The organism is Sanguibacter sp. HDW7, assembly GCF_011300875.1.
In the GTDB taxonomy this organism is placed as follows: Bacteria; Actinomycetota; Actinomycetes; order Actinomycetales; family Cellulomonadaceae; genus Flavimobilis.
This window is the reverse complement of record NZ_CP049862.1, coordinates 2341798-2398203: the sequence shown is the minus strand read 5'-3', so window position 1 is coordinate 2398203 and position 56406 is coordinate 2341798. Positions and strand designations below refer to the sequence as shown.

53 protein-coding genes (2 of these 53 cut by a window edge) are annotated in these 56406 nt (G+C 72.5%); 36 read left to right on the top strand and 17 right to left on the bottom strand.

The genetic code is table 11. From position 1 onward, the window contains the following. Together G7063_RS10950 and G7063_RS10945 are read left to right on the top strand one after the other, a co-directional pair. Positions 1-1163, top strand: the 3' portion of a protein-coding gene (locus G7063_RS10950; protein ID WP_166414422.1) for a hypothetical protein. 400 nt of this gene lie to the left of the window's left edge; 1163 of the gene's 1563 nt are visible here — the last part of the coding sequence; its start codon lies beyond the left edge, outside the window; its stop codon occupies positions 1161-1163. A gap of 195 nt (positions 1164-1358) precedes the next feature. Next, complete coding sequence (locus tag G7063_RS10945) at positions 1359-1949, top strand: DUF664 domain-containing protein (protein ID WP_240916044.1); 591 nt, start codon at positions 1359-1361, stop codon at positions 1947-1949. A 146-nt stretch (positions 1950-2095) separates the two neighbouring features. Here G7063_RS10945 and G7063_RS10940 read toward each other — a convergent pair whose 3' ends face one another. Next, positions 2096-3517 carry an MFS transporter gene (locus tag G7063_RS10940; protein ID WP_166414421.1) on the bottom strand — a complete coding sequence of 474 codons (1422 nt, stop codon included), beginning with the start codon at positions 3515-3517 and terminating at the stop codon, positions 2096-2098. A 28-nt stretch (positions 3518-3545) separates the two neighbouring features. Then, a complete protein-coding gene (locus tag G7063_RS10935) occupies positions 3546-6806 on the bottom strand; it encodes a TQXA domain-containing protein (protein ID WP_166414420.1) in 3261 nt (1086 codons plus the stop codon). A 159-nt stretch (positions 6807-6965) separates the two neighbouring features. Between G7063_RS10935 and ychF the strand changes: the two genes are divergently transcribed. From ychF to G7063_RS10920, 3 genes are all read left to right on the top strand, one after another. Continuing rightward, a complete protein-coding gene (gene ychF / locus G7063_RS10930) occupies positions 6966-8051 on the top strand; it encodes a redox-regulated ATPase YchF (protein ID WP_166414419.1) in 1086 nt (361 codons plus the stop codon). A 154-nt stretch (positions 8052-8205) separates the two neighbouring features. After that, the gene (locus tag G7063_RS10925; RefSeq protein ID WP_166414418.1) at positions 8206-8607 is read left to right on the top strand and encodes a hypothetical protein; all 402 of its coding nucleotides are present in this window, start codon (positions 8206-8208) and stop codon (positions 8605-8607) included. A 182-nt stretch (positions 8608-8789) separates the two neighbouring features. Beyond that, entirely contained in the window at positions 8790-9194 is a 405-nt protein-coding gene (locus tag G7063_RS10920) for a VOC family protein (RefSeq protein ID WP_166414417.1), read from the top strand. Positions 9195-9344: 150 nt separating this feature from the next. Here G7063_RS10920 and G7063_RS10910 read toward each other — a convergent pair whose 3' ends face one another. Both G7063_RS10910 and G7063_RS10905 read right to left on the bottom strand, forming a co-directional pair. Further along, the gene (locus G7063_RS10910; protein WP_166414416.1) at positions 9345-9932 is read right to left on the bottom strand and encodes a GNAT family N-acetyltransferase; all 588 of its coding nucleotides are present in this window, start codon (positions 9930-9932) and stop codon (positions 9345-9347) included. Between the two features lie 49 nt (positions 9933-9981). After that, positions 9982-10458 (bottom strand): MarR family winged helix-turn-helix transcriptional regulator, encoded by a 477-nt coding sequence (locus G7063_RS10905; RefSeq protein ID WP_166414415.1) that lies wholly within the window; start codon positions 10456-10458, stop codon positions 9982-9984. Positions 10459-10537: 79 nt separating this feature from the next. Here G7063_RS10905 and G7063_RS10900 point away from each other — a divergent pair, with 79 nt between their 5' ends. The 6 genes from G7063_RS10900 to G7063_RS10880 all read left to right on the top strand — a co-directional run bounded on the left by G7063_RS10900 (position 10538) and on the right by G7063_RS10880 (position 15095). Continuing rightward, on the top strand, positions 10538-11191 hold the full coding sequence (locus tag G7063_RS10900) for a DsbA family protein (RefSeq protein WP_166414414.1): 654 nt from the start codon (positions 10538-10540) through the stop codon (positions 11189-11191). Further along, entirely contained in the window at positions 11188-11322 is a 135-nt protein-coding gene (locus G7063_RS15420) for a hypothetical protein (protein WP_255454220.1), read from the top strand. Before G7063_RS10900 ends, G7063_RS15420 begins: the two co-directional genes overlap by 4 nt. Further along, positions 11319-11888, top strand: coding sequence for an NADPH-dependent FMN reductase (locus G7063_RS10895; protein WP_166414413.1), 570 nt, complete (start codon positions 11319-11321; stop codon positions 11886-11888). Before G7063_RS15420 ends, G7063_RS10895 begins: the two co-directional genes overlap by 4 nt. A 109-nt stretch (positions 11889-11997) precedes the next feature. Further along, complete coding sequence (locus tag G7063_RS10890) at positions 11998-13524, top strand: MFS transporter (protein ID WP_166414412.1); 1527 nt, start codon at positions 11998-12000, stop codon at positions 13522-13524. Next, positions 13511-14065, top strand: coding sequence for a TetR/AcrR family transcriptional regulator (locus G7063_RS10885; protein ID WP_166414411.1), 555 nt, complete (start codon positions 13511-13513; stop codon positions 14063-14065). The genes G7063_RS10890 and G7063_RS10885 overlap by 14 nt, the downstream gene beginning before the upstream one ends. 217 nt (positions 14066-14282) lie before the next feature. Further along, a complete protein-coding gene (locus G7063_RS10880; protein WP_166414410.1) occupies positions 14283-15095 on the top strand; it encodes a GIY-YIG nuclease family protein in 813 nt (270 codons plus the stop codon). A 104-nt stretch (positions 15096-15199) separates the two neighbouring features. On the opposite strand, the gene G7063_RS10875 is transcribed toward G7063_RS10880, so the two are convergent. Beyond that, on the bottom strand, positions 15200-15493 hold the full coding sequence (locus tag G7063_RS10875) for a DUF4287 domain-containing protein (protein ID WP_166414409.1): 294 nt from the start codon (positions 15491-15493) through the stop codon (positions 15200-15202). A 113-nt stretch (positions 15494-15606) separates the two neighbouring features. Between G7063_RS10875 and G7063_RS10870 the strand changes: the two genes are divergently transcribed. Together G7063_RS10870 and G7063_RS10865 are read left to right on the top strand one after the other, a co-directional pair. After that, entirely contained in the window at positions 15607-16050 is a 444-nt protein-coding gene (locus G7063_RS10870; protein WP_166414408.1) for a helix-turn-helix domain-containing protein, read from the top strand. Continuing rightward, positions 16047-16427: a DUF86 domain-containing protein gene (locus tag G7063_RS10865; RefSeq protein ID WP_166414407.1), complete on the top strand. Its 381-nt coding sequence runs from the start codon at positions 16047-16049 to the stop codon at positions 16425-16427. The genes G7063_RS10870 and G7063_RS10865 overlap by 4 nt, the downstream gene beginning before the upstream one ends. 64 nt (positions 16428-16491) lie before the next feature. Here the strand turns inward: G7063_RS10865 and G7063_RS10860 are convergent, their stop codons facing one another. Together G7063_RS10860 and G7063_RS10855 are read right to left on the bottom strand one after the other, a co-directional pair. Continuing rightward, positions 16492-17532 carry a tocopherol cyclase family protein gene (locus G7063_RS10860; protein ID WP_240916043.1) on the bottom strand — a complete coding sequence of 347 codons (1041 nt, stop codon included), beginning with the start codon at positions 17530-17532 and terminating at the stop codon, positions 16492-16494. A gap of 6 nt (positions 17533-17538) precedes the next feature. Beyond that, on the bottom strand, positions 17539-17973 hold the full coding sequence (locus tag G7063_RS10855) for a hypothetical protein (RefSeq protein WP_166414406.1): 435 nt from the start codon (positions 17971-17973) through the stop codon (positions 17539-17541). Positions 17974-18265: 292 nt separating this feature from the next. On the opposite strand from G7063_RS10855, the gene G7063_RS10850 reads away from it, so the two are divergent. After that, a complete protein-coding gene (locus G7063_RS10850; RefSeq protein WP_166414405.1) occupies positions 18266-20377 on the top strand; it encodes an NAD(P)/FAD-dependent oxidoreductase in 2112 nt (703 codons plus the stop codon). Between the two features lie 131 nt (positions 20378-20508). Then, entirely contained in the window at positions 20509-20994 is a 486-nt protein-coding gene (locus G7063_RS10845) for an acetyltransferase (RefSeq protein ID WP_166414404.1), read from the top strand. Here G7063_RS10845 and G7063_RS10840 read toward each other — a convergent pair. From G7063_RS10840 to G7063_RS10830, 3 genes are all read right to left on the bottom strand, one after another. Then, positions 20991-21620: a maleylpyruvate isomerase family mycothiol-dependent enzyme gene (locus G7063_RS10840; RefSeq protein ID WP_166414403.1), complete on the bottom strand. Its 630-nt coding sequence runs from the start codon at positions 21618-21620 to the stop codon at positions 20991-20993. The genes G7063_RS10845 and G7063_RS10840 overlap by 4 nt on opposite strands. A gap of 91 nt (positions 21621-21711) precedes the next feature. Then, entirely contained in the window at positions 21712-21948 is a 237-nt protein-coding gene (locus G7063_RS10835; protein WP_166414402.1) for a DUF2249 domain-containing protein, read from the bottom strand. Between the two features lie 328 nt (positions 21949-22276). Further along, a complete protein-coding gene (locus G7063_RS10830) occupies positions 22277-23422 on the bottom strand; it encodes a cytochrome P450 (protein WP_166414401.1) in 1146 nt (381 codons plus the stop codon). A 122-nt stretch (positions 23423-23544) separates the two neighbouring features. Here G7063_RS10830 and G7063_RS10825 point away from each other — a divergent pair, with 122 nt between their 5' ends. The 3 genes from G7063_RS10825 to G7063_RS10815 all read left to right on the top strand — a co-directional run bounded on the left by G7063_RS10825 (position 23545) and on the right by G7063_RS10815 (position 25634). Further along, positions 23545-24015: an isoprenylcysteine carboxylmethyltransferase family protein gene (locus G7063_RS10825; protein WP_166414400.1), complete on the top strand. Its 471-nt coding sequence runs from the start codon at positions 23545-23547 to the stop codon at positions 24013-24015. A 78-nt stretch (positions 24016-24093) separates the two neighbouring features. After that, entirely contained in the window at positions 24094-24576 is a 483-nt protein-coding gene (locus G7063_RS10820) for an HIT family protein (RefSeq protein WP_166414399.1), read from the top strand. Continuing rightward, on the top strand, positions 24573-25634 hold the full coding sequence (locus G7063_RS10815; RefSeq protein ID WP_166414398.1) for a tellurite resistance/C4-dicarboxylate transporter family protein: 1062 nt from the start codon (positions 24573-24575) through the stop codon (positions 25632-25634). Before G7063_RS10820 ends, G7063_RS10815 begins: the two co-directional genes overlap by 4 nt. A 35-nt stretch (positions 25635-25669) precedes the next feature. On the opposite strand, the gene G7063_RS10810 is transcribed toward G7063_RS10815, so the two are convergent. Further along, a complete protein-coding gene (locus tag G7063_RS10810) occupies positions 25670-26599 on the bottom strand; it encodes a patatin-like phospholipase family protein (protein WP_166414397.1) in 930 nt (309 codons plus the stop codon). Positions 26600-26696: 97 nt separating this feature from the next. On the opposite strand from G7063_RS10810, the gene G7063_RS10805 reads away from it, so the two are divergent. After that, entirely contained in the window at positions 26697-27194 is a 498-nt protein-coding gene (locus tag G7063_RS10805) for an N-acetyltransferase (protein WP_166414396.1), read from the top strand. 47 nt (positions 27195-27241) lie between these two features. On the opposite strand, the gene arfB is transcribed toward G7063_RS10805, so the two are convergent. The 4 genes from arfB to G7063_RS10785 all read right to left on the bottom strand — a co-directional run bounded on the left by arfB (position 27242) and on the right by G7063_RS10785 (position 31806). After that, positions 27242-27682 (bottom strand): alternative ribosome rescue aminoacyl-tRNA hydrolase ArfB, encoded by a 441-nt coding sequence (gene arfB / locus G7063_RS10800; RefSeq protein WP_166414395.1) that lies wholly within the window; start codon positions 27680-27682, stop codon positions 27242-27244. A gap of 7 nt (positions 27683-27689) precedes the next feature. Further along, a complete protein-coding gene (locus tag G7063_RS10795; RefSeq protein ID WP_166414394.1) occupies positions 27690-28136 on the bottom strand; it encodes an HNH endonuclease in 447 nt (148 codons plus the stop codon). A 66-nt stretch (positions 28137-28202) separates the two neighbouring features. Beyond that, positions 28203-30953 carry a right-handed parallel beta-helix repeat-containing protein gene (locus tag G7063_RS10790; protein WP_166414393.1) on the bottom strand — a complete coding sequence of 917 codons (2751 nt, stop codon included), beginning with the start codon at positions 30951-30953 and terminating at the stop codon, positions 28203-28205. Between the two features lie 217 nt (positions 30954-31170). Beyond that, positions 31171-31806 (bottom strand): pyroglutamyl-peptidase I, encoded by a 636-nt coding sequence (locus tag G7063_RS10785; protein ID WP_166414392.1) that lies wholly within the window; start codon positions 31804-31806, stop codon positions 31171-31173. Positions 31807-32270: 464 nt separating this feature from the next. Between G7063_RS10785 and G7063_RS10780 the strand changes: the two genes are divergently transcribed. The 15 genes from G7063_RS10780 (at position 32271) to G7063_RS10710 (ending at position 53970) form a co-directional block, all read left to right on the top strand. Continuing rightward, positions 32271-34079, top strand: coding sequence for an ABC transporter family substrate-binding protein (locus G7063_RS10780; protein ID WP_166414391.1), 1809 nt, complete (start codon positions 32271-32273; stop codon positions 34077-34079). Between the two features lie 206 nt (positions 34080-34285). Continuing rightward, positions 34286-35803, top strand: a complete 1518-nt coding sequence (locus G7063_RS10775; protein ID WP_166414390.1) for an ABC transporter permease — start codon at positions 34286-34288, stop codon at positions 35801-35803. A 54-nt stretch (positions 35804-35857) separates the two neighbouring features. After that, positions 35858-36886 (top strand): ABC transporter permease, encoded by a 1029-nt coding sequence (locus G7063_RS10770; protein WP_166414389.1) that lies wholly within the window; start codon positions 35858-35860, stop codon positions 36884-36886. Next, positions 36886-38601 carry an ABC transporter ATP-binding protein gene (locus G7063_RS10765; RefSeq protein WP_166414388.1) on the top strand — a complete coding sequence of 572 codons (1716 nt, stop codon included), beginning with the start codon at positions 36886-36888 and terminating at the stop codon, positions 38599-38601. Before G7063_RS10770 ends, G7063_RS10765 begins: the two co-directional genes overlap by 1 nt. Before the next feature lie 5 nt (positions 38602-38606). Further along, complete coding sequence (locus tag G7063_RS10760; protein WP_166414387.1) at positions 38607-41342, top strand: FtsX-like permease family protein; 2736 nt, start codon at positions 38607-38609, stop codon at positions 41340-41342. Further along, positions 41339-44056 carry an FtsX-like permease family protein gene (locus tag G7063_RS10755; protein WP_166414386.1) on the top strand — a complete coding sequence of 906 codons (2718 nt, stop codon included), beginning with the start codon at positions 41339-41341 and terminating at the stop codon, positions 44054-44056. Before G7063_RS10760 ends, G7063_RS10755 begins: the two co-directional genes overlap by 4 nt. Positions 44057-44096: 40 nt before the next feature. Then, positions 44097-45098 (top strand): ABC transporter ATP-binding protein, encoded by a 1002-nt coding sequence (locus G7063_RS10750; protein ID WP_166414385.1) that lies wholly within the window; start codon positions 44097-44099, stop codon positions 45096-45098. Then, positions 45095-45733, top strand: coding sequence for an ABC transporter ATP-binding protein (locus tag G7063_RS10745; protein WP_166414384.1), 639 nt, complete (start codon positions 45095-45097; stop codon positions 45731-45733). Before G7063_RS10750 ends, G7063_RS10745 begins: the two co-directional genes overlap by 4 nt. Positions 45734-45869: 136 nt before the next feature. Beyond that, positions 45870-47780, top strand: a complete 1911-nt coding sequence (typA, locus tag G7063_RS10740) for a translational GTPase TypA (protein ID WP_166414383.1) — start codon at positions 45870-45872, stop codon at positions 47778-47780. Positions 47781-47792: 12 nt separating this feature from the next. Beyond that, positions 47793-48758, top strand: a complete 966-nt coding sequence (locus G7063_RS10735; RefSeq protein ID WP_166414382.1) for a PIG-L family deacetylase — start codon at positions 47793-47795, stop codon at positions 48756-48758. Between the two features lie 4 nt (positions 48759-48762). Further along, positions 48763-49167 carry a DUF6113 family protein gene (locus G7063_RS10730; protein ID WP_166414381.1) on the top strand — a complete coding sequence of 135 codons (405 nt, stop codon included), beginning with the start codon at positions 48763-48765 and terminating at the stop codon, positions 49165-49167. Between the two features lie 67 nt (positions 49168-49234). After that, on the top strand, positions 49235-51022 hold the full coding sequence (locus G7063_RS10725; RefSeq protein WP_166414380.1) for a VanW family protein: 1788 nt from the start codon (positions 49235-49237) through the stop codon (positions 51020-51022). 85 nt (positions 51023-51107) lie between these two features. Next, complete coding sequence (locus G7063_RS10720; protein ID WP_166414379.1) at positions 51108-51977, top strand: hypothetical protein; 870 nt, start codon at positions 51108-51110, stop codon at positions 51975-51977. 8 nt (positions 51978-51985) lie between these two features. Then, a complete protein-coding gene (locus tag G7063_RS10715; RefSeq protein WP_240916042.1) occupies positions 51986-52906 on the top strand; it encodes a prephenate dehydratase domain-containing protein in 921 nt (306 codons plus the stop codon). A gap of 50 nt (positions 52907-52956) precedes the next feature. Then, the gene (locus G7063_RS10710; protein WP_166414378.1) at positions 52957-53970 is read left to right on the top strand and encodes a prephenate dehydrogenase/arogenate dehydrogenase family protein; all 1014 of its coding nucleotides are present in this window, start codon (positions 52957-52959) and stop codon (positions 53968-53970) included. Positions 53971-54024: 54 nt separating this feature from the next. Here the strand turns inward: G7063_RS10710 and G7063_RS10705 are convergent, their stop codons facing one another. Continuing rightward, a complete protein-coding gene (locus tag G7063_RS10705) occupies positions 54025-54297 on the bottom strand; it encodes a hypothetical protein (protein ID WP_240916041.1) in 273 nt (90 codons plus the stop codon). A gap of 105 nt (positions 54298-54402) precedes the next feature. Between G7063_RS10705 and fdxA the strand changes: the two genes are divergently transcribed. Then, positions 54403-54723, top strand: a complete 321-nt coding sequence (gene fdxA, locus G7063_RS10700) for a ferredoxin (protein ID WP_166414377.1) — start codon at positions 54403-54405, stop codon at positions 54721-54723. Between the two features lie 172 nt (positions 54724-54895). Continuing rightward, a complete protein-coding gene (locus G7063_RS10695; RefSeq protein WP_166414376.1) occupies positions 54896-55792 on the top strand; it encodes a hypothetical protein in 897 nt (298 codons plus the stop codon). Positions 55793-55896: 104 nt separating this feature from the next. On the opposite strand, the gene cobA is transcribed toward G7063_RS10695, so the two are convergent. Next, positions 55897-56406, bottom strand: partial view of a uroporphyrinogen-III C-methyltransferase gene (gene cobA / locus G7063_RS10690; RefSeq protein WP_166414375.1) — the end only. Its footprint extends 774 nt past the window's final position; the window shows 510 of its 1284 coding nt (coding positions 775-1284); its start codon lies off the right edge, out of view; the stop codon is at positions 55897-55899.

Sequence of the window (56406 nt, the reverse complement as noted above, 5' to 3'; positions counted from 1 at the left end):
CCATGATCGTCGGGCTCCTGCTGCTGCCGCTCCTCATGCTCACGTGCGTCGCGGGCTCCCGCGCGTTCGCGCTGCTCGCGGAGCCGCTGCTGGCCGCGCGGCGCTTCCGCGAGGTCGTCGGGGTGCTCGCGCTCGCTCCGATCGTCGTCGTGGCGCCGGCGCTCGGGCAGTCGCTGCGCGCGCTGCGGCGCGGCGCGGACGTCGCTCCCGCACTTATCGAGATCGTCGGCTGGACCCCGCCGGGAGCGGTGTGGGCGGTCCAGGTGGACGTCGTGCAGGGCCGCTGGGGCCGGGCGGCCGCGCACCTCGCGATCGCGCTCGTCACCGCCGGGGTGCTCGTCCTGCTGTGGGACCGGGGCCTCGAGCGTGCACTCACGTCGCCGCCGCCGCGCCCGGGCGTCGTCGCGCAGCACGGCACGGGCTGGTTCGGCCGGCTGCCCGCGACGCCGACGGGGGCGGTGCTCGCGCGCAGCCTCACGTACTGGGGTCGCGACTCGCGCTACATGTCGAACCTCACGGTCCTGCCGGTTCTCGTCGTGTCGTTGCACGTGCTGGCGCAGGGGGCCGCTCCCGTGACGACGATCGTCGCGCCGGCGATCGTCGCCTTCACGCTCGGCTGGGCCGTCGTCGCAGACATCGCGATGGACTCCTCCGCGTTCTGGCTGCACGCGTCGGCGGGCGTGCGGGGTATCGCCGACCGGACGGGGCGTGCGCTCGCGGTCGTCGCGGTGGCCCTCCCGATGGTCGCGCTGACGCTCGTCGCCGGGGCGTGGCGGGCGGACCGGTGGGACCTCCTGCCGGCGTCGCTCGGGCTGTCGCTGCTGCTGCTCGGTGGTTCGCTCGGCATCTCCTCGCTCGTGTCAGCCTGGGTGCTGTTCGCGGTGCCCGCGCCCGGGGACGGACCGTTCTCGACGCCGCACGGCTCAGCGACGGCGAACCTCTTCGTGCAGTCGCTCGCGTGGATCGTCGTCGCGGTGCTCGCGGCGCCGTCCGTGGTGCTCGCGGTGCTCGCGTGGCGGGGGTCGGCGGCGGCGGGCTGGGGCGGGCTCGCGCTCGGGCTGGTGCTCGGGGTCGTGCTGCTCGTCGCGGGTCTGCGCGGTGGTGCGCGCGTCTACGACGCGCGTGTGCCGGAGCTCCTGCACACGTTGCGCTCGCGGGGGTAGCGGCGCGCGCGTCGGTTCCGCACGACGACGGTTCCGCACGACGACGGCTCTGCCCGACGGCCGTGCCCGACGGTGTTGCCCGACCGTGTTGCCCGACGGCCCTGCCCGAGGTCGTGGCCTGACTCCGTACCCGACACCTTCATTCCAGCCGCATCACCCGTGCGCGCGAACCCCGCGCCGTCTACCGTCGACCCCATGTCGATGACGTGGGACCCGTGGGAGCCGCCGCGCGCGGGTGACGAGATCGCGCACCTCACGGGCGCCCTCGACCGGCTGCGCACGACGTTCCGGTGGAAGGCCGACGGCCTCGGCGCCGAGGGGCTCGCGCTGCGGACGGGGCGGTCGACGCTCACCCTCGGCGGTCTGCTCAAGCACCTCGCGGTGTGCGAGGACATGATGCTGACGTTCAAGCTCGACGGTTCTGCGCCGGGCGACCCGTGGGACGAGCATTGCGAGGACCCGTTCGGGTGGGCGCTCGAGTCCGCGGCGGACGACGAGCCCGGCGAGCTCTACGCGCTCTACGACGGGGCCGTCGCCAGGTCGCACGCACGGCTCGCGGCGGCGCTCGCGGACGGTGGTCTCGACCGGGTGACGTTCCAGTCGCGGTTCGCCGGCGAGGACGTGAGCCTGCGCCGGCTGCTGTTCGACCTCGTCGAGGAGTACGGCCGGCACACGGGCCACGCGGACCTCCTCCGGGAGTCGGTCGACGGGCGCGTGGGGGAGGACCCGCCGTCGGGGTGGCGTCCGGTGAGCGCGCCGGGGGCGCCTGCGCTGTTCGGTGGCTGAGGCGGCGACGCACGTAGGGGCCTGGTCGGCTGGCCCCTGACGAACTGGTCGTCGACGCGATCGCCGCTGAGCGGAGGCAGCGACGAGCGCGCGGGCCCCGACAGGACTCGAACCTGCAGGGGGCGCGCCCGTGCGGGCGCGTCCGGTCAGGTCGCGGAGCCGCCCGGTGCGGGGCCGTCGGGCAGAGCCCCGTCGGGCGCGTGAACGTCAGCCAGGTCGCCGTCGGGCAGCGTCGTGCGCCCCGCGAGCCACAGCGCGACGCACCCGAGCAGCACGGTGATCCCGAACCCGAGCAGGTAGCCCGCGGGACCGAGCGTCGCGACGACGCCGTGGATGGCCGCGCCCGTGAGCGCGATGCCGAGGGACGTGCCGAGGGCGTCGCTCACCTGGAGCGCCGACGTCGCGGCGCCGTGCTCGGCGGGCCGCGCGACGTCGAGCACGAGCACGGAGAGCGTCGGGTAGACGATGCCCGCGCCGAGGCCAGCGAGCCCCCACGCGACCCACCCGATCGCGAGCGGCGTGCCGGGCAGCGCGATCGTCGCGGACGCGGCGATGCCGACGATCGCGAGCGTCGTGCCGAGCCGCAGGTACACGAGCGAGGGGAGGCGGCCGCGGCCGCGCAGCCACGAGCCGGTCGCCCACGTGACAGCGGCGACCGTGAGGATCGTGCCGGAGCGCGTCGGGCTGAGGCCGCGCTCTGTCTGGAGGATGAGCGGGATCATCACCTCGGTCGCGAAGTAGGCGGCGGCGATGATGCCGCGCAGCACGATGACTGCGGGCAGGCCACGCCCGGCGCGCAGCGTCCCGGTCGGGAGGAGGAATCGTGCGGCCACGAGGGCCGCGAGCAGGCCCGCGGCGCCGACGACGACGCCGGCGGTGCCGCCGCTCTCGGTCGCGAGGGTGACGACGGTGACGCCGACGCCCGCGACGACGCCCCAGCCGATGCGCCGCACCCCCGCGCGCGTCGTGGCGGCGTCGGGCAGGACGTCCGGGCCGGGGACGCGCCACGTCGTCCGCAGGACGACGACGGCCGCCGGCGCGGCGACGAGCGCGACCGCGCCGAACACCCAGCGCCAGCCGATCGTGTCGACGACGACGCCCGCGATGACGGGCCCCACGAGCGACGGCACGACCCACGCCGCGGCGAACCACGCGAAGACGCGGGCGCGCTGAGCCGGAGCGAACGCGCGCGCGACGACCATGTAGAGCGCGACGACGTACGCGCCCTGGCCGAGGCCCTGCAGCGCCCGCCCGACGAGCAGCAGCCCCATCGACGGCGTGAACGACGCGATGACCAGGCCGGACGCGAACGTCCCCACGCCGAGCAGCATCGGCAGCGCCGGCCGCGCGCGGTCGGCGACGACGCCCGACGCGACCATGCCGACGACGCTCGTCGCGAGCGTCACCGCGAACGCCGCCGAGTACAGGGCCATGCCGTCGAGAGCCCGCGCGATCGTCGCCATGGCCGTCGCGACGGCGAGCGCCTCGAACGCTCCGGCGGTGATGAGGGTGACCATCCCGACGATGAGCATGGTCTGACGGGGAGCGGCGTTCGGGAGGTCGTGCACCGGTCAACCCTAGCCCTCCCGCGGGGGCTCAGCCGGTGCGTGACGTCCGGCGCCGCGCCGTGAGGACCACGGTCGCGCCGGCTCCCAGGAGTGCCGCCGTGAGGACGGCGAGCGGGGTCGTCGAACTTCCCGAGACGGGCAGCGCGTCGGCCTCCGTCGTGGTTGGAGTCGCGGTGGTCGTCGGGTCTGCGGGCGTGGTCGGGTCCGGGGTGGCAGGGTCGTCCGACCCGGCTGGTGTCGTCGCGGGCGCGGGCGCGGGCGCGGGGGTCGCGGTCGGCACCGGCGTGGCCGTCGCTGTCGGCTCTGCGGTGGCCGTGTGCGTGGGCTCGGGCACGTGCGTCGGGGTGGGGCTCGGCGCGAGCGTCGCGGTGGGACTCGCGGTCGGCGTCGGCACCTGCGTCGCGGTGGGACTCGCGGTCGGCGTCGGCACCTGCGTCGTGGACGGGGCCACGCGCCACGCCGCCGTCGAGCTCGTCGTCGCGCGTGCCGACGAGACCCCGAGGACGACGAGGGTCTCGCGCGTCCCGTCGGACGTCGTGAGCGCACGTGCCGCGAGCCTGTCGCGGTATGTGCCCGTGATCTCGAGCGACACGGAGACGTCCGCCCCGTCGTAGCGCTCCCTGCCCGCGAGGTCTCCGGGCGTGAGGTAGAAGCTGGTCCCGGCCGCGAGGTCGGGTCCGACGGGCCTGCCGTCGGCGTCGATGATCCCGACGCCGAGGCGGCCGCCGTCCGCGGTCGCGACGACACGGGCGCGCGAGCCCTCGAGGCTGAAGGGGCCGACGCGGCCGTCGTGCGCGACCGTCGCCGCGGCGGGCACGACGACGTCGACGGTCGGGTCGGGCGCGAGGTAGCCCGTCGCCGCGGCGTTCGCGCCCGCGACGAGGTGCTCGTAGAGCGCGAGCACCTGTGGCTCGTTGACCGAGGGGACGGGGGTGCCGAAGCGCACGGAGCCGAGCTCGACGGGGGAGCCGTCGCCCGTGGCGGTGACGAGCAGCCGGTAGAAGCGGTAGCCCGTGCCGTCGCCGTAGGTCGCCGACGAGCCGAGGTTCTGCGTGCGGCTGCGGGCCTCCCCGCCGGGGAACCTGTCGGACCCGCTGAGCGAGACGCTCGAGGTCGAGACGTCGACCCAGGTGCCGTCGGCCCCGGTCGTCGAGCGCTGGAGCCGCCACACGGCGGGCGCGGAGCCCGCGCTGCCGCCCTCGAGGGTCGTCACCGTGTAGCTCGTGAGGCGGGTCCGGTAGGGGAGCGTGATCGTCAGTGCGGCGGTCTCGGACGTGCCTCGCCACCCTGCGGCGGGGTCGCTGCTCACGAGGTCGGCCGCGTCGCCCGCGCCCGTCGAGTCCGCGGTGACGGTCCGTGGGACGCCGAGCCGTGTCGTGTCGAGGCGCGCGTCGTCGGAGAAGTGCCAGAGTGCCGCCTGTGTCGCGGCGATCGCGTTCCACGTGCGGACGTTCGCGGTGCCGAAGGACGGGTCGGCGGTGCGCAGCCGGTCGGAGAGGGTCGACGTGCTCACGCGCGGATAGGAGTGGGCGAGGATCCAGGCGATCTCGGCCTCGTTGTCGTGGGCCGCAGGGTTGCCGCCCTCGACCCAGTCCGTCTCTGTGTACCGTCGGTTCTCGCCGATGAGCCGGTTGCGCGTGAGGTCGACCGAGTAGGCGTCGGCGCTCGAGCCGTCGGTCGCGGAGACGCGGAAGAGATCTGTCGGTGAGGTCGTGCCGTCGGACCAGATGACCGTCGACTCGGTCGCGGAGGCCTCGAGCGGGTAGCGGTACGTGAAGGCGCGGGTCGTCGCGCCGCCGGCGAGGTCGATGTCGGTCCCCGCGCCGGCGTCGAGCGTCCATGCGACGGGGAACGTCGTCGTCGCCGAGCGCGTCACGGTGCGCAGCCCGCTCAGCGGGGCACGCGCGGAGGCGTCGGACGTCACTCCCTTGCGCACGACCGCGTTCGTCGTCGTCACCGACGCCGTCGTCGCGGTGAGCGTCACCGTGGCGTCGAGCGGCACGGTGCGCGCGTCGACGAGCCACACCTGGGTGCCGGGCTCGACGGAGCCCGCGACCGTCGTGCCCGAGCCGTCGACGATGCGGGTAGTGGCGCGGTCGTCGCCGCCGAGCGTGAGCGTCACGGGGAGGTCGGAGACGACTGTGAACGGGCCGACCGGCTCACCCGGTGCGACCGCTGAGCGCTCGCGGCCCTTGAGCGCCACAGCCGGTTCGGCGGACTGCGACGGTGTCGCGCCCCGGGCCGCAGCGACGAGGTAGCGGTAGGCGGCGACGACCTGGGAGTCGTTGACGTGCTCGGGCGTCGCGAGGAGCCGCACTCCGCCGAGCTCGACGGCTCGGGACGGGTCCTTCGCGGTGACCTTGAGCTGGTAGGTGTCGGACGCGCCGTAGCCCGTCGAGGCCCAGTTCCCGGTCCATGTGCGGACGGTGCGGGTGCCGCCGGGGAACTCGCTCGTGGCGCCGCCGCCCGTGCCGGACAGGGTGCGTGAACCGAGGGAGGCCCACGTCGAGGTTGTCGTGTTCCAGCGCAGGAGCTGCAGGACGCGGGGCGCGGCTGCGGCGTCGCCGTCGGTCGAGGTGATCTCGAGGGCGGCGGGAGTGAGCGTCGCGTTGATCCTCAGCGTGAGGGTCGCGGTTCCCGGCTCGCCCGCGGTCCAGCCGGGGGTGACGGCATCGGGCAGGAGGTTCGCGGGGTCGTGCCCGGGCGCGCTCGTCGTGCCGTCCGCGGTGGTGACGCTCGCGAGGTCGGGGCGGCGCGTCGTGTCGAGCGCGGGGCCGCCCGTGACGTACCAGAGGGCCGCCTGGGTCGCGGCACGAGCCTTCGCCTCGGTGAGGGCGGGCGTGCCGGCTCCCGCGGCGGTGCCGAGGGCCGTCGCGCTGACGCGGGGGAAGGACGACGTGAGGATCTTCTCGACGGCACCCTCGGCGGCGACGGCTCCGGTCGACGCGCCGTCGGCCCACGTGTGCTCGGTGTAGGTCGTCGTGCCGGTCGGTGCGACGGCTGACGCGTCGAGGCTGTAGCCGTCGGAACTGGTCCCCGCCGGTGCGCCGGTGAGGCCATAGCTCGCGGTGGGACGGTCGACGGTCTCGCCGACGAGGCGCACGGGCGTGCCTGCCGTGATGCCGCTCGCGTAGAGCGTGGCGCGATCGCCGGGGGCGGCGCCGGCGCCGGGTGCGACGGCGACGGGTGCGGCGGTGAGGATGCCGACGAGCAGGGCGCTCGCGCACGTGGCGAGGTGCCGTCGTGCGTGTGTGCGGGAGCGTGCCGGGGCGGTCCTCGAGGTTTCCATACCAAAACGCTAGAGAATGCGAGGTCCGGCGGGGGTGCCCACGTAGCAGGGTCTCGACAGGCGAGACGCGTGGGCTTCCGTGCGCACCGGAGCGCGCGTCGTGGCTGCGCCGCTGGCGGCTGGCCGGTGTCCCGCCGATCCCCCGTAGACTGTGTGCCCGTGGCCCTCACTATCGGAATCGCCGGTCTTCCCAACGTCGGCAAGTCGACCCTGTTCAACGCTCTGACGCGCGCCCAGGTGCTCGCCGCGAACTACCCGTTCGCGACGATCGAGCCCAACGTCGGCGTCGTGCCGCTGCCGGACGAGCGCCTCAAGGTGCTCGCGGGCATCTTCGGCTCCGAGCGCATCCTGCCCGCGACCGTGTCGTTCGTCGACATCGCCGGCATCGTGCGCGGAGCGTCCGAGGGCGAGGGCCTCGGCAACAAGTTCCTCGCGAACATCCGTGAGGCCGACGCGATCTGCCAGGTGACCCGCGCGTTCGCGGACCCCGACGTCGTGCACGTCGACGGCAAGGTCTCTCCCAAGGACGACATCGAGACGATCAACACCGAGCTCGTGCTCGCGGACCTCCAGACCCTCGAGAAGGCGGTCCCGCGCATGGAGAAGGAGGTGAAGATCAAGAAGGGCGATGCGACGCTCCTCGCCGCCGCGCTCAAGGCGCAGGCCATCCTCGAGTCTGGTCGCACCCTCTTCTCCGCTGCCGCGTCCGAGAAGCTCGACCTCGCCGAGATCGCCTCGCTGCAGCTCATGACGGCCAAGCCGTTCATCTACGTCTTCAACACCGACGACGAGGGCCTCGCCGACGAGGCCATGCAGGCCGAGCTCCGCGAGCTCGTCGCGCCCGCCGACGCGATCTTCCTCGACGCGAAGTTCGAGTCCGAGCTCGTCGAGCTCGACGAGGACGAGGCCGCCGAGATGCTCGCCGAGAACGGCCAGGACGAGTCCGGCCTCGACCAGCTCGCGCAGGTCGGTTTCCACACCCTCGGCCTGCAGACGTACCTCACGGCCGGCCCCAAGGAGTCGCGCGCCTGGACGATCCGTCGGGGCTGGACCGCCCCGCAGGCCGCGGGCGTCATCCACACCGACTTCGAGCGCGGCTTCATCAAGGCCGAGGTCATCGGCTTCGAGGACCTCGTCGAGGCCGGGTCCGTCGCTGCTGCCCGGTCCGCGGGCAAGGCGCGGATCGAGGGCAAGGACTACGTCATGCAGGACGGCGACGTGGTGGAGTTCCGGTTCAACGTCTGATCGGGGCATCTGAGCCGTTCCTCGACCATCGCCTCGGGCGCCGCGCGACGAGGGACGCTCGACAAAACGGCCTGTTCCTGCACAATAGGATCTGACCGAAATGCGCGGCAGGAGACAGGCGCAGACCCGCGGATCAGTTGTGCGAGGGAGCAGGATGGACATCCAGCAGGCGGCGATCGACGCATACGTCGATCGGGACGACAGTGTCTCGGAGCGCTTCAGGGCCTACGGTGCCGCGCTGAGCTTTGCGGGTGGTGCCGACAACGCGGGGCTCGTCGGAGCCATCGAGAACTGCCTCGCCAGCGGCTGTGTCAGTGACCTCGAAGCGGGCGTGGCAGCGTACCAGCTTCTGGGGCTCGAGCCTGTCGCGGCTCTCGTGAAGCGTGCCCATGCTGAGTACGTGCGCATGCGGCCGGACGGCCCGTCACAGGAGCTCGCCGAGGCGGACGAACGGTTCTGGGACGAGCTCGATGCGCATTGGTTCGCGTTCGACGTCACGGAGCAGCTCGACCTACTCTCCAGCCACGTTCAGGATGCCTCCGAGGTCGACGAGTGATCTCAGAACCCCTAGTGGCTCGGTCCGTTCACTCGTAGGCGCGAAGAGCTGCAGGGGTCTGCCGCACCACGCCACAGGGGCGCGGTCTCCATCTGACGCTGGCGGCGGGTCGGGATCGGACACCATCACCCGACCGTGGAACCACCGTGGACCGCCCGCCTCCACCCCGCAAAGGTGAGGCCATGAGCCTCTTCATCACCTGCCCCGTCGAGAGCGTCGAATGCGCGACCGCCTTCTACACGTCCCTCGGCTGGACGCTCAACCCTGAGATGTCCGGACCGGGTGCGGCGTGCTTCGCGATCGCCCCCGAGCAGTACGTCATGCTCGGCAGCCGCGAGATGTACGCGAGCGTCGGCGGCACCGAGGCCCTCGTCGGCGGGTCGGGCACGCCCTCGAAGGTCACCGTCTCGTTCGACCTGGACAGCCGCGAGGCGGTAGATGCGCTCGTCGAGCGCGCCGCCGCGGCGGGCGGGCGGGTCGGCGACACCGACGACTACCCGTTCATGTATCAGCGCCAGTTCGACGATCTCGACGGCTATCACTACTCGCCGTTCTGGATGAAGCCGGACGCCGCAGCGCAGGGGTGAACGACCTCGCCGCGGCCCTTGACGCCGTCGGCGCTCGGTGGGCGCTGCCCGCCGTCGCCCGTCTGTTCGAGGGCCCCAGCGGTACGGGGTCTTGTAGCGCGACCCTGGCGTGGGGACGAACACGCTCGCCACCCGCCAGCGCAAGCCGGCTCAGCCGCCGGCAGGTTCGATCATCTTGCGCATCACGGTCTTGCTCTTCCCGATATGGCGCTCGAACGTGAACCCGGCCTTCTCGAACATCGTCCGCGTGCCGTAGTGCAGGAACGAGGACGACGTCCGCTTGCCCGGGACCAGCTCGTTGGGGAACGAGACGGCCTCGCCGCCGCCTGCCTGCGCGATGAGACCGAGCGCACCGTCCAGTGCCTCTCGGGCCACCCCTGAGCGTCGGTGGTCGCGGTCGACGAAGAAGCAGGTGATGCGCCACGGCGCTGGCCGGGTCTCTCCGGCGTCGTACTGCTTGCGGTGATAGATGTTCGGCAGCTCGAGCGGGCTGCCGTACTCGCACCAGGCGATCGCGTCGTCGCCGTCGAGGACGAGCGCGGCGTGGGCGACTCCCTCGGCGACGAGGCGCTGCTTGAAGGTCGGCCCGTCGCACTCCTGCTTGGTCGTGAGCTCGGTGTCCCCATGGAAGTAGGAGCAGTAGCAACCGCCCCACACCCCGTTGTGCTTGTTCGCGAGGGCGAGCCAGGCCGGGAAGGTCTCGGTGGTGAGCGGCTTGATGACGTGCGATGTGTTCACCGAAGTGCACCAACCTTTCGGGCTCGGGGCCCACCGTGCTCGAGTCGAGCTATTGAGCGGTGGCGATCTGCCACAGCAGCGTGCGCAGTGCCGTCACGTCGTCCGGCTGGAAGGTCGCCAGCGTCGTGCTCACGGCCTTGTCCCGGCCCGCCAGCGCGCGGTCCAGCACTGCCTGACCCTCAGGGGTGGTCCGGGGGATGCGGATGCGTCGGTTGGAGGGATCGGCCTCGCGCACCATGAGGCCTTCGTTCTCCAGCCGGTCGACGATCGACATCAGGGTCGACTTGTCGAGCCCCAGGGTGTTGGCGATCTCGATCTGGGTGCGGGGAGTGCCGTCGGCCGCGGTCGCCAGCACGAGGGTGTCGCGCATGTCGCGAAGGCCGTTGTCCCGGCAGGCGGCGTCGAAGTCGTCGGACAGCACCTTGAGCGCGCGATGCATGAGCCAGGTCAGGTCGCTGGAGAAGGGGTCGTCCACGGCGGCGCAGGGCTTGAGCGGCTGCGATTCGAGGTCGACGTCGGGGAGCATGCCACCAGCGTACCCTCTCGCCCAGGACCGTCCATGTTAGGATCGTCTGACGCAAGACGATCTTAGGTGAGAGGACATCGTGAAGGTAGAACTGTGGGAAGACATCGTCTGCTCCTGGTGCGGGATCGCCGACGAGCGGATGAAGCGCGCGCTCGAGATCTTCGGGGACCGCGAGGGGCTGGAGTTCACGCACCGGTCCTTCCGGCTGCTGCCGGAGCTCCAGGAGGGTGAAGGCGTCGACTTCGTCGACTACATGAGCGCGGCGCGTGGCATCACGAAGGCGATGGCCGACGAGATGGTCGCGCCGCTGCAACAGCTCGCCCGCGAGGTAGGTCTCGCGGAGTATCACGTCACGGACAACGAGATCGGCAACACGACTCTCACGCACGAGTTCCTCGCCTGGGCGTCCGCGCAGGGGAGGCAGAACGAGGCCTGGAGCCTCCTCTTCCATGCCCACTTCGGCGACAGGGCGCCCATCTGGTCGATCGACGACCTGGTGCCCTTCGCGGAGCGCCTCGGGCTCGACAGTGCCGAGGCGCGTCGCTCGCTCGAGGCGCGCGAGTATCGCGCGCAGGTCGAGGGCGACCACGCAGAGGCCGTCGCACTCGGATCGCGCGGCGTGCCGTTCCTCGTCATCGACCGCAAGTACGGCCTCTCCGGGGCGCAGAAGGTCGACGTCATCGTCGACGCGCTCGAGACGGCCTGGGCGGAGCGGGGGGCGAGCGCCACATGATCCGCCCGATCCAGCCGATCCTCACGCTCGTCGGCGCCGAGAGCGACGACCTCTGCGGCCCCGACGGCTGCCTGATCCCCGCAGTCCCCACCACGAGCACCACCCAGGAAGAAGAGTGCATCGCCACATGACCCGCATCGCCATCGTCACCGGGAGCACGCGCCCCGGCCGCGTCAACCCCCAGGTCGCCCAGTACATCCATTCCATCGCCAGCGGGCGCGAGGGATTCGAGTACGAGGTTCTCGACATCGCCGACTTCGACCTTCCGTTCTACAACGAGTCGATCCCGACCGTTCTGAACGGCGGCAACCACGAGACCCCGGAGGTCTACCCGTGGGCAGAGGCCGTCGCCGGCTTCGACGGCTTCGTCTTCATCGTCGCCGAGTACAACCGCGGCATCACCTCCGGGCTGAAGAACGCCATCGACTACCTCTACGGAGAGTGGAACGACAAGGCGGCCGCGATCGTCAGCTACGGCTCCTCAGGCGGCCAGATCGCTGCGGCCGCGCTCCGTGACGTGCTCTCGACCCTGCAGGTCGCCGTGGTCACCCAGCAGCCCGCGTTCAACCTCTTCACCGACTTCGAGAACATGGCTGTGTTCACCCCGTCGCCGGTGCACGCGAACGCGATCGACGGCATGCTCGGCCAGGTCGAGAAGTGGACCAAGGCCCTGGAGGCCACCCGCGTCGCAGCGTGACCTCTCGCCAGTGCGGCGTGCCCCGGCAGCGCTGGGGTGCGGCGTGCGCGGGACGGTGCGACTGCACCGGGTCAGCCTAACGAACCAAATGGTTTGTTAGGCTGACCCGGTGCACCAGACTCCTACCCCCGCCCGAGCCGGCCGTCGCGAGTGGTTCGCCCTCGGCGTCCTCATCCTTGCCGTCACCCTCCTCGCGATCGACGGGACGGTGCTCTACCTCGCTGTCCCCGCGATGGTCGCCGACCTCGCGCCGACCGCGACGCAGATCCTGTGGGTCGGCGACATCTACTCGTTCGTCCTCGCCGGACTCCTCGTCACCATGGGCAACCTCGCCGATCGCATCGGGCGCAAACGCCTGCTGCTCCTCGGCAGCGTCGGGTTCGGGATCGCCTCGCTCATGGCGGCGTTCGCACCGTCGGCCGAGGTCCTCATCGCGTCCCGCGCGCTGCTCGGGTTCGCGGGCGCGACCATCATGCCGTCCACCCTGTCGATCATCCGCAACCTCTTCCACGACCCGATCCAGCGGACGAAGGCCATCGCGATCTGGTCCGCCGGCGCGATGGCCGGCGGCGCCATCGGACCGCTCGTCGGCGGCGCGCTGCTCGAAGTCTTCTGGTGGGGCTCGGTGTTCCTCATCAACGTCCCGGTGATCGCGCTGATCATCGTCCTCGGGGCGTGGCTCCTGCCGGAGTCGAAGAACCCGGACGCCGGACGCATCGACCTCCTCTCCGCAGCCCTGTCGGTCCTGGCCATCGTCCCGATCGTCTACTCCGTCAAGCAGGCCGTCGGCAGCGCGGTGGACTGGACCGTGTTCGCTGCAGCTGCCCTCGGGCTGGTCGCCGGCTGGCTCTTCGTCCGCCGCCAGCGGCGACTCGCAACTCCTCTGGTCGACGTGTCCCTGTTCAAGATCCCCGCGTTCAGCGGTGCCGTGGCCTCGAACGCGCTGGCGATCTTCGCGTTCTTCGGCCTCCTGTTCTTCTTCTCGCAGTACCTGCAGCTGGTCCGCGGCTACTCGCCGTTCTGGGCGGGCCTGGCCGAGCTTCCGGCGACGATCGCGTCGCTCGCGGTCGTGGCGGTCGTCGGGGTCGCGCTGTCGAGGCTCGGCCGTGGCCGGGCGATCGCGGTGGGACTGCTCGTCGGGGCGGTCGGGCTCGTCACGGTCGGGCTGACCGCCGAGCTCACGAGCTTCGTCGGAACCGGGCTCGGCCTCGCTGTCATCGGCCTCGGCACCGGGCTGTCGGCGACCCTGTCGACCGATGCCGTCGTCTCGAGCGCGCCGCCCGCGCGAGCCGGCGCGGCGTCGTCGATCGCCGAGACGGCCTACGAGCTGGGCATCGCGCTGGGCATCGGCGTCCTGGGATCGCTGCAGGTGGCGATGTACCGCAACGGCCTGCAGATCCCCGAGGGCACCGCACCGGAGGCCCGAGCAGCGATGGAGGACTCCCTCGCGAGCGCGGCAGGCGTGCTGGGCCCGGCAGACGGGGACCTCCTAGCGATCGCGCAGCACGCGTTCACCCACGGCATGCAGGTGACCGCGTACATCGCCGCCGGGCTGCTGCTCGTGGCCGCCCTCATCGCGTGGCGGACCATCCCCTCGCCGAAGGTCACGGAGGATGTCTCGCATGGAGCGCACTGAGCCGGCCACGCGCGACAAGGCCCGCACGCGTCGGGCGATCATCGACGCGGCCGCGACGATGATCGCCGCCCGCGGCAGCGGTGTCAGCCTCGCGGACATCGCGAAGGAGGCGGGCGTGTCGAAGGGCGCACTGACCCACCACTTCGCCAGCAAGAATGAGCTCGAGGACGCGCTGCTCGCCGACATCGCCGAACGCCTGCGCGCGGAGGTGCACGCGCACGTCGACCCGTCGGAGAACCGGCCCGGAATGCTCCTGCGCGGCTACATCCGGGCGATGACCTCGGACAGCGCCGTGGTGCGGGACCTTTACTCCCCGACGGCGTACCTACTCATGCTGGGCATGGACCAACCGATCGGCGCGCTGCTCGAGCGTGACGCCGCCGAGTGGCGGGCGGAGTTCGCTGCAGACGGGATCGACGAGGCGACGTCGCTCGTGCTGCGCCTCGCCGCAGAGGGGTTGGCTGCTTCGCACGAGACCCCGTACGTCACCGCGGGGGAGAGGGCTCTCGCCCGCGCGCGGCTTCTCGAGCTCGCCGGCTGACCGTCCCTGGGTGGCATCTGGTGCGTCGAGCTTCGGGGCTTGGAGGTCTGCACGCGTGAACCTCGTCGAGCCCGGCGTCGCGGGGCCGTCGGGTCGGGGCGCGGCCGATGCACTACGAGCCCGCGGCGTCCGCGCCACGGCGTTCCACTACGATCGGCCGCGCAGGACGTGCGCCCACACAGGGTCGGGCGCGGCGACTCAGGGAACGGAGCCTCGGATGGCGCTCACGCTCGACGCGATCCTCCGCAACGACGGGATCGACCCCGCCGACACGCAGGCGATCCGCCACGCCTTCGTACGCGAGCACGAGGATCTTGGTCTTCCTGGTCTCCACGCGGACTCGACCGACGACGAGATCCTCTCCTACAGGCTCCGGCAGTCGGCCGCACCTGGAAGGTTCCCGGCAGTCCCACCACGCCTGTGGGTCGTCTTCATCCGCGAAGGAGGCGATCGAGCACGCCTCTGGTCCGTCCTCGAGAACCGCGGTGAGCTCTCGGACGACGGCGTGCTCCGGACGTTCGACCTCGTCGTCTCCGACCACCTTGCGGAGCTGCGGAACCGGCTCGTCATCGGCTGGCGCTCGCCGCGCGCGTGGCGGCTCACCGGCCTGACGGCAGCGAGCTACCCGGTCGTGGAGATCGCGGACGCGAGGCCCGTCCCGTTCCCCGGGTTCGACCAGCTGAGGCTCGAATATGCACAACTTCAGGCAGTGATGCGGGAGCCGCAGTACGCCGCGTGGCGCACGGCCCTCGCGTCGGTCCGCGGCATCTACCTCATCACCGACACGCGCGACGGGCGCCACTACGTCGGCAAGGCTGACGGTGAAGAGAACATCTGCCAGCGCTGGGCCACGTACGCGGCCGACGGTCACGGTGGCAACGTCCGACTGATGGTGCGCGATCCGTCGTCGTTCCGCTTCTCGCTGCTCAGGGTCTTCGACCCCGCCGCCCCGACCCCCGTCATCAACGCGGCAGAGAGCCACTTCAAGCATGCGCTCGACACAGTGGTGCACGGGCTCAACGGAGCCTGAGCCCTGCTGGAGGACGAGATCGTCGCCCCGCCGCAGCCGTGTGACCGCTGCTGGGGTTCCTGCACACGGATCGTGTGCGGGAACCACCAACAGACGACCCGGAACTAGGCCGAGGGCTTCGTCGCGACCCCGTCGAGCCAGAGCGTCTCCGACTCGTCCCGATGGACGCCGTCCGTGCCGACGTGCTTCGTGCTGATCGTCGGGCCCTTCTGGATGACGTGGACGAGCGCCATGCCGTGCCCGCGGCCCAGGTCGTAGTCGTCCTTGAGCCACGCGAGGATCTCGCCTGCCTTGATCCCGGGCTGGTCGAGGCCCTTGTCGTGCGCGATGTCGACAAGCTGGCGGGGAGTCAGTCCCGTCTTCTTCTCGATGGTGTCCAGGTACGCCTGGAAGGACATCCGACTCTCCCGTCGTCGCGAGCGACGTGCAGCTCCGGCCGCACTCCTGCAGCGTACGCCGCGGGCCGCGACCACACCGTGCACGCGGGTATATCGCGCGATATGGTCGACGCATGGTCAACCGGGTCCGATCGCTGCGCGAGGCCGCGGGCCTCAGCCAGTCCGAGCTGTCTCGGCGGTCCGGTGTCGCGCAGCCCAACATCGCCGCCTACGAGTCGGGGCGACGCAGCCTCTCGGAAGAGATGTTTGCGCGCCTTGTCGACGCCGCACGGCCGTTGCCGCACGAGGCGCTAGCGGCTCGTCGCGCCGACCTCGTCAGTCTCGCGGACAGGTACGGGTTCGGGAACGTCCGTGTCTTCGGCTCGGCTGCGCGGGGCAGCGATCGTCCCGGCAGCGACCTGGACCTCCTCGTCGCGCGTCCGCCGGGCGTCGGGCTGCTCACCGTCGCGGCCTTCGCGGCGGAGGCGAGCGAGCTGCTCGGCGTCGAGGTCGACGTCGTCACCGACGGAGGCCTGAGCGCAGACCACGAGATCGTCCGGACCGCGGTCGCGCTGTGACCGACCGCGATCCCGCGACCGACCGCGACGGCCGAGCCCTCGCGGAGATCGTGCGTCTGTGCGACCTGGGTGCGCGTCTCGTCGCGCGCGGCGAGGAGTGGTACCGAGGCGACCCGGACGACGTCCCGGGGATGGCGGCCGAGTCGCTCGTCATGAGGATCGGTGAGAACGTCGCCCGCCTGAGCGACGCGACGACCTCCCGCTACCCGGAGGTTCCCTGGTCGCTCATCAAGCGCATGCGTGACCGGCTCGCGCATCACTATGAGGGCACCGACAAGGACGCGGTCTGGGACACCCTCGTCGCCGACCTCCCCTTCATCCGGTCGCGCATCGCACTGATCGTGGCAGGGGATGCGGCGCGGGCGAGCGACGCATGAACCCGACGGCGGCGACCGCCGTGCAGAACGCCTACGCGCGACGCGCGGGCGAGCGACGCGCTTGTCAGCCCCGTGCCGCACCGGGTGCCGACGGCGTCGTCGGGTCGAGGCCGCGGCGGCGCAGCTCCTGCTGCGCGCGGTCGAGCCCGCCGTGCTCGAGCGCGGCGAGCGTCGTGAGTCCCGTCCAGACGTGGCGGCCGTGCCGGGAGACGGTGATGGTGAGGTCGCCGACGAGGTGCTCGAGGTCGCCCGGGACGTTGCGGTGCTCGCTCGGCAGCGGCACGGGCAGGACGAACGCGTGGTCGAGAGGCGCGGACGCCTCGACGAGGATGCGCCAGCCGTAGCCGCGCCCGGACAGGTGCCAGCTCTCGTCGCTCGTGCGGGTACGGACCGGGCTGACGACGGGGTCGCCGAGCCGCACGACGCGCCCGTCGGGTAGCCGCACGACGAGCGCAGTCACCTCGGTCCGCAGCGGTCCGGCCGTGACGATCCCGCCGGCGAACGCGACGCACGCACCTGGTTCGTCGAAGCCCTGTGCCTGGCCCCACCACCAGGCCTCGGGGAAGCCCTCACGCCCCCAGTTCTTCTCCGCGTACACGTCGACGTCGCGCAGCTCCCACGTCGCGTCGCCGAGGGTCGCGCGGCCCGTGGCCCGTCCGCCGAGCAGCCACGGGTGCCAGTACTGGTTGAGGCCCGGGACCGTCTGGAAGATGCTCGAGCCGCCGAGCGCGCGGCGCGGCCAGGGTGCGAGGTCGTGAAGCTCGACGTCGAGCGTCGCGCCCGGGCCGAGGTCGACGTGCACGTGGCGGTCGTCGCCCGTGAACATGCCGTCGCCGCCACGTACGCCGAGCCCGCGCGAGTCGGTCCACGCGCCGTCGACGGCAGCGGTGCGGACGACGCCGTCGGGCCAGGCCGCGAGACCGATGGTCGCCCACGGCCCGCGCGGCCCGACGTTCGCGCCGCACAGCGCGATGACGACGCGTCCCGACGAGCGGTCGGTGAACCGCCAGAAGTAGCCCTCCATCGCGACGCCGTGGTGGGCCCGCGTCGGGTGGCCGAACGGGGCGTCGGCGCCCGTGGCCCGGAACCGCGACGCCAGGCCCACGGCGTGCTACCCCGCTGCTCGGCGGACGAGGTCCGTGATCTGCTGCTCGACCTCGTCGGTCCAGGCGGTGAGGGCGAAGGACGTCACCCACATGGCACCGTCGTCGAGCTGCGCGGCCTCCTCGAAGCCGAGGGTCGCGTAGCGCGACTCGTACTTCGCGGCGGCCTTGAAGAAGACGACGACCTTGCCGGCCGCGTCGGTGTACGCAGGGAAGCTGTACCAGGTCTTCGGCATGAGGTGCGGGGCGACCTCGGTGACGATGCGGTCGATGCCCTCGGCGAGGATCTGGTCGGCCTCGGGCATCGCGTCGATCGCCTCGCGCACGGCCTTCTCGCCGGCGGCGCGGCTCTTGCCGGCCTTCTCCTGCGCGCGCAGCTCGGCGGCGCGCTGCTTGACGGCGTCGCGCTCCTCCTTCGAGAGTCCTGCGTTCGCGTCGGCCATGTGCTCCTCCAAGCGTCGGGCCCGACACCGACGTCGGGCAGGTCTCCATCCTCACGCGCGCGCCGCGGTCCTGTCGATCCGTCGACCGGGCCCGCCTACGCGCGGTTCTCAGTCGTGCACGCGCGTCCAGAACTGCGTGTATGGCTGAGAACCGCGTGCAGGCCGCTCGGCTCGCGCCGCCCCCGGGGGCGCGCGTCGGCCACGAGGTGTGGGACGTTGGTCCCTGGCGCCGTGGCCATCGCCACTCTCGAAATGGCCAGGACGGGATCTGACACGGCGTCCCCATAGCAGAATGAGTAGCGCATCGTTCGTCCATCTGCTGGCACCTGGAGAGATCGGGCCGATGCGGTTGGAGAACCGCATCGGCCTCCCCGCGATGGACATGAACGTGTCCGAGCACGGCGAGATCGAGCAGCCTGAGATCGACCACTACGTCGCACGCGCCGCGGGCGGAGCAGGCCTCGTCATCACCGGAGCGTGCGCCATCACGTTTCCCTACGGCGCGGCCTCCATGAAGGAGCCGGGCCTCTCCGAGGACCGCTTCATTCCGGGCCTCAAGGCGCTAGCCGACGCCGTCCACGCCGCCGGCTCCAAGCTGTGCATCCAGTCGACGCACCACGGCAAGGTCGCCCGGGTCGACACCGCGAACGACCGCCCGGTCATCGCCCCCAACCAGCCCGACTACAGCTATTCGATGGCGGCGCTCGCGGACTGCACGCCCGAGGAGCTCGCGAAGATGGGCGCCGCGACGGCGGGCAAGCAGACGACGTACCACGCGATGACGCAGGAGGACGTCGACAAGCTCGTCGTCGACTGGGCCGACGCCGCCGAGCGCGTCGCGAAGGCCGGCTGCGACGCGATCGAGATCCACGTCGCGCACGGCTACATCCTCGGCGTCTTCCTCAACCAGCGGGACAACAAGCGCACCGACCAGTACGGCGGCTCGCTCGAGAACCGTGCGCGCCTCGCGTGCGAGGTCATCTCGGCGGTCAAGGAGCGCGTGGGGGACCGTCTCGCGGTGCTCGTGCGCGTCGCGGGCGAGGAGTACGGCCAGGAGGGCGGGCTCACGCTCGCCGAGTCGAGCCGTGCGTCGGCGATGTTTGAGAAGGCCGGGGCCGACGCCATCCACGTCACCGGCTGGGGCCGCAACCCGTTCGACAACTTCACCGACGGCCCGCTGCCCAACAAGGTCGGCGCGTACCTCGACAACGCCGCGGAGATCAAGAAGCACGTCTCGATCCCCGTCATCGCCGTCGGCCGCATGCTGCCGGAGGTCTCGGAGAAGGCGATCGCCGAGGGCAAGGTCGACTTCGCGGCCATGGGCCGGCAGCTCCTCGCCGACCCGGACCTGCCGAAGAAGCTCCGCGAGGGCCGCGCCGCCGAGGTGCGCCCCTGCATCAACTGCTACCTGTGCGTCACGGAGAACTTCTTCGACGACACCCCGTTCTGCGCGGTCAACCCGGCGCTCGGCAACGAGACCATCCTGCCGCTGCGTCCGGCGTCGGCGTCCAAGCACGTCGTCGTCGTGGGTGCGGGGCCTGCGGGCATGGAGAGCGCTCGCGTCCTCACCGAACGCGGGCACCGCGTGACGATCGTCGACAAGTCCGATCGCCTGGGCGGCACGATGTGGTTCTCGACGATGACGACGCCCGACAACGAGCGCCTGCTGCGCTGGCTCAAGGCGGAGATCAAGCGCCTGCGGATCGCGGTGCGCCTCAACACGGTCGCGACGCCCGAGCTCGTCCGGGAGCTGCGGGCCGACCACGTCATCGTCGCGACGGGCGCCGTGCGCCCCAAGCCCGACCTGCCGGGCGGCGACCTGCCGAACGTGCAGACGGGCGACACGATGCGCGCGATGATGCTCGGCACCGCGACCGCCGAGGAAGCGGGCGCATTCCTCGCGACCGTCGGCAAGCTCGGGCGTCTCTCGGGGCTCACGAAGAGCCCGACGATCGTCCGCGAGGCGACGAAGATCTTCCTGCCGATGGCCAAGCACGTCACCGTCATCGGTGGCTCGCTCGTCGGGCTCGAGCTCTCGGAGTTCCTCGCCGAGCGCGGCAAGAAGGTGACGCTCCTCCACGAGGCGCAGCAGCTCGGCCTGCCGCTCGCGATGCCGCGCCGCTGGACAGCCGTGAAGGACGCGACGCACCACGGCGTCGACATCCACCGCAACGTCACGGTCACGCGCATCACGAAGGACGTCGTCGAGTACGCCGAGGGCGACGAGCAGCGCACGGCGCGCGCCGACATGGTCGTGTACGCAGAGGGCACGACGTCGGCGTCGCCGCTCGCGGACGCGCTGCGTGACGCGGGTGTGTCCGTCGACGTCGTCGGCGACGCGGGCGAGGTCAACTACATCCACGGGGCGATCCACTCGTCGTGGAAGGTTGCGACGACGCTCTGAGCAGCCCGGCCGAGGTCCGGGCCCCCCGGGGGAGCCCGGACCTCGGGGCGATCCGCCCGCAGCTCCTCGAAAACAGCTCGCTGACCCGGGTAGCGTGGGAAGTTCCGACCGACGACGAGGAGCCCGCCGCCATGACCGAGGAGAACCTCTCGACGACAATCGTGATCCGCAGCCTGCGCGGTCCGGAGGAGCTCCCGCGCCTCCTGGAGGTCTGGCGCAGTGCCGTCGACGCGACGCACGGCTTTCTCGCCCCGGCAGACCGCGACGATATCGCGGCGCACCTCGTGCCCGACTACTTCCCGCACGTCGAGCTGCGCGTCGCCGAGCGCGACGGCACCGTCGTCGGGTTCGCTGGCGTCCACGGGACGAGCCTCGAGATGCTCTTCGTCTCCGCCGACGCGCGCGGTACGGGCGTCGGGAGCGCGCTCCTCGAACACGCGGTCACGCAGCTCGGTGTCGTCACTGTCGACGTCAACGAGCAGAACCCGCAGGCCGCGGGCTTCTACGAGCACCGCGGCTTCGAGGTCGTCGGGCGCAGCGCCCTCGACGGCGAGGGCCGGCCCTACCCGCTGCTCCACCTGCGGCTCGCGGGCGCGCCCGCTGTGACGGACCGCTAGAGGCGCGCGACAAGCGTCGACGCGCCAGGTCCCGCGAGGAGACCGGGGTCGACGTGCCGGCCGGTCGCGACGAGCAGCAGGTCGATCGTGCGTCCCGCGACCTCGGGGCCCTCTCCCCACGACGTGGTGCCGTCAGTGAGGCGGAGCCCTGCCGCGATCTCGCGCCCGCCGCCGAAGGGCCGCCGCGTGCGGAGCTGGTGGGCGATCGCCTCGTAGAGGCCGGCACGCGGGTAGCGGCCTTCGAGGCCGAGCGGCCGACGGACATCCTCGCCGTGGACGAACACCTCGACGAGGCGCGTCGCGCGGTGCGCGGGCGGCGTCCTGCGGAGGTCCACCGTCGCGCGCAGGGCGTCGAGCGTCCGTGCGGGATCGTCGTGCCGGTGGCGGGCGACGCCGTGAGCGTTGGCGAGGTCGAAGTCGCCGCGGGCGCGCGCCATGCTCGTGACGAACCCGCGCCTGCCCATGTGCGCGGTGTCGACGAGGTGCGCGACGACGTCGTGCACGGACCAGCCGCCGCAGAGCGACGGGACGTCCCATGCGGCTGCGTCGAGCGCGGCGAGGTCGTCGGCGAGCAGGCGTCGTTCCGTGTGGACGAGCGCCCAGACGTCGGGCCAGGTCATACCCATCCGCCCAGTGTGTCAGGCACGTCAGCACCTGGCGCGGGGGCGCGGAGGGTGGTGCGGGGCCGGTGCCGAGGGCCGGCCCCCGCACGGTCGCTCAGGCGGCGGGGCGGCCGATGCGGACGCGCCAGACCTCGGGGCCCTGCTCGAGGTAGTCCCACGTGAACTGGCCCGGGAACTCGGCGTCGAACTGGTACCAGAGCGGCTTGGGGTCGTGGTCGTTGACGAGCTCGAACGCCGCGCCGGCCTGCAGGTCGTGGTAGGTCTGCAGGATCAGCTCGTGGCGGCGCTGCGGCACGTCGTTGCGTACGTCGAGCTGCGGGTCGTTGATCATGTGTCCTCCTGGGTGACGGGTGCTCGGGCGACGGCGTCCGCGCGCAGGGTGCGCAGGCGCGCGTCGCCCGTCGGGACGAGAGCGTCGGGTCCCGCTGCGGGCGCCGGAGCATCCTCCTCTATTTTCTACAGGTGATTCCGTAGCAACTTGGACCCTACACCGTCCCTCACCTCGGCGGGCCGTCGCTCGCGACGCTCCCGTCCACGCCTGAGCCCGAAGCCCGTGAGCAGTCCGGCTGCAGGACCGCTCGACGTCGCGACGATGCGCGAGGTCGACATGTGGCTGCGCGAGCTCCTCGGCCGGTGCCGAGGCGCAGACCGAGACGAGGTCAGCCGAGCACGACCGGGACGCTCGCCCAGCCGCCGACGGGCGCGACCTCGCGCACCGGCTCGGCGTCCGGGGCGAGCTCGAGCGTCTCGGTCCCCGCGAGCAGCGCGCGCACGAGCGTGCGCAGCTCGATCGTCGCGAGCGTCCGGCCGGGGCACACGTGCTTGCCGATGCCGTAGACGAGGTTGTGGGGCGCGTTGCCCTCGGCGTCGAGCACGTCTGGGTCGTCGAACACCTGCTCGTCGCGGTTCGCGGACGTCCAGTGGAGCTTGACCTTCGCCCCGGCCGGGATCTGCACGCCGTCGAGGTCGACGGGGCAGGTCGTCACGCGTCGGTTGCCGATGAACGGCGAGTCGCGGCGCAGCAGCTCGTCGCAGATCGCGTCGACCTCCGCGTCCGAGACGCCCGAGCGCAGGCGTGCCTGGAGCGCGGGGGAGGTGGCGAGGCCGTGGACGAGCACGCCCGTGCACAGCGCGATCGAGCCGAGGTCGCCGCCCGTCCAGTTGCGCAGCACCGAGACGACGTCGTCATGGTCGAGCGGCGTGCCGTCGATCGTCACGGCGAGCAGCTGGTCGGTGACGTCCGCGTCCGCCGACGCGTCGGGGCTGCGGCCCGCGAGGACGGTGCGGATGATCTCGTCGAAGTCCTCGGCAACCTGCCGCGTGCGGGCGAGGTTGCCCGAGCGGGTCGCTGCGTAGTTCTCACCGATCCACGCGAGCAGGCGGTCCTCGACCGACGACGGCCAGCCGAGCCACGCGCTCTGCGCGCGGACGGCGAACACCGCGCCGATCTGACCCACCGCGTCGAGCGTCGCGCCCGTCGGCAGCTGGGCGACGAGCTCGGTCGCGACCCGCTCGAAAACGGGCACGTGCCGCGCGAGCGACTCCGCGCTCAGCAGCGGGTCGAGCGCGTCCCGGAAGCCCGTGTGCTCGTCACCGTCGAGCCCGTTGGGCACCTGCCGGAAGCGCGAGGCAGCGCTCGAGAACGTCGTCGCATCGAGCGCCGCCCGCCGCACGAGGTCGTGGCTGAGGAGGACCCATTCGTCGCGGTCGTTGCGAACGATCGGGTGGTCGGGGCGCAGCTCGTCGGTGTAGGCGCGCAGGTCACGACCTGCCGGGACGAGACCGTCGGGGACGTGGAAGGACATGTCCCCAGTATGTGCAGGGACGCCTGCCACCGCACCGGCGATCCCCGTGCAAAACCGCGGCGATCGTCCTGCGCGTCCCCGATCTCTGGTAGGCATCGCCGGACGCCGAGTAGGTTCGGACGATGACGTCGACGCAGAGCTCCCCGTCCTCCCCCCGCATCCCTCCGGCCGCGCTCGCCGCGGCGGCGTTCGGTGCGCAGCTCGCGCTGCGGGGCAAGAGTCCGTCGCGCCGGTCCACGACGCTGCTGGCCGGCGGCCTCGTGCTGGGTGCAGGCTGGTTCGGGCTCGGAGCGGTCGTGCGGTTCCGTGCGAGGGGGACGACGGTCAACCCGGTCAACGTCGGTGGGACGGCTCTCGTCGTCGACGGGCCGAACAGCGTGACGCGCAACCCCATGTACGTGGGGCTGGCGCTCGGGCTTGCCGCGCATGCCGTGCACCGTCGCGCGCTGCGCGGGCTGCTGCCCGTCGCCGGCTTCGTCGCCGCGATCGACAGGCTGCAGATCCCTGCTGAGGAGGCCGCGCTCCGCGAACGCTTCGGCGCCGAGTACGAGCGGTACGTCGCGACGACTCCGCGGTGGCTCGGCCTGCCCTGACCTGCACGCGAGCGCCCGGGATCTGTAGCGTAGGAGCCTGACGACCGGGATCCCGGCCCTCGGACGACGGGGAGCATCATGACCGACTGGCGCACCGACAGGGTCCGGGCCGCGCTCGACGGCCGCAACCCGACCGTCCTCGCGGAGCTCGACGCGGCGTTCGCCGTCGTCGGCGACGTGCAGTGGCTGCCCGGCTACAGCCTCGCGCTCACGAAGGTCCCCGGCGTCGACCGGCTGAGCGACCTGCCGCGCGCGGAGCGTGTGGCGTTCCTCGCCGACACCGACCTCGTCGCGACGGCTGTCGAGAACGTGTGCGCGCGCCGCGACCCCGCCTACCGGCGGGTCAACGTCGAGATCCTCGGCAACGCCGACGCGTTCCTCCACGCGCACGTGTGGCCCCGCTTCGACTGGGAGCCGGAGGCGCTCGTCCGCAAGCCCGTGTGGCTCTACACGCCGGACCACTGGCGCGATCCGGCGCACGCGCTCGGCCCGCAGCACGACGCGCTGCGGGCCGACCTCGCCGCGGAGATCGACGCGCTGCGCCGCGGGACGACGGTATGAGCCGGCACCACCCCGAGATCGAGCGGCTCTCGCCGGGCTACTTCGCACTTGTCATGGGCACGGGCATCATCTCGGTCGGCCTGCACGAGGTCGGGCTCGAGCCCGTCTCGCGCGTGCTGCTCGTCATCGCGGCCCTCGCGTACGTCGTGCTGTGGGTCCTCTACGTCTGGCGCGCGGTCGCCTACCCGCAGGCGGTGCGGACCGACCTGCGCAACCCGGAGACCGCGTTCGCGTTCTTCACGATCGTCGCGGCGACCGATGTCCTCGCGGTGCGGCTCGTCCTCGAGGGCTACGTCGCGGTGGCGGTGCCGCTCGTCCTCCTCGGTGCGGCGCTGTGGTTCGTCTTCGGGTACCTGCTGCCGTGGCAGGTGCTCATGGCGCGCGACGGCGAGCGCATCCTCGCGCGCACGAACGGCACGTGGTTCATCTGGGCGGTCGCGAGCCAGTCGCTCGCGGTCGCGTTGACGGTCATCCACCCGCACCTCACGACGGGCCGGGCCTGGGTGGGGATCCTCGCGGTGCTCTCGTGGTCCGTGGGCGTCGCCCTCTACGGGATCGTCGGGATCCTCGTGCTGCTGCGGATCGTCCACTACGGCATCACGCCGCGCGAGTTCGAGCCGCCGTACTGGGTGACGATGGGCGCGATGGCGATCGCGGTCGTCGCGGGCAGCAACATCGTCGCGATGGGCTCGACGCCCATGGTCGACGCGACGCGCGCGCTCGTCGCGGGGACGGTCGCGATCTTCTGGACCTTCTGCCTGTGGCTCGTGCCCGTGCTCGTCGGCGCGGGGTTCTGGCGGCACGTCGTGCACCGGGTGCCGCTCGTGTACGTGCCGACGCTGTGGTCGATCGTCTTCCCTGTCGGCATGTTCGCGGTCGCGTCGCTCAACGTCGGCCGGGTCGACCGGCTGCCGCTCGTGGAGTCCCTCGGCAAGGTCGCGCTGGGCATCGCGTGCGTCGTGTGGGCGGTCGTGCTCGTCGCGATGCTCCGGCACGTCGTGCTCGTGACGTGGCGGGGCCGCGCCGCGGCCGCGGGGGAGCAGGGCGGGGCTGCCTGACGACGACGCCCTGCCGGTGCGGTCGCGTCAGCGGGTCACTGCCCGAAGGGGATGCGTGCGCGTTCCCGCAGCCCCTGCGCGTGCCCCGCGCGGGCCGACGGGACGCGCGCGGCGAGATCCATGAGGCTGTCGCCCATCGCGGCGCGTGAGGCGTCGTCGGGCGTGAGGACCGTGACCTCGGCGCCGTGGGCGCGCAGCAGCTCGACCTGGCTCGCGAGCGTCGTCCCCCATGCGTCCTCGCGGCGGAGCCCTTCGAACTGGCCGGGCAGGGCGGGCCGGGGATAGAGGTCGGGTCCGCACAGCGGCGAGACGACGACGACGTGGGCGTGGCCGAGCACGAGGTCCACGTTCTCGGTCGAGCGCACGCCTCCGTCGACGTAGCGGCGGCCGTCGATCTCCTGGGTCGCGGAGCCGCCGGGCATCGCGGTGCTCGCCGTGACCGCGTCGGCGAGGGGCACGCCCCACGAGCTGTCGATGAGGGCGACGTCGCCCGTGCTCGCGTCGACCGCGACGACCGCCATGTGGCGTGCGGGCCAGTCCGGGCCGGGAAGGCGGGAGGCGACGAGCACGTGGCGGCGCGCGGCGCCCGCGGCGAGCACATCGTCGAGCTCGAGCGCGAGGTGGCCGAGCGCCTGCTGGAGCTCCTGCGCGGAGGTCGCCTCCGCTCCGATCTGGCGCAGGCGTGCGAGGTGTGCGTCCATCCGCGCGCGGTCGGGGGCGCCGGGTCCGCGGCCCGCGGGCATGGCCGGTGCCTGCTCGGCGAGCACGGCCGCGAGCTGGTCGGCGGGCGGGACGTCGCTGCGCAGGTGCGCGGCCGCGGTCGCGCCGGCCGACGTCCCGACGACGGTGTCGGCGAGCCGCCCGAGGTCGAGGCCCGCCTCCGCGAGACCCGCGAGGATCCCGACCTCCCACGCGTTGCCGGTGGATCCGCCGCCGCCGAGCACGACCGCCAGGTTCTTTTCCATGCACCAATCCTCCACCCGCCGCGTGCCGAGAGATCCTGCGCCGGAGAGTCCGGGAAAACCCCGTGACGCGGCGCCTGGAGGTGCCTAGCCTCGGGACGTGACCTCCGCTGCACCAACCACTTCGCATCCGCACCCTGCCTGGACGGCCCGGCTCGACGGGACCGTCCCCGCCGACGTCGAGCGGCTGCTCGGCACCGTCCCGGAGTGGTTCGGCCGGCCCGAGTCGAACGCCGAGTACGTCGAGGACGCACGGACCAAGGAGACGTGGACGGTCCGTGACGAGGTGGGTGGCGTCGTCGCCGTCGCGCTCGTCTCGCGGCACTTCGCGCACGCAGCCGAGCTGCACCTCATGGTCGTCGACCGCGCGCACCAGGGTTCGGGGGCCGGGACGGCGCTCGTCGCCGCGATCGAGGACGACGCCCGCAGGCGCGGCGTGCGGCTGCTCCAGGTGAAGACGCTCGGGGCCTCGCACCCCGACGAGTTCTACGCGCGCACGCGTCGCTTCTACGAGCACGTGGGCTTCCTCGGGCTCGAGGAGACCGAGCTCTGGGGCGAGGGCACCCCCTGCCTCATCATGGTGAAGCCGCTCGGCTGAGCCCGTCGGCCCGCGCCTGTCGGCCCGCGCCTGTCGGCCCGCGCCCGTCAGTCCGACGACGGGCGGCGGCGGGTCTGCTTCGTCTCGGAGCGTTCGCGCTTCGCCTGGAGGCGGCGCCGCTGCGAGCCCGCGGTCCGACGCGTCGCTCGGCGGACGACAGGGGGAGCGACGGCCTCGCGCAGCAGCGCCGCGAGTCGTTCGCGCGCAGCCCGGCGGTTGCGGTGCTGCGCGCGGTGCTCCGACGCGTCGACAGCGAGGACCGTCCCCGCGAGCCGTGGGGCGAGCGCCGCGAGGACGCGGGCGCGCTGGGCGTCGTCGAGCGCGCTCGTCGTCGCGAGGTCGAGGCTCAGCTGGACCCGCGAGTCCGACGTGTTGACGCCCTGTCCGCCCGGCCCGGAGGCGTGCGAGAACTGCTCGACGAGCTCGCCCGACGGGATGTGCAGCCCGCGCGGCGCACCCGGCGCGGGCAGGACGACGAGGTCCTCCACCGCGCGCCTACGCGTCCGCCGGGGTGCCGGCCGGCACCGCCCCGGACGGAGCGGGTTCGCTTGGCGTGACCTCGTCGACGAGAGGCGGCGGGCCGTCGTCCGGACCGTCCGCCTCTACGGCGCGTGCCGCGTGCAGCAGCCCCGCCCAGCGTTCGAGGAACGCTCGCTCGTCGAGGCGCTTGCGGCGCATCCAGCCGGTGACCTCGTCGTTGCACTTGCTCGCGTTGCACGAGCGGCACGCGGGCACGACGTTCGTCGCGGTGTAGCGGCCGCCGCGGGAGACGGGCAGGACGCAGTCCTTCTGCAGCGGGACGCCCGCCGCACCGCAGTACGCGCAACCGCCCCACGCCGAGGTGAGGTGTTCCCACTCGGCGGGCGTGAGGTCGTTCGTCACGGCGGCGAGGCGACGCTTGCGCCGTCGGGCGTACGTCGCGGCGCGCGTGCGGGGTGGCATGCCCTGACCCTAGCCCGACGACGCCCCCGCCCCGTGGCGGCGGGACGGGGGCGTCGCCAGCACGTGCTAGACCTCCTGCTCGCGACGCGAGCGCAGGACGGCGCCTGCCGTGAGGAGGATGGCGGCGAGGACGGCGGCGACGGTCCCGCCCGCGACGCCCGTGACGGGCAGCTCGTCGTCCGGCGAACCGGCGGCGTCGTCGGTCGGCCCGTCGGTCGCGTCGTCGTCACCCTCGGTGTCGTCGAGGCCGTCGTCCGTGGGCGTGCCCGTCGACGGCCCGTCGGTCGGGGGAGCGGTCGTCGTCGGCCCCTGCGTGGGCTCCTGCGTCGGGTCCGGCTCGTCGGTGGGCTCCGCCGTGGTGGGAGGCGTCGTCGGCGGGTTCGTCGGGAGAGGCGTCGTCGGCGGGACCGTCGGCTCGACGGACGAGCCGACGGCCGGCATGACCACGAGGCGCGTCGGCGACGGGTTGGTGCCGAGCACGGCACCGGTCCCGGCGGGAGCGACCGCGGTCGGGACGAGCAGGCCGTGCATGTCGACCGAGCCGTCGGCCGCGATCGTCGGGACGGTGCTCGTGTCGACGGACTCGAACCACGTCGCGTCGACGTCCGCCGACGTCGCGCTCGCGGCGCGCGCGAGCGCCCCGCCGCCCGTGCGCAGGTCGAGGACGTTGCTCGGGTCGGTGGTGATCGTGTCGACCTGGTTCTTGAGCGCGACCTGGTCGGCGACCGTGCCGAGCCATGAGAGGAAGCCGCTCACGCGGTAGTCGGTCGTCGCAGCGCTCGTGTAGAGCGAGAGGTTGCGTGAGGCGCTCCCGACCGACGTGACGCGCTCGACGCGGACGTCGGGACCCGAGTTGCTCGTGACGCCCGAGGCGAGGTTGTCGAACGCGACGGAGTCGCGCAGCACGTGCTGGCCCGGCATGGACTCGCCGCCGAGCTTGAAGCCGTTGCCCTCGCCGACGCGCGTGTCTGCGGGGTCCGCGAGACGTCCGTTGGCGTAGGCGACGGACTGCTCGACGACGACGTTGCCGATCGTGCCCGTCGTCGACTTGGCGTAGAGGTCCCAGCCGTCGTCGATGTTGTGGTGGGCGATGTTCCAGCGGAAGACGTTGCCGTCGCCGACGGTGAGCTTCGCGGCGAAGCCGTCGGCGTCGTTGGCGGACGGGTCGGCGTTGTTGTGGGACACGGACGAGACGACGAGGTTGTGGGCAGGCCGCTGTGCGCGGGGCGTCGAGTCGGAGACGGCGGAGACCTGGATGCCCGTGCCCTCGTTGTGGTGGGACTCGATGCGCTCGACGACGTTGTGGCTTCCCGAGACGAGCAGGGCCTTGCCGGTCGACGGTGCGTTCTTGAGCTCGAGGTCGTAGAGGTGCCAGTGGTTGCCGCGGAGAAGGATGCCGCCGCGGGCGGAGCCGGCGAGGTCGAGGACGGCACGCTGGCCGGGCGCCGACATGAGGGTGATGGGTGCATCGGCCGTGCCGTCGTTGCCGCGCGCGATGGTGAGCGCGTCGGTGAGGGCGTACGTGCCGCCCGCGAGGACGATCTGCTGGCCGGGCTGGACGTAGGCGACCGCGGTGCGGGCGTCGACGGGGGAGGCGGGCGTTCCTGCGCCTTCGGGTGTGCCGTCGGGCGCGACGAAGATCGCCTCGCCCGGGATGCCGAGGCGGTCGACGGTGACGGAGACGTCGACAAGAACGGGGTCGTAGCTCGTGAGCTCCTCCCAGTCCTTGAGCTGCGTCTGGGTGGCGCGCGGCGCGGGCGTGAGGCGGACGCTGCGCGTGTTGCGTCCGGCGACGAGCGGCATGGTGAGCGTCTGCTCGGCGTCGGGGACCAGGGTGACGACGTCGCTCACGGGGGTGCCGGCGGCGTCGACGACGACGGCGGTGCCGTGGACGTTCGCCGTGACGGGCACGGTGAGGCTCGTTCCGGACGTCGTCGAGGGGACGTCGGCGACGAGGCGCGGGGTGACGTGCTCGGTGGGGCGGGGCTGCGCGGGGTCGTCGGCTGCGGGGGCGACGACCGTGTAGCGGATGTCGCTCACGGAGACCTTGATCTTGCGGGCGACGGCGATGCCGACGTAGAGCGTTCCGGCGCTCTGGACGTCGAGGACGTCGCGGTCGTAGAGGATCTGCTCGTGGGGCGTGCCGTCGAGGACGGTCGAGAGGTGGTAGCCGGTGTTGGAGCGGCGCAGGGTGTAGGTGAACGTGTCGCCGGTCTCGAAGCGGGGCGAGCTCGCGGTCGGGACGCGGTCGTCGCGCCACGCGAGGTCGAAGGGCCTCGACTGCGTCATGTCGCGGGCCGCGGAGGACACGGTCGGGGCGTCGGTGTACCCGGTGACGATGCGGGCGCCGGGCATGCCGTTGACCGTTGCGCCGTCGACGCGGTAGCGGGCGGCCATGGTGCCGACGGAGTTCATGTAGCGGGCTGACGTGCTTCCGGGGACGAGGTCGTCGACGGCGAGGAGGCCGAAGCCGGACTGGCCGTCCTTCTTCGCGGCGTCGTCGATCGTGAAGGTTGCGGTGAGCGTGAAGTTCTCCGTCGCGGCGTCGACGGGCGTGTAGTAGTACCAGAAGCCGTCCTCGGAGTCGGCGATCTTGTCGGACGCGCTCGTCGCGTCGACGACGAGGGTGCCGTCCGTGCCCAGGACGGCAGAGCCGCCCGAGCCGACGCCGATGTGATCGATCTTCCAGGTGCCTGGCGCGCCGGTCGGTGCGTCGGCGTCGGCGGCGGACGCGGCGGGGGCGAGAGCGCCGGTCGCGAGCGCGACGGCGCCGAACGCGGCCCAGGTGCGCCGGGCATGGGTGGGGGTACGTCTCACTGCAGCTCCTCGTCGAGTGGTGAACCCGTGTCATCGTCGGCACGGGCCGGCGAGAAAGCGGTTGCTCGCCGGACGATCGCGAGACTAGCAGCGTGGGGGAGTGCCTGCATCAGGGTGGCGGAAACCGTGTTCTCGCCATGCTGACACAGGGGCACAGCGAGGCGCTCCGGGGCTGTCGGAGGCCCCCTGATCCGGCGGCGCCGCGCGCCGCACCGGCTCAGTGCGTCGGGCCGTCCGCGACGACGAGGTCGTCGGGTGCGTCGAGGAACGTCTCGACGACAGCACGGATCCCTGCCGCGATCGCCGCGAGCTCGGTCTGCGGAGCGCCGACGGGCCCCTGCTCGTCCCACGGCACGTGGACGAACGCCGCGCGACGACCGGACGCGCTGCGCGACCATGCGCCCAGGTGGTACGCGACGGCGTTGCCGACGTACGCGCCCGCGGTGAGCGAGGTGCCTGTGGGTGCCCCCGCGGCGGTGGCCGCTGCGGCGGCGGCCTTGACGGGGCCGGCCATGAGGTAGGCGTCGGGACCGTCCGGGTCGAGCGGCTCGCCCGCGGGCCGGTGGCCGTCGTCGTCGGGGATGCGGGCGTCGGCGAGGTTGACCGCGACGCGCTCGACGGTCAGACCGGTGCGGCCGCCTGCGAGACCCGTCGCGACGACGAGCGCGGGGGAGTGTTCCGCGGTGAGACGTGCGAGCTCGTCGCGGGCGCGCTCGAACGCGACGGGGAGGGTTGCGACGACGAGCCGCTCGTCCCGGTCCCAGCCTGCGGCGACGAGCTCGACGGCCTCGGCGGACGGGTTGCGCTCGGCACCGTCGAAGGGGCTGAAGCCGGTAAGGAGCACGGTGCGCATGTAGTGAGCCTACGGCGCACGGGTGACCGGGGTTGCGCGCGGAACGTCGCAGGTCAGGGTTCCGTGGTCCGGCCGGCGGGTGGAGGCACCCGCTCGGTGATACCGCGAGTATTACGTAACGAATTGGACTCTAGCGACATTCCCGGGATGTGTTCCGGGACACGGAAGAAATGCGTGCATCGTGGTCACATTCCGTCCGCCTTGTGAGACTGTCGGGTCTCTTCGCAGGTCAGAAATGGTGAGGACAAGCCGTGCGACTCGCCCATCGGCATCGAGGTCAGTGTTCCGTCTTTGTAACGATGCCTTGTGCGGCACAGAAAGTGGCCCGCGTCACCCGATTTGCTGTGTACGGTTCCGGGGAACCACAGTTGGTTCTTGACTTGGCGCACGACGGCGCGGGGGTGGCTGCCCCCACGTCGGGACCCGACGACCCGGGGTCGTGCGTCGACCACCGAGGAGGAACATTGAAGATCAGGAAGTTTGCGGCTCCGCTCGCGCTCCTGGCGTCCGGCGCGCTGGTGCTCAGCGCGTGCGGCACGTCCGAGGACCCGAAGCCGGGCGCAACGAACACCACGACCGCCCCGGGCGAGGCGCCGGCGCCGGCAGGCCCGGGCAAGGCTGACCTCGGTGACGTCGTCACCAAGGACGACACCATCTCGTACACCCTCGGTGGCGAGGAGTGGCTCGGCTACAACAACAACACGCCCGAGACGTACTCGACGTACAACTCGGTCATCAACGACCGCCTCATCGGTGGCTTCATCTACTTCGGCACCGACGGCTCGATCCACCAGGACCCGGACTACGGCACGTTCAAGCTGACGTCCGAGGACCCCATGACGGTCGAGTACACGCTCGCCGACAACGCGGCCTGGTCCGACGGAACGCCGATCGCGTACGAGGACTACCTCCTCGACTGGGCCGCGCAGGCCATGGTCGACGGCAAGAACGACGACGGCTCCGACAAGCCGCTCTTCAACCACGTCGGTGGCCTCGACTTCGGCACCCGTGTCCTCGAGGGCCCCAAGGGCGAGGTCGGCGGCAAGACGTTCACGTACGAGTACAAGGACCCGTACCCGGACTACCAGCTCCAGGTCGGTGGCGCGTTCCCGTCGCACATCGTCGCGCAGCAGGCCGGCATGTCGGTCGAGGAGCTCGTCAAGGCGATCCAGGACAAGGACATCGAGAAGCTCCGCCCCGCGGCGAAGTTCTGGAACGAGGGCTGGCTCTCGCCGACCCCCGGCACGCTCCCTGACCCGGCCATCACGCCCGTCTCCGGCCCGTACAAGCTGAAGTCGTGGACGGCCGGCCAGTCCGTCACGCTCGAGGCCAACGAGAAGTACTTCGGTACGAAGCCTGCGACGAAGACCCTCGTCTACCGCTTCCTCTCGCCCGACACCCACGTCCAGGCGCTCGCCAACGGTGACCTCAACGTCATCGAGCCCCAGGCCGTCGTCGACACCGTCGCGCAGATCAAGGCGCTCGGCGACACCGTGAAGACCGAGTCGGGCCAGTCCCTCACGTGGGAGCACCTCGACTTCAACTTCAACAACGGTGTGTTCAAGGACTCGCTCGAGCTGCGTCAGGCGTTCGCCATGTGCGTGCCCCGTCAGCAGATCGTCGACAACCTCATCAAGCCGGTCGACCCCGAGGCCGTCGTCATGAACGCCCGCGAGGTCTTCCCGTTCCAGGAGAACTACGCCGACGTCGTCGCCGCGGCCTACGCCGGTCAGTACGACAAGGTCGACATCGAGGGCGCCAAGGCGAAGATCGCCGCGTCCGGCGTCGAGGGCAAGATCAAGGTCCGCATCGGCTACTCGGCCCCGAACCCGCGCCGCACCAACGAGGTCGCGCTCATCAAGTCCTCGTGCGACCAGGCCGGCTTCGAGATCGAGGACGTCGGCAACAAGGACTTCTTCGCGAAGACCCTGCCGAACGGTGACTACGAGGTCGCGCTCTTCGCGTGGGCCGGTTCGGGCCAGATCGTCTCGGGCCAGAACATCTACGCCTCGACCGGTCAGCAGAACTACGGCGGCTACAAGAACGAGAAGGTCGACGCTGCCTGGACGGCGCTCGGCTCGACGCTAGACACCGCGAAGCAGCAGGAGCAGGTGAAGATCATCGAGAAGGAGCTCTGGGACACCCTCTACGGCATCCCGGTCTTCGCTCACCCGGGCCTCGTCGCGTACGACGCCACGATCTCCAACGTCCGCAAGACGGCGACCCAGTCGACCGTCGCGTGGAACGCGGAGCAGTGGGTCCGCGCGTCCTGATCCGACGCATGACGGCCCTCGGGCCGACATGAACGCCTGACGCGTCCGACGCATTAGGCTTGCACAGCAAGACCGCTGGGGTGAGGTCGTCAACGACCTCACCCCAGCGGCGCGAGGATGCCACCGAGCCGCCCCGACCGGGGCAGCTCGGCGACGGTGCCGTGCCGACCATCCCCGCACCATCCAGAGACGTGAAGGAATCGTCCGTGGCCAAGTTCATCCTGCGTAGGCTCGGAGCCTCGTTCCTGGTGCTGCTCGGCGGCTCGATGCTGCTGTTCTTCCTCGTGACCATCTCAGGCGACCCGATCGCCGACCTGCGTGAGTCGAACGACAAGAACAAGGACCACCTCATCCGCCAGCGGACCGAGTTCATGGGGCTCGACCAGCCCTGGTTCCAGCGCTACGGCGTATGGCTCGGTGGCGTCGCCAGGTGCGTGACGCTCGCCTGCGACCTCGGCAACAACATGAACGGGACCGACGTCGGGAGCCTCCTGGGCAACGCCGCCCAGTCGACGCTCCGGCTCGTCGTCCTCGCGACCGTGCTCGCGATCCTCATCGGTGTGATCGTCGGAATCGCCACGGCGATCCGCCAGTACTCCGGTTTCGACTACGTCGTGACCTTCCTCGCGTTCCTGTTCTTCTCGCTGCCGGTCTTCTGGGCCGCCGTCCTCCTCAAGGAGTACGGCGCGATCCGCTTCAACGACTGGATCAGGGAACCGACGTTCACGCTCGCGCAGATAGCCGGCGCAGCCGTGGTTCTCGCACTCATCGTCCAGGGGGTGCTCGGCGGCACCATGAAGCGTCGCGCGCTCACCGCCGGCACCGTGCTCGTCTTCGTCATCGCTGCGATGTCGTACTTCTCGGCCACCGAGTGGTTCCGTCGCCCGATGCTCGGCATCGCGTTCGTGCTCCTCGTCGGCCTTGGCGCCGCCGTCGGCGGGACCGCGCTCTTCGCCGGCATCCGCAACCGTCGCGTCCTCTACGCGACGCTCGGCACCGTCCTCGCCGGCACGGTGAGCCACCTCGTCGTCCTCCCGCTCCTTCAGAAGGGCGGCTGGGGCACGATCTTCGGACTCCTGCCCGTTGCCCTCCTCGTCTCGGGCGCGATCGGCTGGTTCGTCGGCGGATACTCGCGCCGCACCGCCGTGACCCTCTCGATGTCCGTGAGCGTCGTCATGGGCATGCTGACGATCGCGGACGTCGCGAGCCGCCACTGGTCCTCGCTCCTCAAGCTCAAGCCGCGCCCCATCTCGACGATCGGCTCGGAGACACCCAACTTCTCGGGCGGCTTCTGGGAGTCGTTCCTCGACAAGGGTGCGCAGATCATCCTCCCGACGATCGTCCTCACGCTCATCTCGATCGCGTCGTACACGCGCTACACGCGTTCGTCGATGCTCGAGGTGATGAACCAGGACTACATCCGTACCGCGAGGTCCAAGGGCCTCTCGGAGCGCGTCGTCATCGTCAAGCACGGATTCCGCAACGCGCTCATCCCCATCACGACGATCGTCGCGTTCGACTTCGCCGGCCTCATCGGCGGCGCCATCATCACCGAGCAGGTCTTCGGCTGGAAGGGCATGGGTGAGCTCTTCCAGACCGGCCTCAACCACGTCGACCCAGCGCCCGTCATGGCGTTCTTCCTCGTGACTGGAACCGCGGCGATCGTCATGAACCTCGTGGCCGACCTCGCGTACGCCGCGCTCGACCCCCGGATCAGGCGGTGAGGACGTTGAGCACCTTGCAGACCGCCGTCCACCACGCCTCCAGCGGAGCACGCCATGACTGACCCGAACAAGCCCGCCGAGCACGAGAACCTCCAGACACCCTCTCCGGGGGTCGGCGGCGTCGAGCCCGTCGTCGCCGGCATCGACCTCGAGGTCGAGAAGTCGGTCCCGGACGCCTCGCAGAAGTCCTACTCGCAGGGCCAGCTCGTCCTGCGCCGCTTCGTGCGGCACAAGGGCGCGATGACCTCGCTCGTCATCCTGCTCTTCATCGTCGTCATCGCCTACACGTCGATCGGCTTCGGTCCGTTCCCCGGCTGGTGGGACAAGGACTTCGCCAAGGCGGCCGACGTCGTCAACGGTGGCAGGCCCACGCTCCAGCTGTGGCCCTTCTCCCTCGGCGAGCACCCCTTCGGGCAGGACGACACGGGCAAGGACTACTTCGCCCTCGCGATGCGCGGCACGCAGATCTCGATCCTCATCGCGCTGACGGTCGGCCTCGGCTCGACGCTCATCGGCACGATCATCGGCGGCGTCGCGGGCTATTTCCGCGGCTGGGTCGAGTCCGTACTCATGCGCCTCACGGACCTCGTCATCGTCATCCCGCTGCTCGTCCTCGCGGCGGTGCTCGGCAAGATCGCCGCAGGCTGGGGCGCTGCAGGTCTCGCCATCGTCCTCGCGCTCGTGACCTGGACGGGGCTCGCCCGACTCGTGCGCGGCGAGGTGCTCTCGCTGCGCGAGCGCGAGTTCGTCGCCTCGGCCCTCGCGATCGGCACGTCGCCGCGTCGCATCATCTTCAAGCACATCCTGCCGAACACCGTGGGCGTCATCATCGTCTCCGCGACCCTCGCGATCGCCTCCGCGATCCTCCTCGAGACGTCGCTCAGCTACCTCGGCTACGGCGTCCAGCCGCCGGACGTCTCGCTCGGCACGCTCATCTCGACGTACCAGGGTGCGTTCTCGACGCGGCCGTGGCTCTTCTGGTGGCCCGGCATGCTCATTCTCGCGATCGCGCTGTGCGTGAACTTCATCGGTGACGGGCTGCGGGACGCGTTCGACCCGCGCCAGAACAGGAGCAAGGACTGATGAGCGTCGACACCACCCAGGACCCGGTCCTCTCGTTCACCGACCTCGACGTCAGGTTCCGCACCGAGTTCGGCTCGGTCCACGCGGTCAAGGGCATCAGCCTCGAGGTTCGTCCGGGCGAGGTCCTCGCCCTCGTCGGCGAGTCAGGCTCGGGCAAGTCCGTCACGTCGATGACGGCGCTCGGCCTGCTGCCCGGCAACGCCAGGATCTCCGGCCGCGTGACGGTCGGCGACAAGGTCGTCGGCGACCTCGATGACGGCGCGCTGCGCCGTATGCGCGGCAACGACATCGCCATGGTCTTCCAGGAGCCCATGACGGCGCTCAACCCGGTCCTCACGATCGGGTCGCAGCTCACCGAGTCGCTCGAGCTCCACGACGTCGCGCACGGCAAGGACGCGGACGCCCGCGCTGTCGAGCTGCTGCGCATGGTCGGCATCCCCGAGCCCGAGCGGCGCGTCAAGCAGTTCCCTCATGAGCTCTCGGGCGGTCAGCGACAGCGCGTCGTCATCGCCATGGCGCTCGCGTGCGACCCGCAGGTCATCGTCGCCGACGAGCCCACGACCGCTCTCGACGTCACCGTCCAGGCCGACATCCTCGACCTGCTGCGTTCCCTCAAGGACAAGCTCGACACGGGCATCCTCCTCATCACCCACAACATGGGCGTCGTCGCCGACATGGCGGACCGCGTCGCGGTCATGCTCAAGGGCGAGATCGTCGAGGAGGGCAGCGCGGACGAGGTCCTCAACCACGCCCAGCACCCGTACACGAAGCGGCTCCTCGCTGCCGTGCCGCACCTCGGGCAGGGCCCTGAGCAGTTCGGCATCGCGGTCAACCGCGTCGAGGCCGAGGCCGGCTCCGCGCCGCACCTCGCGCTCGACGTCCGCAACCTCGTCGTCGAGTACCAGCGCATGGGCAAGGCGCCGTTCCGGGCCGTCGACGACGTGTCGTTCCAGGTCGGCGCCGGTGAGATCGTCGGTCTCGTCGGCGAGTCCGGCTCGGGCAAGTCGACGATCGCTCGCTGCGCGCTCGGCCTCATCCCCGCCGCGGGCGGCGAGGTCGAGATCTTCGGCACCGATCTCTATCGCGCCAAGGGCCGGTCGGAGAAGGCGATCCGTCGTCGCGTCGGCGTCGTCTTCCAGGACCCCGCGTCCTCGCTCAACCCGCGCTTCCCGATCGGCGACTGCATCGCCGAGCCCCTCGTCGTCCACAAGGTCGGCAACCGCAAGAGCCAGCTCGCCCGCGTGCGCGAGCTGCTCGACGCGGTCGAGCTGCCCAGCGACGTCATCAACCGCTACCCGCACGAGCTCTCGGGCGGTCAGCGTCAGCGCGTGAGCATCGCGCGCGCCCTGACGCTCGACCCGCAGCTGCTCGTCGCGGACGAGCCGACGAGCGCGCTCGACGTCTCGGTCCAGGCGCAGGTCCTGCGGATGTTCCTCGCCCTGCAGGAGCGGTACCAGTTCGGCTGCATCTTCGTGAGCCACGACCTCGCGGTCATCGACATGCTCGCCGACCGCGTCGTGGTCCTCCAGAACGGCAAGATCGTCGAGCAGGGCCCGCGCGGGGACGTCCTCGGCAACCCGCGCGAGGAGTACACGCGCCGTCTCATCGCTGCGGCACCCGTGCCGGAGCCGGGCGAGCAGCGTCGTCGTCGCGAGGAGCGTCACGCGCTTCTCGCCGAGCTCGGGGACCAGGTCACCGAGCTTCAGGTCGACTGAGGGCCGTGACCGGGCTCGGGGGGCTCGCGGTTCGTCGCGCTGCGGCGGGTCGCGGGCCCCTGCTCGCGCTCGCAGTGCTCACCGGTCTCGTCGTCGCGTGCGTCGTCGGCGTGATCGGGCAGGTCGAGCACGGCGTGCGGGCCTCGGTCCGCGACGTCTCGGAGCTTGCGGGGGAGTCCGGCACCCTCGTGCTGCGCACCCGGCTCGTCGACGACGGGGCCGCCCAGGACGCGACGGTGAGGCGGCTCGTCGCGGACGCGGCGCGCGGTGCCCACGTCGACGTCGCGCGCAGCCAGGCCGCCGACGGCACCGACACCCCGTTCGTCACCTGGACGGTGAGCGTCGACGCGACGTCCCTCGACCCTGAGGACGTCATACGGCTCGCCGCGGGCCTGCCCGGTCTCGAGTCAGCGGTCAAGGGATCGGACGCGCAGTCGCGAGGCCTCGTCGTCTCCGGGGGGCTCGTCGCGGCGGCGGACACGCTCGCCGCTCGGGCCGGCTCGTTCCGTGCGGTCGCCGTCGTCCCCCTCCTCGTCCTCGGCGTCGTCGGCGTCGTCGGGCTCGGTCGCGTCGCGAGCCAGGTCGTGGCGAGCCGACGACGCCAGGACGCGCTCCTCGCCTCGCGCGGGGTGAGCCGCGGCCAGCTCCGGACGCTCGTGGGCGCCGAGGCCGCCGTGACCGCCGCGCTCGGCGCGGCGGTCGGGGCTGTGGCCTCCCTCCTCGTGCTCCGTGGCGTCGTCGGTCCCGTCGCCGGGATCGAGCAGAGGGCGGTCGTCGCCGCACTCGTCGCGGTCGTTGCCGTCACGCTCACGACGACGGTGCGCGCAGGGCGTCAGCTCGAGGACCTCCAGCGGACCGAGCCTCGCGGGACCCTGGCTGCAGGGTCGGTCGTCACGACGTTCGCGCTCGTGGTCGTCGCTCTCGTCGCGACGTGGCGGATCAGTGTCGCCGACGACGCGACCCCCGACCTCCTCGCGGTCGCCGCACCGGCGGCGCTGCTCGTCTCCCTCGTCATGCTCGGGGTCCTGGCGACGGGACCCGTCCTCGCGATGCTCGCGCGCCGTGCCGCGCGCGCACGGGGGCTCGACCGTGTCCTCGCGCTCCGCTCCGCCGCTCGACGGCACGGGGTGCGGCTTCCCGCCCTCGTCGCCGGACTGGCGGTCGCGACGACCGTCCTCGCCTCGGCCTACTCAGGGTCGACCGCCGTCGGCGGTGCCCGCCTCGCCTCGCTCGACGCGGGCGCCGACCTGCGGGTCACCGTCGCGACGAGCGGTCCCGTCGTCGCAGCCGACGTCGACCCCGCGCCGGGCGTCGACGCCGGGGCTGTGGCGTCGGCGGCCGTGGTCGTGCGCGAGGCCGATGTGGGTCCCGAGACCGTCACTCTCCTCGCGGCACGCCCCGCGTCGCTCGACGCCGTGGTGCGTGACGGGCAGCCGCTCGCGCCCGCACTTGCCGGAGCGGCGACGTCGTCCGGGCCCGTCCTCGGGGCCCAGGGACTCACGATCCCCGTCACCGCCCGCTTCGAACAGATCCCCGACCTGGACGTCGACTTCGGGCTCACCGGCGACCCGCGCGTTCTCACGGCCCGCGTCGGCGCGACCGCCTGGCTGGTCGACGACGAGGGACGCTTCGCGCTGGCCCGCGGCTCGAGCGTCGAGCTCGATGCCGAGGGACCCGGATCGACCGGGATGCTCACGGTGAGCACCGACCTTCCCGGCACATGGATGGTCGTGTCCCTCTCGGTCACGGTCGATGAGGTCCTGTCCGACGGGTCGCGCACGTACACGCAGGTCTTTGACGGGGGCCACGTCGTCACGATCGAGGTCGGTGACGTCTCCGGGGCCGAGGGGCCGGTGGGCCCGCCCGTGTGGGAGCTGTCCAAGAGCGGCGTCGACCTCCCGACCGCGGGACGGCTCGTCTCCGGGACGACGGGCACGTGGGTCGCACCCGTGGCCGAGGGGGCGGCGCGGCTGCCCGGCGTTGTCGACGAGACGCTCGCCCGGGCGTTCGACCTCGCGGTCGGCAGCAAGATGCCCCTCACGGTCGCAGGGATCAACGTCGACGTCGTGGTGACCGAGATCCGCGACCGGCTGCCGGGCGTCGAGTCTCCCGCGGTGGCGGTCGACGCCGACGCACTTCGTGGGGTCCAAGCGGCGATGGGTGCCGCGGTGCTGCGGTCGGAGGAGGTGTGGCTGCGCACGGCCGCCGACGCTGCGGGCGCGCCCGGGGCGGCCCGGTCCCTCGCCGAACGGCTCGTGTCCGACGGCACGTGGTCGGTGTCCGCCGACGCGGTCGCCACCGTGAGCGCGCCCCGCGGAGCCGGCGTCGCGGCGGCCTTCCTCACCGCGAGTGTCGCCGCGGTGCTGCTCGCCCTGGCAGGACTCCTCTCGACGACGAGGGCACAGGTCACGTCCCGCGAGGGGGAGACTGTCGCGCTGCGGGCGCTCGGGCTCGAACCCCGTCGGCAGGCGCGGTCGCGCGTCGTCGAGCTGTGCTGGGTGCTGGGTTCCGGGACGGTCCTCGGTGCGGCCGTCGGTCTCGTCATGGCGCGGGTCGCGACCCCGTTGCTCGTCAACGCCGGGACAGGATCGACGGGCGCGGGCAGCGTCGCGCTCGATCCGCTGCCGGTCGTCGTGGGACTCGTCCTTCTCGTGGCGGGCGCAGCAGGCATCCTCGCTGCTTACGCACGGACCGTCGTCGGGCAGGCGGCCGACCGTGACCTCAGGGAGGTGTCGGCATGACGAGCCTGTCCCGGGAGTCGAGCGCGCCGCAGGAGCCGGTCCGGGTGCGGCGGGCGGTCCTCGGGCGCTCGCTCGCGTACCGTCTCACCGCCGGGGCGGTCGTCGCCGTCGTCGTGCTCCTCGGCTCGTCGGTGCTCGCGCTGTGGCCGCGGGGCATCGCGTCGATGGAGTCGGAGGTCGTCGGCGCACGCGTCGGGACGTCGTCGGCGCTGGGGCGCGATCTCGTGGTTCGCACGTCGTTGTGGGTGCCGGATGCCGCCGAGGCCCCCGGTCTCGAGGGCAGCATGCAGCGGACCCTCGGGCCGGTTCAGGCACACCTCCTGGGCCTGCGCGACCGCATCCCCGAGCAGGCCCGCGCCACGGTCGGGGAGCCCCAGGTGCGGCTCGCGGACGCGACCGACCCCCTCGACCCCGTGCGTGAAGGCGCGGGATCCGACGTGGCGTTCCCCGAGATCGTCCCCGCTGCAGCCCCAGGCTTTCTCGAGCGCGTCCGCATCGTCGAGGGGCGGGCACCCGCCGAGGCCTCGGAGCTGCCGCGGCATCCCGACGCGCCTCCCGTCCCGGCAGAGGTCCTCGTCTCCGCGACGGGCGCGGCCCGCCTCGGCTGGTCCGTCGGTGAGGTCCGTGGCGCGACGGTGCGTGGCGACGGCTACGTCCTCGTCGGCACCTACGAGGTGCTCGACCCGTCCGACGGCTACTGGCTCCACACTCCCGTGGGCGTCGGCCCGTTCGTCGACGCTGACCCGGACAAGGGCACGACGGTCCGCGTCCTGGGCATCATCGACCCGGGCCTGCTGCTGGCGGAGGCCGCGCGACCGACGCTCGACATCTGGTTCCCCGTCGGAGGCGCGGACATCGACGACCCGACGACGGTGGCCGCCCAGCTACGTGCGGCCGCCGCCGACGGCACCGATGTCCTCGGCGGGGTCCGCTTCTCCACCGGGATGCCCGAGCTCCTGGACGGTGCGGTGAGCGACGTCCTCACCGCACGCACGCTCGGGGCGTTCGCGCTGGCGGGACCGCTCGCCGCGCTCGCGCTCGCGCTCGGCGTCGGGACGCAGGTGCTGGCCGCGCGGCGTCGCGACGACCTTGCGCTCGTGCGGGCGCGCGGTGGCTCCGGCCTGCAGGTGCGAGCGCTCGCTGCGCTGCAGACGTGGCTGCTGTCGATCCCTGCCGCAGCACTCGGTGTCCTCCTCGTCCAGGTCATGGGTGATCGGGTGGGGCCGGGCGTTCCCGGCGATCTCGTCGGTCCCGCGATCGTCGCAGCGGTCCCGGGCGTGCTCGCCGCGGCACTCGTCGCGCCGCCGCGCGCGATGGCCTCGCACGGGCGCCTCGCACGCGCGCTGCGGCGCACCGGAGCGGTCACGCTCGTCCTCGCAGCGGCGGTCGTGACGTGGCTCGCGCTCACCGCGAGACTCGATCCGGCCGACCCGCTCGTCGTCGCGCTGCCCGCGCTCGTCGCAGCAGCGACCGCTGTGCTCGTCGTCGGGCTCGTGCGGCCTGCCCTCGGTGCTCTCGTCGCGGCCGCCAGGCGCCGACCTGGCCCGGGGGCGCTCGTCGGCCTGGCGCGGGCGGCGCGGGGACGTCCGGGAGTCGTCGCCGGGATCCTCGCCCTCGTCGTCGGGACCGGTGTGGTCGCGCAGTCGACCGCGCTTCTCTCGACGGTGCGCGCGGGCGCCGACCTCGGCGCCTGGGAGGCGACAGGAGCGGACCTCCGACTCTCGGGGCCGACGATGACCCCGGAGGTCGTCGCTCGCGTCGAGGCCGTCGACGGTGTGCGTCTCGCGGTGGCTGCCGAGGTCCTCTCACCCGTCGACGCCGTCAGCGGAGCCTCGCGCACTGGCGTCGAGCTGCTCGCGGTCGATGTCGCGCGCCTCGCCCGGCTCGACGCGGCGTCGCACCGCCACGTCCTGCCGACCGGGCTCGGAGCGACCGGCGACGGCCCTCTGCCTGCTCTCGTCTCGACCGCGGTCCGGGAGGAGATCGGTGGCCAGGGGCCCCTGTCGCTCCGTGTCGCGGGCGTCGAGGTCGCCGTCGACGACGTGGGTTCGGCCGACGTCGTGCCGGGCCTGGGCCGTTCCTCGCGCTGGTTCCTCGTCGACGCGTCGGCGCTCGCGGCGCGGGGCGTGACGAGGAGCGCGCCCGCGGTGCTCCTCGTCGATGTCGACGACTCGCTCGACGCGGCGGCCGTCACCGAGCTCGGCGCACAGATCGCTGCGCTCGTCGGCACGAACGACGTCCGTTCGTTCGCGCCGGTGAGGGACGCGAGGCTTGCCGATCCGACCGTCGCCTGGCTCGAACGCGGTGTCGTCGTCGGTGCCGCCGTCGCGGTGCTGGGCGTCCTCGCCGCGCTCGGGGCCGCGCTCGCGGCTGCGGCGCCCGCGAGACGACGCACCCTGGCGACCCTGCGCGGGCTCGGGGCGCCTCGGCGCGACGTACGTGCCGCGGTCGCCGCCGAGCTTGCCGGCTGGGTCGTCCCCGGCGTGCTCGTCGGGTTGCTCCTCGGTGGGGGGCTCGCGGTCCTCGCCGTCGAGATCGTCGACCTGCCGACCTTCCTCGGCGCGCGCGAGGTTCCGCTGCGCGTCGACCTGCTGGCGCTCGGCTTAGTCGTCGCCGCGGTGGCGGTGGCGACGGCCGTCGTCACCGCCCTCGCCGCGCGCGACGGCGACCATCGGGCGCGCGACGGCGCGCCCCTCGCCGAGGGGGAGAGATGACCGTCCGCCCGAGCACCGACCGACCGATCGAGGAGTCGCCATGACCGCCGTCTGGGACGAGCCGCAGACCGACGAGGTCGAGCCCGACATCCTCTGCCGGGACCTCGTGCGCATCTTCGTCACCGAGGGTGTCGAGGTCCAGGCCCTCCAGGGCCTCACGCTGCGCGTCGAGCGCGGCGAGGTGGTCGCGCTCGTCGGCGCGTCCGGCTCTGGCAAGTCGACGCTGCTGTCGATCCTCTCGGGGCTCGACCGGCCCACGGGCGGGGCGGCACGCGTCGCAGGGCAGGACCTCGTGACGATGACGCGTCGCGAGCGGGTCGCCTTCCAGCGTCATCGCGTGGGCTTCGTGTGGCAGCAGACGGCGCGCAACCTCCTGCCGTACCTCACCGCGGCCCAGAACGTCGTCGTGCCGATGGCGCTCGCGGGCACGCCACGTCGCGGGGCCGAGCGCGCCGCGCGCGCGACGGAGCTCCTCGCGATGCTCGGCGTCGCGGACGTCGCCGACCGCCTGCCCGCCCACATGTCCGGCGGCGAGCAGCAGCGCGTCGCGATCGCGGTCGCGCTCGCGAACGGGCCGCGGGTCCTGCTCGCCGACGAGCCGACGGGCGAGCTCGACGAGGCGACGAGCGCCGAGGTCCTCGAGGCGTTCCGGACCGCGAACGCCGAGCTCGGCACGACCGTGCTCGTCGTCACGCACGACCCCGCGGTCGCCGACCACGTCTCCCGCACCGTCCGTATCCGCGACGGCCGCACCTCGCTCGAGGTGCTGCGTCGGCGCGAGGTCGGCGCCGACGGCGTCGAGCGCGACCTCGTCGAGGAGTTCGCCGTGCTCGACCCGGTCGGACGCATGCAGCTCCCGCCCGAGTTCGTCACACAGCTCGGGCTGCGTGACCGCGTGCGCCTCGACCTCGAGCCCGACCACGTGAGCGTGTGGCCCGGCACGAGCGGCGGCGCCGCGGCGACGCGGACCGGCGGACCCGACCCCACGCCCGGACCTGCCCCGCAGGTGGGCCGTCACGCCGCGACCAAGGAGCCGTCATGAGCGAGGTGCTGCTACGCGCGGTCGAGGTGTCGCGCGAGTTCCGGACGCCCGCGGGCGTCGTCCACGCCGTCGTCGACGCGAGCCTCGAGGTGCGTGCCGGCGAGCTCGTCGTCGTCCGCGGCCGGTCGGGGGCGGGCAAGACGACGCTGCTCGGCATGCTCGCGGGCGCCGACGTCCCGACGTCGGGCACGGTCGAGCGGCCGGACGGCCCGGGGGAGGTCGGCTACGTCATGCAGACCTTCGGTCTCGTCGACGTGCTCTCCGCCGCCGAGAACGTCGAGCTGCCGCTGCGCGTGGTGCGCACCCCGTCGTCCGAGCGCGACGGTCGCGTGCGCGACGCGCTCGCGACCGTGGGCCTCGCACGCCACGCCCACCAGCGGCCCGAGGAGCTCTCGGGCGGGCAGCGTCAGCGCGTCGCGATCGCGCGCGCCCTCGTCACGCGGCCACGCGTGCTCGTCGCCGACGAGCCCACCGGCCAGCTCGACTCCGTCACCGCGGGCACCGTCATGGACGTGCTGCGCGAGCTCACCCGCGCGGACGGTGTCGGGGCGGTCGTCGCGACGCACGACCCGATCCTCGTCGAGCGTGCCGACCGCGTCCTCGACCTTCACGACGGGCACCTCGCGGAGGCCTGAGGCCCGCGGACGGGCGCGGGGGAGGGCCACGTCGTGGACGTCACACGGCGCTTCGGCTTGCCAGGGCGTTAGGATGGACCGTTGCGCAGCGGAGATGCGCGCGGCACCCTCACCCCCCGAAGGAATGGTTACCCCTATGTCTGTGCGCTCCGACCTGCGCAACGTGGCGATCGTCGCCCACGTCGACCACGGCAAGACGACGATGGTTGACGCCATGCTGCACACCAGCGGAGCCTTCGGCGCGCACGACCACGTCGACGAGCGTGCGATGGACTCGGGCGACCTCGAGCGCGAGAAGGGCATCACGATCCTCGCGAAGAACACGGCGGTCCGGTACACCGGTCCGTCGGCGGCCGACTTCGGCCACCCCGAGGGCATCACGATCAACGTCATCGACACCCCCGGCCACGCCGACTTCGGCGGTGAGGTCGAGCGCGGCCTGTCGATGGTCGACGGCGTCGTCCTCCTCGTCGACTCCTCCGAGGGCCCCCTGCCGCAGACGCGCTTCGTGCTCCGCAAGGCGCTCGCCGCGAAGCTCCCGGTCATCCTCGTCGTCAACAAGGTCGACCGTCCCGACGCGCGCATCGACCACGTCGTCGCCGAGGCCACCGACCTCCTTCTCGGCCTGGCCTCCGACCTCCACGAGGAGGTCCCGGACCTCGACCTCGACTCGATCCTCGACGTCCCCGTCGTCTTCGCCGCCGCGAAGGCCAAGCGCGCCTCTCTCAACCAGCCGGCCGACGGCTCGCTCCCTGACGCCGAGGACCTCGAGCCGCTCTTCCGCACGATCCTCGAGAAGATCCCCGCGCCGACGTACGAGGACGACGCGCCGCTCCAGGCCCACGTCACGAACCTCGACGCGTCGCCGTTCCTCGGCCGCCTCGCGCTCCTGCGCGTCTTCAACGGCACGATCCGCAAGGGCCAGACCGTCGCGTGGGCGCGCCACGACGGCACGCTGCAGAACGTCCGCATCACCGAGCTCCTCGCGACGAAGGCGCTCACGCGCGTCCCCGCGGAGTCGGCGGGCCCCGGCGACATCGTCGCCGTCGCCGGCATCGAGGACATCACGATCGGCGAGACGCTCACGGACCCGGACGACCCGCGCCCGCTGCCGCTCATCACGGTCGACGACCCCGCGATCTCCATGACGATCGGTATCAACACCTCGCCGCTCGCCGGCAAGGGCGGCAAGGGCCACAAGGTCACGGCCCGCCAGGTCAAGGACCGCCTCGACGCCGAGCTCATCGGCAACGTCTCGCTCCGCGTCCTGCCGACCGAGCGTCCCGACGCGTGGGAGGTCCAGGGCCGTGGCGAGCTCGCGCTCGCGATCCTCGTCGAGCAGATGCGCCGCGAGGGCTTCGAGCTGACCGTCGGCAAGCCGCAGGTCGTCACGAAGAAGATCGACGGCAAGGTGCACGAGCCGATCGAGCGCATGACGATCGACGTCCCCGAGGAGTTCCTCGGCGCCGTCACGCAGCTCATGGCGCAGCGCAAGGGCCGCATGGAGATCATGTCGAACCACGGCACGGGCTGGGTCCGCATGGAGTTCATGGTCCCCGCGCGCGGCCTCATCGGCTTCCGCACGCGCTTCCTCACGGAGACGCGCGGCACGGGCATCGCCTCCTCGCTCGCCGAGGGCTACGAGCCGTGGGCCGGCCAGATCGAGACCCGCGTGACGGGCTCGCTCGTCGCCGACCGCGCGGGCAAGGTCACGCCCTACGCGATGATCAACCTCCAGGAGCGCGGCTCGTTCTTCGTCGAGCCGACCGCCGAGGTGTACGAGGGCCAGGTCGTCGGGGAGAACTCCCGCAACGAGGACATGGACGTCAACATCACCAAGGAGAAGAAGCTCACGAACATGCGTGCAGCTTCCTCGGACAACTTCGAGAACCTCATCCCGCCGCGTCGTCTCACGCTCGAGGAGTCCCTCGAGTTCACGCAGGAGGACGAGTGCGTCGAGGTGACGCCGGAGATCGTGCGCATCCGCAAGGTCGTCCTCGACCAGACCGAGCGGGGCCGCGCCGCCTCGCGCGCCAAGAAGTCCTGACCCGTCACTGACGTGCGCCTCCTCGCGGTCCACGCCCACCCCGACGACGAGACCCTGTCCACAGGGCCTCTGCTCGCGGCGTGGGCGCGGACGGGGGAGGCGTTCGTCGTCTCGTGCACGCGCGGGGAGCGCGGGGAGGTCCTCGGGCCGCTCCACGCGCTCGAGGGCGACGGCCCGGCGCTCGCCGCGCACCGCACGACCGAGCTCGCCGCCGCGCTCGCAGCGCTCGGCGTGAGCGGCCACGCGTTCCTCGACGCGCTCCCCGTGCCCGCAGGGGCACGGGCGCTCCCGGCGACCGTCGTCGACTCAGGGATGCGCTGGGTCGACGTCCCGGGCGGCACGGCCGGACCTGCGGACGACGCGGGTCCGTCGGCGTTCACGAGCGTCCCTGCGGCCGACGCCGCGGCCGTGCTCGCGGCTCACGTGCGGGCGCTCGCGCCCGACGTCGTCGTCACGTACGACGCGGGCGGCGGCTACGGCCACCCCGACCACGTGCGCACGCACGACGTCACGGTGCGGGCGCTCGCGCTGCTCGCCGCGGCGGGCGTCGACGTGCCGCCGCTGCTGTGCCCCTCGACGCCTCCCGCGACGGACGCCGCCGTGCGCGCGCACCTCGCGGACGCCCGGTGGGTCGCGGACGTGCGCGCTGACCACGGCCTCACGCTTCCCGCTGCGGGACGCCCGCCCGCGGTCGTCGCCGAACGACGGATCGTCGCCGAGGTCGACGTCACAGACGTCCTCGACGACGTCGTCGGCGCCCTGCGGGCCCACGCGACCCAGGTGACCGCCGTGACGGCAGCGCCGGCGTCGGACCCGCTGCTCGCGGGCGTTCTCGCTCTCTCCAACCTCGTCGTCATGGGACTTCCTCGCGTCGCGACCTATGCGCTCCTGGGCGCAGACGGTGGCGTCCCCGGGACCGACGCGACCGCCCGGTGGGCATCCGTGCCGCTCGCCGACGCCGTCCGACGGGTAGCGTGAGCGGATGACGCTCCACCGGACGCTCTCGTTCCTCGCCGCGCTCGTCGTCGGCGTCGTCATCGGTGTGCTGGGCACCTTCGGGCACCGCTCCCTCGTGCCCGTCGGCCTGGTCCTCGGGCTCGTCGCGAGCGTGGCGGCCGCGGTCTGGATGCGCTCGACGTTCGGACCGATGTCCGTCATGGCGTACCTCGTCGGCTGGGTCGTCGCCGTACAGGTGCTCGCGGCGGGCGGGCCGGGAGGGGACACGCAGGTCGTCGCGGACGCGACGGGCTACGTGTGGGCGTACGGGACGGTGCTGCTCGTCCTCGCGGTGCTGTGGCTCCCGAGGTCGTGGTTCGCGGACGTCGCCGCAGGCCGGACACAGCGACGGACGGTCCCAGCCGTCGCACAGGACCAGAACGTACGATGAGCGCGCGCGACCGGGCGCGCACCAGGGGGAGTGGCCACGGGCCACGACGGCAGGAACGGATGGACGTATGACGCAGGACCGGACGGGCACGACCGCACGCAAGGGCTCCCCGCTCGACGGGTTCGAGCCCGAGAAGCCCAAGGTGCGCACGGGTCGCGGCCTCACCGTCGCGCTCTGGGGCGCGCTCGGCGTCGTCGTGCTCGCAGGCGGTTACGTCGCGGCCCAGGTCGTCACGGCGGACCAGATCCCGCGCGGCACGACGGTCGCGGGTCTCGAGATCGGGGGCAAGAGCCGCGCCGACGCGATCAGCCTGCTCGAGTCCGAGCTCGGCCCGCGCGCGAGCGAGCCCATCTCCGTGACGGCCGGCAAGCTCACGGCGTCGATCGACCCGGCTGCCGCCGGCCTCGGTCTCGACGCGCGCGGCACCGTCGCCGGTCTCACCGGCTTCTCCCTCGCACCCGGCGACCTCGTGCGCACGCTCTTCGGCGGCGACGAGATCGGTCCGTCGCTGACGATCGACGACGGGCTGCTGCGGGACGCGATCGCCGAGACCGCCGTGAGCCTGCGCACCGAGCCGGTCGACGGCAAGGTCGCGTTCGTCGACGGCCGCGTCGAGAAGATCGACGCCGTCCCCGGCCTCGACGTGGACGTCGAGCGTGCGCGCACGAAGATCCTCGGCTCCTACCTCACGTCGACCGGTCCGGTGGACCTGCCGACGAGCGAGATCGAGCCGCAGATCACGCAGGCCGAGACCGACGCCGCCCAGAAGACCGGGACGGCTCTCGTCTCCGCGCCCGTGCGCGTCGAGGTCGACGGCCAGAAGGCCGAGCTGCCCATCTCGGCGCTCGGCGCCGCCGCGACGTTCGTCGCGAAGGACGGCGCGCTCGTGCTCGACCTCGACAAGGACGCCGTCGCGAAGGCCGTCCTCTCCCGCACCAAGGATCTCGAGACCAAGGCGACCGGGGCGAAGTTCGTCTTCAAGGACGGCAAGCCGTCGATCTCGGGCGGCAAGTCGGGCCTCGCGCTCGACCGCGACGCCCTGACCGCGTCCGTGCTGACGGCCGCGACCACTCCCGGCACCCGTACCGCGACGACGAAGCTCGTCGAGACCGAGTCCGACAGCTCGCGCAAGGCGCTCGAGGCGCTCGGCGTCAAGAAGGTCGTCGCGGAGTTCACGACGCCCCTCACGGACTCGTACGCGGCCCGCAACGCCAACCTCACGCTTGCCGCGAAGAAGATCACGGGCCAGCTCATCAAGCCGGGCGAGGAGTGGTCGCTCACCGAGACGCTCAGCCCCATCACGCTCGAGGCCGGGTACGTCAACGCCGGCGTCATCGACCGTGGCCGGCTCCAGGACGGAGTGGGCGGCGGCCTCTCGCAGATGGCGACGACGACGTACAACGCGTTCTACTTCGCGGGCGTCGACATCCTCGAGCACCGCCCGCACAGCTTCTACTTCACGCGCTACCCCGAGGGCCGCGAGTCGACGATGTTCGTCGGGTCGATCGACATGCGCATCAAGAACGACACCCCGTACGGCATCCTCATCCAGTCGTGGGTCAAGGACGGCAAGGTCGTCGTCAAGCTCTGGTCGACCCCGCACTACAAGGTGAGCTCGACGACGTCGCCGCGGCGCGACGTCGTCCAGCCGCGCACGGTCTACTCGACCGAGGCCGGCTGCATCGCGCAGGGCGCCGGCTCGCCGGGCTTCGCTGTCACCGTGACGCGCAAGGTCTCGCTCGACGGCGCCGTCGTCAAGGACGAGTCGAACGCGTGGCGCTACACGCCGCAGAACCGCTACGTGTGCGGCCCCGACCCGGCGTCGGAGAAGCCGAAGAAGTCCGACGACGACTGAGACGGCGGCCGCTCGCGAGGCGGACGCTCGGTAGGATCGCTGCGCGGCCCGTCCGGGGTCGCGTGCACCGGGAGGGACGGCAGCGATGCTCGGCAGGAGCGAACGGGAGTCGGGCGCGCACGCCCTCGCGGCGGCGCGGCAGGGCAGCTGGGACACGCACGAGAACCTCGACGAGCCGAGCGACCTGCTCGACCTCGGCGCGATGACGGCGGCCCTCGACACGGTCTCGCGGATCCAGGGGATGCGCGGCGTCATGCACGTCGGCCATCCTGCAGCTCCCGACCACGACCTCGAGCGTGCGCTGCTCGCGAGCTCGGCGTCGCTGCGCGTCACGGCCGTCGAGGCCGTCGCACCGCGCTGGGTGTGGGTCGCCCGCGGCACTGAGCTCGACGGGCACGTCGTCATCGACGAGGCCGGCATGCGCGACTGCCGTCACCAGCTGCGCACGTTCGGCGCGAACCCGCACCTCGTGCCTGCGCGGACGTCGCTCGCGGACCGCATCACCCTGGCGGGCGAGCACGGCTCGCTCGTCGTCGAGCGCGACCACGTGCCCGCCGGATTCACCGAGATCCCCGGATCCTCGACCCTCAGCGAGCGCGCACCCCTCTGGTACGGCCTCGTCGAGCCCGTCCCGGAGCCCGCAGACTTCGACGAGCCCGCTCAGGTGTGGCTCGCGTTCGGACCCCGCGACGACCACAAGGGCTCGCTCCAGCTGACGCTCGAGCTCGTCGCGGCGGCCGGGATCGACCTGCAGCACCTGAGGTCGCAGCCGTCGGCCGAGGGCCCGCACGTCTTCTTCGCGTCGTTCTCGGTGCCGACGTCGGCGCCGCTGCGCGCTCTCAAGGCGCAGCTCGCGGAGCGCGGGGTCGCGCACCGGGTGCTCGGCGTCATGACGGGTGGGGCGTTCCAGCCCGGGCCCGCCGCGGTCGCGCCCGTGTGGGCCTCGAGGGACTGAGGGCTCCCGTGGCCTCGCTCGCGTACCTCGGCCCCGAGGGGACCTTCACGCACGCGGCGGCGCTCGCGCTTCCCGCGCGTGGCACGCCCGTCCCGCGTCCGCTCGTCACGGACGTCTACGACGACGTCGCGACGGGTCGCGCGGACGCGGGAGTCGTCGCGATCGAGAGCTCGGTCGAAGGGTACGTCGTGCCGTCGCTCGACGCGATCGTCGCGGCGCGCGACGTCGTCGCAGTCGACGAGGTGACCGTCGAGGTCGCGTTCGACGCGTTCACGCACCCGTCGGCGGTGTCGCCCACGGAGGTGACGGCCCACCCCCACGGGCTCGCGCAGTGCGCAGCGTGGATCGCGGCGCGAGGGCTCACGGCCGTGCCGGCGTCGTCGAACGCGGCGGCGTGCCGGGACGTGCAGCCGCACCAGGTCGCGCTCGGGCCGGCGCTGTGCGGGGAGCTCTACGGGCTCACGACGCTCGCGACGGGCGTGCAGGACTTCGCGGGCGCGCGCACGCGCTTCCTCCTCGTGACGGACCGCGAGGCGGCGCGCACCGAGCTCGCGTCGCGGCACGACGAGAGCGTGTCGTGGCGCATGATGCTCGCGATCACGCCGCACGAGATCGGGCCGGGCGTCCTCGCGCGCATCACGGCGGCGTTCGGCGAGCGGGGCGTCAACATGTCGTCCCTCATCACGCGGCCGCTCAAGGCGCAGGAGGGCACGTACGTCTTCGTCGTGACGCTCGACGGCGCGCCGTGGGAGCCGCACGTGCGCGCGCTGCTCGCGCAGCTGCTCGGCGCAGGAGACTCGCTCAAGACGCTCGGCGTCTTCCCGGCACGGGCGGGGACGGACGCGGGCTTCGACACGTCGCGCGTGCCGGCGGGCTCGGTGCGCGCAGGGTCCGACGACGCGACTGTCGCCCGGGAGCTGCTGTGGTGAGCGGGGAAGCGCAGGACGGCGTGCCGCCCCGCGATCCGCTGGCTCGCGACGTGCTGGCTCGCGACGTGCCGAGCGCCGGCTCGTCGGCGGTCGGTGTACGGCGCGTCGGCGTCGTCTCGCTCGGGCTCATCGGCGGTTCGGTCGCGCGGCGTCTCGTCGCCCAGGGCGTCGAGGTGCACGCGTGGAACCCGTCGCTGCCGGCGCTCGAGGCCGCGGCGGCCGACGGCGTCGTGCCCGCGCGCACGATCGCCGAGCTCTGCGTGGCGGAGCCAGACGTGCTGCTGCTTGCGCCACCCCTGCGGGCGATGGCCGACGTCGCGCGCGAGGTCGCGGCGCACGTGCGTGGTGGGACCGTCGTCACGGACGCGGGCTCGGTCAAGGGCGCCGTCGCGCGCGTCGTGCGCGAGGCGGGTCTCGCGTCGCGCTTCGTCGGCGCGCACCCCATGGCGGGCACGGAGCAGGCCGGCTACGCGGCGTCTGATGCGTCGCTGCTCGACGGTGCCCGGTGGGCGCTCACGCTTGAGGACGACACGCGGCTCGACGCGTTCTGCCGGGTCGCGGAGCTCGTCACGGGTCCGCTCGGCGGCGTCGTGCGTGTGACGACGCCCGCGGTGCACGACGAGGCCGTCGCGCTCGTCAGCCACGTGCCGCACGTCGTCGCGAGCGAGCTGCTGCGGCTCGTGGGCGGCTCGGACGTCACGGACCTCGCGCTCGCGCTCGCTGCGGGCTCGTTCCGCGACGGCACGCGCGTCGCGGGCACGCACCCGCGACGTACGGAGGCGATGGTGACGGACAACGCGGCGGCGGTCGCGCCCGTCCTGCGGCGGGCTGCTGCGGAGCTTGCGGCGCTCGCCGACGCGCTCGACGCGGGCGCGCCGGTGGGGGCGTTCTTCGACGAGGCGGCCGCCGTGCGTGCCGGGGCCCGTGTCGCGGGACCGGACGACGCCCGCACGACGCTGACGCTCGAAGAGTCGACGTGGCGTGCGGAGCTCCTCTCCCGCCCGACGTCCCTCGTGGTCGGAGCAGACGAGCGTACGAGCGCCGTCACCCTCACGACCCCCTGACCCCACCTCTCGCGACTCGTCGCACCGTTGCACGATCCCGAGTGTGCAGGGGTGCTACGGGTCGGTAGGGGCCGGCTCGTCGGGGGAGCGGCGGGGGCGGCGCCTCGCCGGGGGCGGCGGGACCGGCTTGCCGATCGCGATCTCGTCGCCCGGTACCTCGACCTCGTCACCCGTGCGGGTGCGAAGCACGAGGCCGCTCGCGTCGGTCCGGACGATCTCGCCGAGGACGTCGGTGTAGCGGTGCGCGTCGTCCGCGAGCGTCCGGCGCACCATGACACGCGTCCCGACGGCCCACTCGCGCCACGGAGGAAGGTCTGCGGAGGTCACGGCCCGAGTCTAGGACGCCCACCACGCGGGACGCTGCCCCGATGGTGTCCCGGCGGCCCCGTTGACAGGGGATACTGGGGCGAGAACTTTTGAGGAGGTCGGACCGTGACGTATGTGATCGCGCAGCCCTGTGTCGACGTCAAGGACAAGGCGTGCGTCGAGGAGTGTCCCGTCGACTGCATCTACGAGGGCAACCGTTCGCTCTACATCCACCCGGACGAGTGCGTCGACTGCGGCGCGTGCGAGCCGGTGTGCCCTGTCGAGGCCATCTACTACGAGGACGACGTCCCGGAGGAGTGGAGCGACTACTACGGCGCGAACGTGCACTTCTTCGACACGCTGGGCTCGCCCGGCGGCGCCGCGAAGATGGGCCTCATCGACATGGACCACCCGCTCATCGAGGCGCTCCCGCCCCAGGGCGAGTGAGCCGCGCCCTGCGGGGCGCTGGGACCGGTCGCAGGAGCCGGGTCGTCGGACGACGACCCGGCTCCTGCCGTTCCGCGACGTTCCCGAGGGCGATAGGCCGCTGCGACGACGGCCCGGTCCCGTATCTCGGAACGTCGCGCGCACGGTGCCGGACGAGGCGGACGATCAGGACGTGAAGCTCCTTCTAGTCGGCCGCGGTCCGGTCGCCCAGGTCCTTGCGGCCTCCGCCCGGCGCACGACCGACGTCGTCCTCGCGACGCGTGACGACGCCCCGGGCACGCTCGCCCTCGACGTCGCCCGTCACCGCCGCCGGCCGCGCCGGTCCGGTCGCACGACGGTCCTCACCCTGCCGCTCGCCGAGGCTGCGGCACGCGAGTGGGACGTCGTCCTCACGACCGCTCCCGTCGACGCGACGGCGCTCGAGTCGCTTCTAGCGGCGTCGCCGCGCGCGGCGCTCGCGTCCGTCACGCAGGTCCCGTCGGAGGCCGACGCGCTCGCGCACGCGGCCGACGGGCGCCCGTGGGGCCTCGTCGCCCCGGGCTTCCTCGCGCAGGGCCGCGACGCGGTGCGCTGGTGGCAGCCGGGCGGCGCGGGCGTCGGGCTCGCGGGCGAGGCCGCCGACATGCTGCGCGAGGCGCTCGACCCGCACCGTCTGCGCCTCAAGGACGTGCCGGCGTTCGCGCCGCTGCACGCCGCGGTCGTGCCCATGGCGACCGTCGCGATGCTCGAGCGGCACGGCTGGGACCGTCGGCGGGCCGCGGCGGACGCGCGTCGCGTCGTCGCGGTCGTACGCGAGTCGGGGGAGGCGCTCGCGGCCGCGTACGGCGGTACGCCCGCGCGGGCTGCTGCGCCGGTCGTCGCGTCGGTCCTCAGGCTCCTGCATCGTGTGACGCCGTTCGACGTCGATGCGTACGCGCGCGACCACTTCGGTCGGCACGCCGCGCAGACGCGCACGCTGCTGGGCGACTGGGTGCGGCTCGGGGAGTGCTTCGACCGTCCTGCGCTGAGGACCGCGGAGCTGCTCGCGGAGCTCTCGGCCGTGACGCCGCGGAGCGCCGCGACGGTCTGAGCGCCGTCGGCGAGCATGCGCCGGCATGACGGCTCGACGGCAGGTGGGTCGCGATCCGCCTCGCTGGTTGCGGTGCCGACGGCCGACCGATCGGTCGGCGAGACTCAGCCGTCGGACGTGTGCGCCCACCCCGGTGCGCGCGTGACGACGGGACCGACGACGGTGATGGCCGGCGCGCGCACCCCGGCGGCGACGGCGATCTCGCCGATCGTCGCGAGCGTGCCGAGCGTCGTGCGGGCGCGCGGTCCGAAGCCGTCCTCGAGGACGGCGGCGGGCGTGCGCGGGTCGCGGCCGCGGGCGACGAGCTCTGCGGCGGTCGTCGCGAGGCGGCCGAGACCCATGAGGAGGACGAGGGTGTGGTCGGCGGCGTCGGGCACGGTGCCGAGGTCGTCGTGACCCGTGAGCACGGTGAAGCCGCGCGAGAGCCCGCGGTGGGTGACGGGGATGCCGGCGGCTGCGAGCACCGAGATCGCGCTCGTCACGCCGGGGACGACCTCGACGGGCACGCCCGCCGCCGCGCAGGCGTCGAGCTCCTCGCCGCCGCGGCCGAAGACGTAGGGGTCGCCCCCCTTGAGCCGTACGACCCTGCGGCCCGCGAGAGCGCGTTCGACGAG

Coding starts and splice junctions, on each gene's coding strand:
- G7063_RS10945 (WP_240916044.1), top strand. CDS start 1,359: ATGTCGATGACGTGGGACCCGTGGGAGCCGCCGCGCGCGGGTGACGAG.
- G7063_RS10935 (WP_166414420.1), bottom strand. CDS start 6,806: ATGGAAACCTCGAGGACCGCCCCGGCACGCTCCCGCACACACGCACGA.
- G7063_RS10925 (WP_166414418.1), top strand. CDS start 8,206: ATGGACATCCAGCAGGCGGCGATCGACGCATACGTCGATCGGGACGAC.
- G7063_RS10920 (WP_166414417.1), top strand. CDS start 8,790: ATGAGCCTCTTCATCACCTGCCCCGTCGAGAGCGTCGAATGCGCGACC.
- G7063_RS10905 (WP_166414415.1), bottom strand. CDS start 10,458: ATGCTCCCCGACGTCGACCTCGAATCGCAGCCGCTCAAGCCCTGCGCC.
- G7063_RS15420 (WP_255454220.1), top strand. CDS start 11,188: ATGATCCGCCCGATCCAGCCGATCCTCACGCTCGTCGGCGCCGAGAGC.
- G7063_RS10895 (WP_166414413.1), top strand. CDS start 11,319: ATGACCCGCATCGCCATCGTCACCGGGAGCACGCGCCCCGGCCGCGTC.
- G7063_RS10885 (WP_166414411.1), top strand. CDS start 13,511: ATGGAGCGCACTGAGCCGGCCACGCGCGACAAGGCCCGCACGCGTCGG.
- G7063_RS10880 (WP_166414410.1), top strand. CDS start 14,283: ATGGCGCTCACGCTCGACGCGATCCTCCGCAACGACGGGATCGACCCC.
- G7063_RS10875 (WP_166414409.1), bottom strand. CDS start 15,493: ATGTCCTTCCAGGCGTACCTGGACACCATCGAGAAGAAGACGGGACTG.
- G7063_RS10870 (WP_166414408.1), top strand. CDS start 15,607: ATGGTCAACCGGGTCCGATCGCTGCGCGAGGCCGCGGGCCTCAGCCAG.
- G7063_RS10855 (WP_166414406.1), bottom strand. CDS start 17,973: ATGGCCGACGCGAACGCAGGACTCTCGAAGGAGGAGCGCGACGCCGTC.
- G7063_RS10850 (WP_166414405.1), top strand. CDS start 18,266: ATGAGTAGCGCATCGTTCGTCCATCTGCTGGCACCTGGAGAGATCGGG.
- G7063_RS10845 (WP_166414404.1), top strand. CDS start 20,509: ATGACCGAGGAGAACCTCTCGACGACAATCGTGATCCGCAGCCTGCGC.
- G7063_RS10840 (WP_166414403.1), bottom strand. CDS start 21,620: ATGGGTATGACCTGGCCCGACGTCTGGGCGCTCGTCCACACGGAACGA.
- G7063_RS10835 (WP_166414402.1), bottom strand. CDS start 21,948: ATGATCAACGACCCGCAGCTCGACGTACGCAACGACGTGCCGCAGCGC.
- G7063_RS10830 (WP_166414401.1), bottom strand. CDS start 23,422: ATGTCCTTCCACGTCCCCGACGGTCTCGTCCCGGCAGGTCGTGACCTG.
- G7063_RS10825 (WP_166414400.1), top strand. CDS start 23,545: ATGACGTCGACGCAGAGCTCCCCGTCCTCCCCCCGCATCCCTCCGGCC.
- G7063_RS10820 (WP_166414399.1), top strand. CDS start 24,094: ATGACCGACTGGCGCACCGACAGGGTCCGGGCCGCGCTCGACGGCCGC.
- G7063_RS10815 (WP_166414398.1), top strand. CDS start 24,573: ATGAGCCGGCACCACCCCGAGATCGAGCGGCTCTCGCCGGGCTACTTC.
- G7063_RS10810 (WP_166414397.1), bottom strand. CDS start 26,599: ATGGAAAAGAACCTGGCGGTCGTGCTCGGCGGCGGCGGATCCACCGGC.
- G7063_RS10795 (WP_166414394.1), bottom strand. CDS start 28,136: ATGCCACCCCGCACGCGCGCCGCGACGTACGCCCGACGGCGCAAGCGT.
- G7063_RS10785 (WP_166414392.1), bottom strand. CDS start 31,806: ATGCGCACCGTGCTCCTTACCGGCTTCAGCCCCTTCGACGGTGCCGAG.
- G7063_RS10770 (WP_166414389.1), top strand. CDS start 35,858: ATGACTGACCCGAACAAGCCCGCCGAGCACGAGAACCTCCAGACACCC.
- G7063_RS10765 (WP_166414388.1), top strand. CDS start 36,886: ATGAGCGTCGACACCACCCAGGACCCGGTCCTCTCGTTCACCGACCTC.
- G7063_RS10755 (WP_166414386.1), top strand. CDS start 41,339: ATGACGAGCCTGTCCCGGGAGTCGAGCGCGCCGCAGGAGCCGGTCCGG.
- G7063_RS10750 (WP_166414385.1), top strand. CDS start 44,097: ATGACCGCCGTCTGGGACGAGCCGCAGACCGACGAGGTCGAGCCCGAC.
- G7063_RS10745 (WP_166414384.1), top strand. CDS start 45,095: ATGAGCGAGGTGCTGCTACGCGCGGTCGAGGTGTCGCGCGAGTTCCGG.
- typA (WP_166414383.1), top strand. CDS start 45,870: ATGTCTGTGCGCTCCGACCTGCGCAACGTGGCGATCGTCGCCCACGTC.
- G7063_RS10730 (WP_166414381.1), top strand. CDS start 48,763: ATGACGCTCCACCGGACGCTCTCGTTCCTCGCCGCGCTCGTCGTCGGC.
- G7063_RS10725 (WP_166414380.1), top strand. CDS start 49,235: ATGACGCAGGACCGGACGGGCACGACCGCACGCAAGGGCTCCCCGCTC.
- G7063_RS10720 (WP_166414379.1), top strand. CDS start 51,108: ATGCTCGGCAGGAGCGAACGGGAGTCGGGCGCGCACGCCCTCGCGGCG.